Source organism: Vibrio sp. GLN_1, assembly GCF_043106015.1.
In the GTDB taxonomy this organism is placed as follows: domain Bacteria; phylum Pseudomonadota; class Gammaproteobacteria; order Enterobacterales; family Vibrionaceae; genus Vibrio; species Vibrio parahaemolyticus.
On sequence record NZ_JBICMD010000017.1, the window covers coordinates 460,212 to 517,882 of the forward strand.

Annotated in this window: 52 protein-coding genes and 5 tRNA genes (2 of these 57 cut by a window edge); 20 read left to right on the forward strand and 37 right to left on the reverse strand. The window is 47.7% G+C overall.

The features are described 5' to 3' along the window. The 4 genes from ubiB to rmuC form a co-directional block, all read right to left on the reverse strand. Positions 1-992, reverse strand: the 5' portion of a protein-coding gene (gene ubiB / locus ACF8OV_RS10495) for a ubiquinone biosynthesis regulatory protein kinase UbiB (protein WP_203504506.1). Its footprint begins 643 nt before the window's first position; the window shows 992 of its 1,635 coding nt (coding positions 1-992); the start codon lies at positions 990-992; its stop codon lies off the left edge, out of view. Further along, positions 989-1,624: an SCP2 domain-containing protein gene (locus tag ACF8OV_RS10500; protein ID WP_005456848.1), complete on the reverse strand. Its 636-nt coding sequence runs from the start codon at positions 1,622-1,624 to the stop codon at positions 989-991. The genes ubiB and ACF8OV_RS10500 overlap by 4 nt, the downstream gene beginning before the upstream one ends. A gap of 11 nt (positions 1,625-1,635) precedes the next feature. Further along, positions 1,636-2,415 carry a bifunctional demethylmenaquinone methyltransferase/2-methoxy-6-polyprenyl-1,4-benzoquinol methylase UbiE gene (gene ubiE, locus ACF8OV_RS10505; protein WP_005456853.1) on the reverse strand — a complete coding sequence of 260 codons (780 nt, stop codon included), beginning with the start codon at positions 2,413-2,415 and terminating at the stop codon, positions 1,636-1,638. Positions 2,416-2,493: 78 nt separating this feature from the next. Further along, the gene (rmuC, locus tag ACF8OV_RS10510; protein WP_005487477.1) at positions 2,494-4,038 is read right to left on the reverse strand and encodes a DNA recombination protein RmuC; all 1,545 of its coding nucleotides are present in this window, start codon (positions 4,036-4,038) and stop codon (positions 2,494-2,496) included. 169 nt (positions 4,039-4,207) lie between these two features. On the opposite strand from rmuC, the gene ACF8OV_RS10515 reads away from it, so the two are divergent. Together ACF8OV_RS10515 and ACF8OV_RS10520 are read left to right on the forward strand one after the other, a co-directional pair. Then, the gene (locus tag ACF8OV_RS10515) at positions 4,208-5,116 is read left to right on the forward strand and encodes a DMT family transporter (protein ID WP_053811600.1); all 909 of its coding nucleotides are present in this window, start codon (positions 4,208-4,210) and stop codon (positions 5,114-5,116) included. Positions 5,117-5,329: 213 nt separating this feature from the next. Next, positions 5,330-7,765 carry an EAL domain-containing protein gene (locus tag ACF8OV_RS10520; protein WP_140351657.1) on the forward strand — a complete coding sequence of 812 codons (2,436 nt, stop codon included), beginning with the start codon at positions 5,330-5,332 and terminating at the stop codon, positions 7,763-7,765. Between the two features lie 32 nt (positions 7,766-7,797). On the opposite strand, the gene ACF8OV_RS10525 is transcribed toward ACF8OV_RS10520, so the two are convergent. From ACF8OV_RS10525 to ACF8OV_RS10540, 4 genes are read right to left on the reverse strand one after another with little or no spacing between them, the layout of a single operon-like run. Beyond that, positions 7,798-8,826 (reverse strand): AI-2E family transporter, encoded by a 1,029-nt coding sequence (locus ACF8OV_RS10525; protein ID WP_025501981.1) that lies wholly within the window; start codon positions 8,824-8,826, stop codon positions 7,798-7,800. 9 nt (positions 8,827-8,835) lie between these two features. Beyond that, the gene (locus ACF8OV_RS10530) at positions 8,836-9,186 is read right to left on the reverse strand and encodes a hypothetical protein (RefSeq protein WP_075111088.1); all 351 of its coding nucleotides are present in this window, start codon (positions 9,184-9,186) and stop codon (positions 8,836-8,838) included. Further along, entirely contained in the window at positions 9,131-9,643 is a 513-nt protein-coding gene (locus tag ACF8OV_RS10535; protein ID WP_021486857.1) for a phage holin family protein, read from the reverse strand. Before ACF8OV_RS10535 ends, ACF8OV_RS10530 begins: the two co-directional genes overlap by 56 nt. A gap of 43 nt (positions 9,644-9,686) precedes the next feature. After that, positions 9,687-9,935 carry a hypothetical protein gene (locus ACF8OV_RS10540; protein WP_005466481.1) on the reverse strand — a complete coding sequence of 83 codons (249 nt, stop codon included), beginning with the start codon at positions 9,933-9,935 and terminating at the stop codon, positions 9,687-9,689. A 445-nt stretch (positions 9,936-10,380) separates the two neighbouring features. Here ACF8OV_RS10540 and ACF8OV_RS10545 point away from each other — a divergent pair, with 445 nt between their 5' ends. Beyond that, the gene (locus tag ACF8OV_RS10545) at positions 10,381-10,812 is read left to right on the forward strand and encodes a PA2169 family four-helix-bundle protein (protein ID WP_069521767.1); all 432 of its coding nucleotides are present in this window, start codon (positions 10,381-10,383) and stop codon (positions 10,810-10,812) included. 116 nt (positions 10,813-10,928) lie between these two features. Further along, on the forward strand, positions 10,929-11,327 hold the full coding sequence (locus ACF8OV_RS10550) for a hypothetical protein (protein ID WP_029826238.1): 399 nt from the start codon (positions 10,929-10,931) through the stop codon (positions 11,325-11,327). 226 nt (positions 11,328-11,553) lie between these two features. Here ACF8OV_RS10550 and ACF8OV_RS10555 read toward each other — a convergent pair whose 3' ends face one another. From ACF8OV_RS10555 to ACF8OV_RS10575, 5 genes are all read right to left on the reverse strand, one after another. Further along, on the reverse strand, positions 11,554-13,191 hold the full coding sequence (locus ACF8OV_RS10555; protein WP_258496052.1) for a diacylglycerol kinase family protein: 1,638 nt from the start codon (positions 13,189-13,191) through the stop codon (positions 11,554-11,556). Between the two features lie 34 nt (positions 13,192-13,225). Continuing rightward, complete coding sequence (locus tag ACF8OV_RS10560) at positions 13,226-13,657, reverse strand: hemerythrin domain-containing protein (protein ID WP_258496053.1); 432 nt, start codon at positions 13,655-13,657, stop codon at positions 13,226-13,228. Positions 13,658-13,748: 91 nt separating this feature from the next. Further along, entirely contained in the window at positions 13,749-13,946 is a 198-nt protein-coding gene (locus tag ACF8OV_RS10565) for a hypothetical protein (protein WP_005466987.1), read from the reverse strand. Between the two features lie 8 nt (positions 13,947-13,954). Then, positions 13,955-14,131: a DUF1328 family protein gene (locus tag ACF8OV_RS10570; protein ID WP_005478615.1), complete on the reverse strand. Its 177-nt coding sequence runs from the start codon at positions 14,129-14,131 to the stop codon at positions 13,955-13,957. A gap of 45 nt (positions 14,132-14,176) precedes the next feature. Next, positions 14,177-14,728 (reverse strand): BON domain-containing protein, encoded by a 552-nt coding sequence (locus ACF8OV_RS10575; protein ID WP_025441130.1) that lies wholly within the window; start codon positions 14,726-14,728, stop codon positions 14,177-14,179. Positions 14,729-15,161: 433 nt separating this feature from the next. On the opposite strand from ACF8OV_RS10575, the gene ACF8OV_RS10580 reads away from it, so the two are divergent. Further along, the gene (locus tag ACF8OV_RS10580) at positions 15,162-16,505 is read left to right on the forward strand and encodes a sigma-54-dependent Fis family transcriptional regulator (protein ID WP_258496054.1); all 1,344 of its coding nucleotides are present in this window, start codon (positions 15,162-15,164) and stop codon (positions 16,503-16,505) included. A gap of 85 nt (positions 16,506-16,590) precedes the next feature. Here the strand turns inward: ACF8OV_RS10580 and ACF8OV_RS10585 are convergent, their stop codons facing one another. The 3 genes from ACF8OV_RS10585 to ftnA form a co-directional block, all read right to left on the reverse strand. Further along, complete coding sequence (locus tag ACF8OV_RS10585; RefSeq protein WP_005496652.1) at positions 16,591-17,784, reverse strand: NAD(P)/FAD-dependent oxidoreductase; 1,194 nt, start codon at positions 17,782-17,784, stop codon at positions 16,591-16,593. Positions 17,785-17,941: 157 nt separating this feature from the next. Beyond that, the gene (gene uspB, locus ACF8OV_RS10590) at positions 17,942-18,265 is read right to left on the reverse strand and encodes a universal stress protein UspB (RefSeq protein WP_005394407.1); all 324 of its coding nucleotides are present in this window, start codon (positions 18,263-18,265) and stop codon (positions 17,942-17,944) included. Positions 18,266-18,355: 90 nt separating this feature from the next. Then, the gene (gene ftnA, locus ACF8OV_RS10595; RefSeq protein WP_005467599.1) at positions 18,356-18,883 is read right to left on the reverse strand and encodes a non-heme ferritin; all 528 of its coding nucleotides are present in this window, start codon (positions 18,881-18,883) and stop codon (positions 18,356-18,358) included. A 227-nt stretch (positions 18,884-19,110) separates the two neighbouring features. Here ftnA and uspA point away from each other — a divergent pair, with 227 nt between their 5' ends. Both uspA and ACF8OV_RS10605 read left to right on the forward strand, forming a co-directional pair. Continuing rightward, on the forward strand, positions 19,111-19,536 hold the full coding sequence (gene uspA, locus ACF8OV_RS10600; protein WP_005467601.1) for a universal stress protein UspA: 426 nt from the start codon (positions 19,111-19,113) through the stop codon (positions 19,534-19,536). 64 nt (positions 19,537-19,600) lie between these two features. Then, positions 19,601-20,479, forward strand: a complete 879-nt coding sequence (locus tag ACF8OV_RS10605; RefSeq protein WP_005467602.1) for a carboxylate/amino acid/amine transporter — start codon at positions 19,601-19,603, stop codon at positions 20,477-20,479. Positions 20,480-20,549: 70 nt separating this feature from the next. Here the strand turns inward: ACF8OV_RS10605 and ACF8OV_RS10610 are convergent, their stop codons facing one another. The 3 genes from ACF8OV_RS10610 to ACF8OV_RS10620 all read right to left on the reverse strand — a co-directional run bounded on the left by ACF8OV_RS10610 (position 20,550) and on the right by ACF8OV_RS10620 (position 25,318). Further along, on the reverse strand, positions 20,550-21,122 hold the full coding sequence (locus tag ACF8OV_RS10610) for a hypothetical protein (RefSeq protein WP_031856031.1): 573 nt from the start codon (positions 21,120-21,122) through the stop codon (positions 20,550-20,552). 186 nt (positions 21,123-21,308) lie between these two features. Next, the gene (locus tag ACF8OV_RS10615; RefSeq protein WP_258496055.1) at positions 21,309-22,088 is read right to left on the reverse strand and encodes a class I SAM-dependent methyltransferase; all 780 of its coding nucleotides are present in this window, start codon (positions 22,086-22,088) and stop codon (positions 21,309-21,311) included. 89 nt (positions 22,089-22,177) lie between these two features. Continuing rightward, entirely contained in the window at positions 22,178-25,318 is a 3,141-nt protein-coding gene (locus ACF8OV_RS10620; RefSeq protein WP_005496646.1) for an EAL domain-containing protein, read from the reverse strand. A gap of 113 nt (positions 25,319-25,431) precedes the next feature. On the opposite strand from ACF8OV_RS10620, the gene asnC reads away from it, so the two are divergent. Further along, positions 25,432-25,896, forward strand: a complete 465-nt coding sequence (asnC, locus tag ACF8OV_RS10625; RefSeq protein ID WP_005465258.1) for a transcriptional regulator AsnC — start codon at positions 25,432-25,434, stop codon at positions 25,894-25,896. Positions 25,897-25,962: 66 nt separating this feature from the next. Here asnC and prlC read toward each other — a convergent pair whose 3' ends face one another. Further along, the gene (prlC, locus tag ACF8OV_RS10630; RefSeq protein WP_317676039.1) at positions 25,963-28,005 is read right to left on the reverse strand and encodes an oligopeptidase A; all 2,043 of its coding nucleotides are present in this window, start codon (positions 28,003-28,005) and stop codon (positions 25,963-25,965) included. Positions 28,006-28,404: 399 nt separating this feature from the next. Between prlC and ACF8OV_RS10635 the strand changes: the two genes are divergently transcribed. Together ACF8OV_RS10635 and gorA are read left to right on the forward strand one after the other, a co-directional pair. Further along, the gene (locus ACF8OV_RS10635; RefSeq protein WP_005478729.1) at positions 28,405-29,244 is read left to right on the forward strand and encodes a 23S rRNA (adenine(2030)-N(6))-methyltransferase RlmJ; all 840 of its coding nucleotides are present in this window, start codon (positions 28,405-28,407) and stop codon (positions 29,242-29,244) included. Positions 29,245-29,503: 259 nt separating this feature from the next. Beyond that, entirely contained in the window at positions 29,504-30,859 is a 1,356-nt protein-coding gene (gorA, locus tag ACF8OV_RS10640; RefSeq protein ID WP_237301877.1) for a glutathione-disulfide reductase, read from the forward strand. Positions 30,860-30,939: 80 nt separating this feature from the next. Here the strand turns inward: gorA and ACF8OV_RS10645 are convergent, their stop codons facing one another. After that, on the reverse strand, positions 30,940-31,845 hold the full coding sequence (locus ACF8OV_RS10645; RefSeq protein ID WP_005379156.1) for a LysR family transcriptional regulator: 906 nt from the start codon (positions 31,843-31,845) through the stop codon (positions 30,940-30,942). Positions 31,846-31,966: 121 nt separating this feature from the next. Here ACF8OV_RS10645 and xapA point away from each other — a divergent pair, with 121 nt between their 5' ends. Further along, the gene (gene xapA / locus ACF8OV_RS10650; RefSeq protein ID WP_015296049.1) at positions 31,967-32,791 is read left to right on the forward strand and encodes a xanthosine phosphorylase; all 825 of its coding nucleotides are present in this window, start codon (positions 31,967-31,969) and stop codon (positions 32,789-32,791) included. A 105-nt stretch (positions 32,792-32,896) separates the two neighbouring features. Here xapA and ACF8OV_RS10655 read toward each other — a convergent pair whose 3' ends face one another. Next, entirely contained in the window at positions 32,897-33,508 is a 612-nt protein-coding gene (locus ACF8OV_RS10655) for a bifunctional 4-hydroxy-2-oxoglutarate aldolase/2-dehydro-3-deoxy-phosphogluconate aldolase (RefSeq protein ID WP_005394384.1), read from the reverse strand. A gap of 9 nt (positions 33,509-33,517) precedes the next feature. Continuing rightward, on the reverse strand, positions 33,518-34,894 hold the full coding sequence (locus ACF8OV_RS10660; RefSeq protein WP_005478622.1) for a GntP family permease: 1,377 nt from the start codon (positions 34,892-34,894) through the stop codon (positions 33,518-33,520). 153 nt (positions 34,895-35,047) lie between these two features. On the opposite strand from ACF8OV_RS10660, the gene ACF8OV_RS10665 reads away from it, so the two are divergent. Beyond that, positions 35,048-35,572: a gluconokinase gene (locus tag ACF8OV_RS10665; RefSeq protein ID WP_193294027.1), complete on the forward strand. Its 525-nt coding sequence runs from the start codon at positions 35,048-35,050 to the stop codon at positions 35,570-35,572. Beyond that, complete coding sequence (gene edd, locus ACF8OV_RS10670; protein ID WP_005478701.1) at positions 35,572-37,368, forward strand: phosphogluconate dehydratase; 1,797 nt, start codon at positions 35,572-35,574, stop codon at positions 37,366-37,368. The genes ACF8OV_RS10665 and edd overlap by 1 nt, the downstream gene beginning before the upstream one ends. A 75-nt stretch (positions 37,369-37,443) precedes the next feature. Here the strand turns inward: edd and ACF8OV_RS10675 are convergent, their stop codons facing one another. From ACF8OV_RS10675 to ACF8OV_RS10690, 4 genes are all read right to left on the reverse strand, one after another. Further along, complete coding sequence (locus ACF8OV_RS10675) at positions 37,444-37,773, reverse strand: SMR family transporter (RefSeq protein ID WP_005478614.1); 330 nt, start codon at positions 37,771-37,773, stop codon at positions 37,444-37,446. Then, positions 37,770-38,174, reverse strand: coding sequence for an SMR family transporter (locus tag ACF8OV_RS10680; protein ID WP_317676047.1), 405 nt, complete (start codon positions 38,172-38,174; stop codon positions 37,770-37,772). Before ACF8OV_RS10680 ends, ACF8OV_RS10675 begins: the two co-directional genes overlap by 4 nt. A gap of 269 nt (positions 38,175-38,443) precedes the next feature. After that, positions 38,444-39,379, reverse strand: coding sequence for a LysR family transcriptional regulator (locus ACF8OV_RS10685; protein WP_005455215.1), 936 nt, complete (start codon positions 39,377-39,379; stop codon positions 38,444-38,446). Between the two features lie 55 nt (positions 39,380-39,434). Beyond that, positions 39,435-40,442: a substrate-binding domain-containing protein gene (locus ACF8OV_RS10690; protein WP_005496635.1), complete on the reverse strand. Its 1,008-nt coding sequence runs from the start codon at positions 40,440-40,442 to the stop codon at positions 39,435-39,437. 219 nt (positions 40,443-40,661) lie between these two features. On the opposite strand from ACF8OV_RS10690, the gene ACF8OV_RS10695 reads away from it, so the two are divergent. From ACF8OV_RS10695 to ACF8OV_RS10715, 5 genes are all read left to right on the forward strand, one after another. Then, positions 40,662-42,014, forward strand: a complete 1,353-nt coding sequence (locus tag ACF8OV_RS10695) for a serine/threonine-protein kinase (RefSeq protein WP_140067261.1) — start codon at positions 40,662-40,664, stop codon at positions 42,012-42,014. A 13-nt stretch (positions 42,015-42,027) separates the two neighbouring features. Continuing rightward, positions 42,028-43,500, forward strand: coding sequence for a hypothetical protein (locus ACF8OV_RS10700; RefSeq protein WP_005487539.1), 1,473 nt, complete (start codon positions 42,028-42,030; stop codon positions 43,498-43,500). A 2-nt stretch (positions 43,501-43,502) separates the two neighbouring features. Next, positions 43,503-44,075, forward strand: coding sequence for a sigma-70 family RNA polymerase sigma factor (locus tag ACF8OV_RS10705; protein WP_005455178.1), 573 nt, complete (start codon positions 43,503-43,505; stop codon positions 44,073-44,075). Between the two features lie 3 nt (positions 44,076-44,078). After that, a complete protein-coding gene (locus tag ACF8OV_RS10710) occupies positions 44,079-45,653 on the forward strand; it encodes a hypothetical protein (RefSeq protein ID WP_020839900.1) in 1,575 nt (524 codons plus the stop codon). A gap of 263 nt (positions 45,654-45,916) precedes the next feature. Beyond that, positions 45,917-48,238 (forward strand): acid phosphatase, encoded by a 2,322-nt coding sequence (locus ACF8OV_RS10715; RefSeq protein WP_203504499.1) that lies wholly within the window; start codon positions 45,917-45,919, stop codon positions 48,236-48,238. Between the two features lie 239 nt (positions 48,239-48,477). Here ACF8OV_RS10715 and ACF8OV_RS10720 read toward each other — a convergent pair whose 3' ends face one another. The 5 genes from ACF8OV_RS10720 to ACF8OV_RS10740 all read right to left on the reverse strand — a co-directional run bounded on the left by ACF8OV_RS10720 (position 48,478) and on the right by ACF8OV_RS10740 (position 55,112). Further along, positions 48,478-49,482, reverse strand: coding sequence for an SPOR domain-containing protein (locus ACF8OV_RS10720; protein WP_203504497.1), 1,005 nt, complete (start codon positions 49,480-49,482; stop codon positions 48,478-48,480). 156 nt (positions 49,483-49,638) lie between these two features. Beyond that, positions 49,639-50,595, reverse strand: a complete 957-nt coding sequence (locus ACF8OV_RS10725) for an ABC transporter permease (RefSeq protein WP_005455202.1) — start codon at positions 50,593-50,595, stop codon at positions 49,639-49,641. Between the two features lie 2 nt (positions 50,596-50,597). Continuing rightward, the gene (locus tag ACF8OV_RS10730; RefSeq protein ID WP_005455219.1) at positions 50,598-51,575 is read right to left on the reverse strand and encodes an ABC transporter permease; all 978 of its coding nucleotides are present in this window, start codon (positions 51,573-51,575) and stop codon (positions 50,598-50,600) included. 175 nt (positions 51,576-51,750) lie between these two features. Continuing rightward, a complete protein-coding gene (locus ACF8OV_RS10735) occupies positions 51,751-53,304 on the reverse strand; it encodes an ABC transporter substrate-binding protein (RefSeq protein ID WP_005478744.1) in 1,554 nt (517 codons plus the stop codon). A gap of 92 nt (positions 53,305-53,396) precedes the next feature. Beyond that, the gene (locus ACF8OV_RS10740) at positions 53,397-55,112 is read right to left on the reverse strand and encodes an ABC transporter ATP-binding protein (protein ID WP_005455179.1); all 1,716 of its coding nucleotides are present in this window, start codon (positions 55,110-55,112) and stop codon (positions 53,397-53,399) included. 669 nt (positions 55,113-55,781) lie between these two features. Between ACF8OV_RS10740 and ACF8OV_RS10745 the strand changes: the two genes are divergently transcribed. Continuing rightward, on the forward strand, positions 55,782-56,507 hold the full coding sequence (locus tag ACF8OV_RS10745; protein WP_203504495.1) for an HAD family hydrolase: 726 nt from the start codon (positions 55,782-55,784) through the stop codon (positions 56,505-56,507). Positions 56,508-56,750: 243 nt separating this feature from the next. Here the strand turns inward: ACF8OV_RS10745 and ACF8OV_RS10750 are convergent. The 5 genes from ACF8OV_RS10750 to ACF8OV_RS10770 all read right to left on the reverse strand — a co-directional run bounded on the left by ACF8OV_RS10750 (position 56,751) and on the right by ACF8OV_RS10770 (position 57,310). After that, positions 56,751-56,827, reverse strand: a tRNA-Pro gene (locus ACF8OV_RS10750). Between the two features lie 24 nt (positions 56,828-56,851). Beyond that, a tRNA-His gene (locus tag ACF8OV_RS10755) sits at positions 56,852-56,927 on the reverse strand. 49 nt (positions 56,928-56,976) lie between these two features. Next, positions 56,977-57,053: transfer RNA gene (locus ACF8OV_RS10760), tRNA-Pro, on the reverse strand. Positions 57,054-57,125: 72 nt separating this feature from the next. Then, a tRNA-His gene (locus tag ACF8OV_RS10765) sits at positions 57,126-57,201 on the reverse strand. 32 nt (positions 57,202-57,233) lie between these two features. Further along, positions 57,234-57,310 (reverse strand) — tRNA-Arg (locus ACF8OV_RS10770). Between the two features lie 337 nt (positions 57,311-57,647). Here ACF8OV_RS10770 and ACF8OV_RS10775 point away from each other — a divergent pair. Next, positions 57,648-57,671: the 5' end (the start) of a cytochrome c5 family protein gene (locus ACF8OV_RS10775; RefSeq protein WP_025510490.1), read on the forward strand. It continues 390 nt past the right edge of the window; 24 of the gene's 414 nt are visible here — the first part of the coding sequence; its start codon is at positions 57,648-57,650; its stop codon lies off the right edge, out of view.

A 57,671-nucleotide genomic window follows, 5' to 3' on the forward strand; every position in this document is an offset into this window, starting at 1 on the left:
AACGCGAGGAAGTTTTCCGCCAGATAACGCTTGTCTTCACTATTAAGTGTACCAACGATCCCGCAATCTAGCCCGATCCACATTGGGTTCTCTGGGTGTTCAGGTTTAACGAACACATTCCCGGGATGCATATCGGCATGAAAGAAACTGTCTCGGAACACCTGAGTGAAGAACACACTCACACCACGTTCTGCCAGCAACTTCATATTGGTGCCATTTGCTTCCAAGCCTTCAATATCAGAGACTTGGATGCCATATATTCGCTCAGAAACCATGACAGTTTCATTACTGAAGTCAGGAAAAACTTCAGGAACATACAATTCTTCGCTGCCTTCGAAGTTACGACGCAGTTGAATGGCATTCGCCGCTTCACGACGTAAATCGAGCTCGTCGAGCAAGGTTTTTTCGTACTCGCGTACGACTTCAACGGGTTTTAAACGACGTGCTTCAGGCATCGCTCCGGCGACTATACGCGCCATTCGGTGCATCAGTTTTAGATCTGAATCAATGACCGGGCGAATATCTGGACGGATAACCTTTAATACCACTTCTTGGTTAGTGTCTTTTAATCGCGCAGTATGCACCTGTGCGATGGACGCTGACGCCAGCGGTTTGATGTCAAACTCGGTAAACCAGTTCTCTAACGGCCCACCTAACGCTTTTTCCATCTGCTGCTTGGCCAGCTCGCCGTCAAACGGTGCAACTTGGTCTTGCAACAGCGCCAGTGGATCGGCGATATGCGGTGGAAATAAGTCGCGGCGCGTTGACATCATCTGACCGAACTTAATCCACACTGGGCCAAGCTCTTGCAGCGCAAGACGTAAGCGCTCACCAAGCGGTTTTTCTGGGTGTTGGTTCTTAATCCAGAATAGGCTCTTGCGCATCAATAATGGCGCTTCGGTCAGTTGATGGTCGGGCAACAACTCATCCAAGCCGTATTCTAGCTGTACTTTGATGATGTGGTATAAGCGCTTTAATTCTGCTGGCGTCATGGTTTCTCCAGCGCTGGCTTATCCGAGCCAACTTTGCTCAATAGAGCATTGAGACGCGCTTCAACGCGAGAAGCTTGGCTGCGTACCTCATCCACTTGATCGCAAAAATACGCGACTTCCAATGGTGCGGGTGCCAATTTCCACTCTTCTGTGACCACTTGAGCAAGGTGACGCTGATGTTTTTCCGCTTGAGAAACGAAGAAACCACCCACGTTTTTGGTGCCTTGTACCAAAGTGTGTGCAACTACATCGCCTGTTACGCGAGATAACCACTCTTCAATGTCCGGTTTGCAATCGGTCATCAACTGAGAAAATTTCTGCGCCAGTTGAATATCACCTTCCAGTTCAAGCTTGTCTTGCTTGATCAAGCGAGTGATGTTGGCTTGGTCACGCAGCTCAGGCAGCACGCTCAAGTTCAACGAGAGATAGCAGTCAGGCTGACCTTCGTAGTTACCCAGCACATCAATCTGCTGACTGAAAACAAACGTCAGCGTCTTGTCGATTTCTTTGAGGTGAACTTGGATAACTTGGCCCTTGAGACGCGCTAAACGACGACCCAAGGCAGGATCGTCTTTAATCAGTGTGTTCAGCGAAGTTTCAATGACAGCAGTGATAAGAGGTTCAAATGGCATGCCGTTAACCCTTAGAATTTGTAACCGCGGTGCAACGCCACAATACCACCCGTTAGGTTGTAGTATTTGGTGTTTTCGAAGCCAGCGTCTTGCATCATGCCTTCCAGTGTTTCTTGGTCTGGGTGCATGCGAATAGATTCAGCAAGGTAGCGGTAGCTTTCTGCGTCATTCGCGACCAATTCGCCCATTTTTGGCAATAGGTGGAATGAGTACGCGTCGTACACTTTTGATAGTGGTTCGAGAACTGGTTTAGAGAATTCTAAAACCAATAGACGACCACCTGGCTTGAGGACGCGGAACATTGAACGCAGTGCTTTGTCTTTGTCGGTTACGTTACGAAGACAGAAGCTAATGGTGATTACATCGAAGTAATCATCTGGGAAAGGCAGTTCTTCTGCGTTTGCTTGTACGTAGTGTACGTTACCCACAATGCCGTTATCGCGCAGTTTGTCGCGGCCAACATTCAGCATTGAGTTGTTAATATCTGCCAGAACAACGTGGCCTTGGTCACCCACAATACGCGAGAATTTCGCGGTTAGGTCACCCGTACCACCACCTAGATCCAGAATGCGCTGACCAGGACGAGCGCCACTGCAATCGATCGTAAAACGCTTCCAAAGGCGGTGAATACCACCTGACATCAGGTCGTTCATGATGTCGTATTTCGCTGCCACTGAGTGGAAAACTTCGGCAACTTTGGTCACTTTTTCTTCTTTCGCCACTGTGGTGAAACCAAAGTGGGTCGTTTCGTTCTCTAACGCTGTATTGGATTGCAAGCTTGTGTCCGTCATTCTAATTCCTCTTGGGCAGCACTTGTTCACTACAGGGCGTTTGCTGACAATGAAAGTCGCCCTCTGTACTGCGGGCGATTAGTTTACTTTATCCTCAGCCGGATGTCTTTCTACTAACGATTCATTTGGTGATTCATTTTCTGAAAATGCATCACTTTGCGCCAACTGCGCAAGGTCAGAAGAAATCGGTCGTTTGATTTCAACCCCCAACTGTCTAAAGCTTTCTGCTTGACGAATCACGTTGCCACGGCCTGTTGCCAGCTTGTTCATAGCGCCTTGATAGGTTTGGTTCGCTCGGTCTAATGCGCCGCCCAACCCTTCCATGTCATCGATGAATAAACGCAGCTTGTCGTACAGTTTGGTGGCGCGCTGGGCGATCAGTTTGGCGTTTTCATTCTGACGTTCGTTGCGCCATAAATTGTCGATGGTGCGCAATGCCACCAGCAACGTGGTTGGGCTAACCAAGATGATGTTTTGCTCCATCGCGTCTTTGATCAAGCTTGGGTCGGCTTGAATCGCCACTTGAAACGCCGGCTCTACCGGTATAAACATCAGAACATAATCGAGACTTTGGATGCCTTTGAGCTTGTGGTAATCCTTCATGCTCAAACCTTTGATGTGCGCACGCAGTGCGGTGAGGTGAGCACTTAACGCGCGGTCGCGTTCAGCATCCGTTTCGGCATTAAAGTAGCGCTCGTACGCCACCAATGCCATTTTCGAATCGACCACCACTTGCTTGTTTTGTGGCAAATGCACAATCACATCCGGTTGGTAACGCTTGCCCGCTTCGCTCTGTAGGTTCACTTGCGTTTCGTACTCGTGCCCTTCGCGCAGTCCCGATTCGGCTAAAACGCGCGCCAACACCACTTCACCCCAGTTACCTTGCTGTTTGTTATCGCCTTTGAGCGCTTGGGTCAGGTTCACGGCTTCTCGAGTCATTTGTTCATTGAGGCGTTGCAGATTTTTCAGCTCATGCACCAGCGTATGACGCTCTTTAGCTTCTTGGCTAAAGCTGTCGTTGACTTGCTTTTTGAAACCTTCTAACTGCTCTTTTAACGGTGACAACAACCCTTCTAAACTTTGACGGTTTTGCAAATCGACTTTCGCGGTTTTCTCTTCAAACAGTTGATTGGCAAGGTGCTCAAACTGTTGTTTCAGACGCACTTCGGCCTGCTCTAAAATTTGCAGTTTTTCCGCATTAGCCTGATTCATTTGCTCGTGGCGCGCCTGCTGCTCACGAAGCTGCGTTTCCAAACGGGATTTTTGTTCACGCATTTGGCCCAGCTCATCAAAATACTGCTGACGTTCTTGTTTGACGGCTTCGAAGTAACGCAATTTCTCCATGGCCGCCATCAACTTGCCGTGCGATTGGCGCACTTCAAAGGCCGCTTTATCGCGCTCGTTGTCGAGTTCATCCAACTCTTGCTGCGCATCGGCAAGGCTTTGCTTTACTTGTTCAAGCTGTTGTTGGTGAAGCTGTTTTTCTGACACCAACTGCTGTTCGAGTAGTTGAGTCTGGGTAATAAAGCGCTGCTTTACCCACCAACCCACGGCGACACCGCTCGCTGTCGCGGCAAAAAGAGAAGAAAGAATGAGAGATTGATGCTCAAGAATCCATTGCATAATAGCGAGTTAGCCTATGTTTTATATCTTTATCAATGGTATTTAGACACTGGATAAATGTCCAGTTTGTTGGATGAAAAATCCTCGCATACACTAGGCACTCCGTACAACATACTCACTCCCGCTCACTCTTTCAGCAAAGAGCGGCACATCATCACACAGAGGCATCATGAACGAGCGTCGTGCCCTAGGATTTGGGCTCTCAGCAGTATTACTTTGGTCAACGGTTGCAACCGCATTTAAACTGACATTAGCGGAATTTACGCCGATCCAAATGCTGTGTATCGCCAGTATGGTTTCTGCCATCGCGCTTACGATTGTGTGCGGTGCGCAAGGTAAATTAAACCAGCTAAGTGCTACTTTTCTCTCTAATCCTTGGTACTACTTGCTGCTTGGTTTGATCAACCCGTTGGCGTATTACTTGATCCTATTTAAAGCGTACGATTTGCTGCCTGCTTCTCAAGCGCAGGCCATCAACTACAGCTGGGCCATTACGCTCACCCTGATGGCAGCGGTGTTTTTGGGGCAAAAGATTCGTGGCAAAGATTGGATAGCGTGTGGATTCAGTTACCTCGGCGTGATCGTGATTGCAACGCAAGGCAATGTGCTTGGCATGCAGTTTGAGAGTCCGCTTGGCGTTGGCTTGGCACTGCTGTCGACGTTACTTTGGGCGGGTTACTGGATTCTCAACACCAAAAACAAAGCCGATCCGGTGGTGGGTGTTTTGCTGGGCTTTTTGGTCGCCATCCCATTCACTATCGCGTTGAGTTGGTACGAAGGTGCAAGCTGGCAATCTATCTCCATCAAAGGCTGGGCGGCGGTGACATACGTCGGCTTGTTTGAGATGGGAGTGACGTTTGTGCTGTGGTTGAGCGCCTTGAAGCTAACCCAAAACACGGCGCGCATCAGCAACCTGATATTTGCTTCGCCATTTATCTCGTTGATGTTACTGGCCACCATTATTGGTGAACAAATCCACCCATCGACGTTGATTGGACTTGTCTTAATCATCAGTGGTTTGGTCATCCAGCAGGTGACTTGGGGTAAAAAAGCCAAGGCGGCGAACGCATCGCAATAGTTGGTCATGCCCGAAAAACCTAGGACAATATGAAAACGGAGAAATGAAACGAGTTGGATAAAAAAGAGAGCTCGCTAACATTTTATTGATCGAAAGTGCCTTCAGTCGCTTGGAATTGTTCAAGCGTTGGATACGATATAACCAAAGCCCAGCCGCTAAACGCGGCGACATTCCTATAAATATTTGTGGGCACTTCAGGATACTTTACTAATTATGTTTCGCTTCGCTATTCCTTCACCGTTGATGACTGACTGGCAACACGCTCTGCAGCAATGCTGTGATGCCACTCAAGCTCAGGGACAACTTTATACCCTGAGCTACACCAAACAATGGCTATCCAGTGAGGTATCCACCTCGCCACAAAATCACCGCGCCATCGTGGCGATGATTGAGCAAAACTGCGCGCAATTTTCCGCGCCGCACTTTGACGTAGTTTGCTCACAATTTGATGATGAAAACCTGAGCCTGTGCCCAGTATGGCTACCGAATGAGGAGCTGTTTGCCGTTGTGACGTTGACGCACTCAACGCAGCAAAAGCAAACCGTTTCTGCGTGGCTGAGCGCACTGGCAGGCCGCATCAGTTTTGATGTTAGCCAGCATTATCATCAAGAGCTCAAACGTCATCACTCACACGCCAACAAGCCACTACCAACGCTGCAAGAATTCATCGATTGTCTGGATGACCACATCTGGATAAAAACCACCGATGGTCTGTACGCCATGACTAACCGCAGCGTGGAACAGGCGTGGAAAAAGTCTAACGATGACATTGTCGGGAAGAACGACTTTGACCTTTTCAGCACCGAACGCGCGGAAAAATTCATTGATGCCGACCGATTAGTGGTCGCTACTGGCACACAGAACATCGTTGAAGAGTGTCGCCAAATTGATGAAAACAACAACCCAACTTGGCTGGAAACCATCAAATCACCGGTACGAAATCAGGCCGGTGACCTGATCGGCATTTTGGGCATGACGCGCAACATTACCCGTCGCAAGATGGTGGAAACGCAATTGTCGTTGGCGTCGAAAATCTTCAACAACTCGCAAGAAGGTATGGTCATTACCGACAGCAATGCCAATATCATTGATGTCAACAACGCGTTCTCGCAGATCACCGGATTCAGCGCCGAAGAAGTGATTGGGAAGAACCCGAACATTCTCCGTTCTGGGCACCATGATGATGCTTTTTACCAACAACTTTGGCAGCAGCTTGAAACCAAAGGCCAATGGAAAGGCGAGTTTATCAACCGCAAACGTGATGGCAGCATTTACCCGCAATTAGCCACTATTAGCGCGGTAATGGATGACAAAAACCACCTAATTAACTACATCTGTGTGTTTGAGGACATCTCCGTGCGCAAAGCGCACGAAGAGAAACTGCAACGCATGGCGTTTTATGATCCGCTGACCAACTTGCCCAACCGAACCCATTTGATCAGCTTGTTGGAACAGCACATCGAGATGGAACAACCTTTTGCTACGTTGTTTCTTGATATCGACCACTTTAAGCACATTAACGACAGCATGGGCCATTTCTGTGGTGACCAACTGTTGTCGAAACTGGCGGTTCGCCTGCAAGACATTTTGCACCTGAACGCGCATGTGGCTCGCATAGGTGGCGATGAATTTGTCATCGTACTGCCAGACATTGACGGCGATTCTCCGTTACTCGAAACGTTAAGCTCAATTTTGGGTGTGTTCCGCCGCCCGTTCGATCTGGCAAATCACGATTCGCTGCGGATCTCCACCAGCATCGGTATCGCACTCTACCCGAACGACGGTCAAGACAGTGAAACGCTGCTAAAAAACGCCGACACCGCAATGTATCTGGCGAAGAAAAATGGCCGTAACGGCTACGCGTTCTACTCTCCGGATTTAACTGACAAATCGGTATCGCACGTCCGAATTCAATCTGCGCTGCATGAAGCGATAGAAAAAGAACAGCTGCATTTGGTGTATCAGCCGCAATACAACCTCGCGCAAAACGCAATTATTGGTGTGGAAGCCTTGGTGCGTTGGGAACACCCAGAATTTGGCTTAGTGCCACCTGCGGATTTTATTCCTATCGCAGAGAAGACGGGCTTGATTCAAAGCATCGGCGAATGGGTCCTCAAAGACGCCTGTTTACAAGGGACTGACTGGCTGGCGAGAGGCGTTCAATTTGGCAAAATTGCAGTCAATGTATCAGCACTTCAATTGCAACAGTCGCGCTTCATCAACAAGCTCAAAACCATCCTTCGTGAAACGGGATTCCCGGCGCATCGCTTGGAGCTGGAAATTACCGAAAGCTTTTTGCTTATCGATCCAAAACTGGCCATCGCATCGCTAAATCAGCTGTGTGAACTCGGAATCGAGATTTCGTTGGATGACTTCGGCACAGGCTATTCTTCGCTGTCGTACCTCAAAGGTTTGCCAATCAACAAACTGAAAATCGACCGCTCGTTTGTCAGTGATGTGCCTAACGACAACGACAGCAACGCCATTGTTAACGCCATCATTGCGATGGGCACGACGCTTTCACTCAAAGTTGTGGCGGAAGGCATCGAAACGCCAGAACAAGTGGCTTACTTGGTCGACAAAGGTTGTATCTACGGTCAGGGATATTTATTCAGCCCACCCGTTGCAGCGGAAAAGTTATTTAACTAAGCACAACGTTCAATACACTGGCAACTTTGCGGTTAGATGTTCGTCGAACCGCAAAGCGCCAAACGATCCGCTAAAATGTTGATGCACACCAACAGCGGCACGCCAATCAACAGCCCCATACCACCCCACAACCAACCCCAAAAGACCAGCCACATAAAGATGACCAACGGGTTGAGGTTAAACCGCCTCCCTAGCAAAGTTGGGGTGACAAACTGACTCTCGATTAAATTCAGCAACAGATATATCGACACCACTGTCAGCATAAAACTGACCGAATCTAGCTGCAAATACGCGACAAAACCAAAGCTCACCATCGAAATCACTGGTCCCAAATACGGCGCGAAATTCATTACCCCCGCAAACGCACCCCATAGAAATGGGTCTTCAAGGCCGAGGACAAAAAACACCAATCCTACACACAAGCCTAAACCCGCATTGACCAAAGTAATGGTGCCGATGTAGCGCGATAAATCTTTCTGCAGAGCCTGCACCAACTCCACCGCCTGACGTTGTTTCGAAAAACCACGCAAACGCGATACCGATTTACGAAACAGACTTCGACCATGATTAAGCATGAAATACACCATAAACAGCACAATCATCGCCTGAGTTAACAGCGTTGGTGTGGTGGTCGCGAGCGCTTTCAGCAGAGAAAACACCGTGTTGTTGCCCATCTCGTCAATGTTCATGTCACTGGCAAGCTCAAGCGGCGCGTTCATGTGCTCTGACGACGCTTTGGTCACTTCATTCACTTCCTGCGAAACGTTTTGGACGATGCTTGGCAACTCAGCCCACCATTGTTTCGCGGGTTCTGATATCGCCGCTAAACCGAGTATTGAAACACTCACCAATAACGTCAACGTCACCACCACGGTTATCGTGCGTGGCAGGCCTTTGTCTTCAAAATAATTGATCAGCGGGCTAAACAGCAGTGCCACGAACGTACTTATCACCATAGGTAACAGCACCGGTTTGGCGAAGTAGAGCGCAGGAACAAGCAATAACACCAGCAGAGACACGCCAATCACGGTATTGATGGGAAGGTTTAATTTTCCATTCATGCGCGTCCTCTACTGATGAGGTGGTAAATCGGATGGTTGAGCCGCTTCTTCACCAGCTTCTTTTGAGGATACAGCAGACGATGAAGAAGATTTGGCTAGCTGGCCACTCAAATCCATCGCGCCATTGAGCAGCAAACTGATGGAGGAGAGAGATGACGTGACGCGAGAAAGTCGCCCAGCTTTCGCAACAGCAATCGCGGCAAAAGCGCTCAACCCAAGCGCAGTCCACGGGTTTTCTTGCACGAATCGGTTCGAGGTAAATTTGAGGGTTTGCTTATCCAACAAGCATTGCTCCAAAGCCGCTTTACCCTCGATGCGTTTTATCTGCATGGCTCGGTCGAGTTTGGTTAGAGAACGCATGCCAGCCCTCCTGCAATTGGTCGGTTGTATTTTTGAAGCCAAGGAAGTGCGTCAGCCGCTTCTGCCACCACGCTAACCCAACTAACGCTAGACCTAACGACACAATAAACACGCCAACACTTAGCAGTAGTTGAGCGGTAAAGTGGTACGTCACTACACCCGCAACCAAACACACACTGAAGATAAACAGCACCGACAGCAGTGTAAAAATGATGCTGAACATCACGATTTGGCGCGCAGCCGCCACGTTGACTTTCATCTCTAGCAAAAACAAATCCAACGTCGAGCCCGACCACGTTCGCAGTGACGTCGAAAGGTCGTCAATCTGTGACAAAATGGCTCGCAGCCCATTAATGGCTTGTTCAACTTCCTGATTTTTAGCCCCATTTAGGGCTCGGCTACTGTCTGCAGTAGCCGAGCCTTGGCGCTCATTGATGGTATGCTCGGAGTCATTCATAAAACTCTTCCTTCATGATTAGAGCGAAATGTAAGGAACAGGCTTATTTGATGAGCTTAGAGACCGCCCAACCTGCCAGGAATGCACAACCGATACTCAACAGCGGGCGCTCTTTAATGACGTTTTCAGCGGATTTGGTCGCTTGCTGAATGTTCTCTGCGCCGACTTCCAGCTTCTCTTTGGCATGTTCTTTCATGGCGCCAACCGCTTCTGAAGTGGCTTGCTCTGCAAGGTGATATGCTTCTTCAAATTGCTCTTGAGGTTTAACTGCGCTTTCTTTTGTATTAGCCATAACTAGCCTCCGTTGATTGAGATTACCTTGGATTAAACGGTTGTGATTCCGCTGAGAAGTAATCTGATAAAAGTGAATTCTTTTCGTTTCCTCGTGAGTGGTATTGCGATTACTGTGCCAAGTTAATAAGTTATTGTTTTTATTGAAATAGAATTCAAATGGCCCCAATCATTGCAAAATGACCTGTAATTATTTCCTTTGAATAGATTCTTATTTGTAATTTTTTCTTATTCCCCACAAGAAATCACGCGCAATAAATAACCACCCCCATACTTACTCCTTATATTGTCTGGCATCACTCACACTCAATATTCATGGCATACAAAATGCTAGATATAAAATGCCACATAAAAAATATTGTTCATATTTAATGGCTAAGTCATCGCAATATAAGTTGCGCTTAAACACTGCAATAAAGTAACCGCAGTAACATAAAGGAGAAGATATGAGAAATGAAAACATCGCCTCAATCATTGAGCTTATTCACAGCGGTAATGATATTTACAAGAAAGCGATTGATAACATCGACAACACATCGCTAAACCATGTATTGCAGGATCTGGTTCATGTACGAGAACACGCCGCATTAGAGTTGAAACCTTATGCGATTACGAATCCTCAAACTGCCGACGACACGCCCGTGTCTTACACCATCAAGGCACGCGAAGTGTACAGTGATGTCATGAAAGAAGTGTCGTCAGACAAAGAATCGATGTACTTGGAACAGCTCGAAGGCGTGGAAAGTAAGGTATTGAAAGAGATCGAAAACGTCATCACCGCGCAGCCAGAGCAAGCAGATAACGCCGTGCTACTCAAAGTGCGCAGTGACATCAAAAGCTGTAAAGAAAAACTCAGCAATATTAGCCTGATCAGCTAATCGATAAATAAACCTAAAAAGAATGGTCAACATTATTGGCCATTCTTATTCAGAACCATTGATGAATATTCACACATACCAAAGCATAATGCTGAAATACTGAAAAAGAGGTCAGTATGACATTGAATAATACGCGAGTAAGGGAATTACTCATTAAAATGGTGCACCATCGCCAAACGTGTTTACCGCTTGTCGATCCTCATTCACATATGAATATTGCTCGATCGGCCTATCGGTTCGTTAAAATAGAAAAAGTGATGATCAAAAAAATGGTCGATCTATTTTTTGATCAAAATGGCGACGACTTTATCGCGGAACACGCCAACAAAACTGGAATTGCTACTCTCGGTAATTATAAAGAGATGCATTTTATGAATGCGCAATTACTGAATGAGTTAAAACAGCTCCTCCGAGAGTTGGATGATGCCAACTTAACAGCGCTGATCTCGTACTGGGTGGCGGCGTTACAAGTCGAAAACGACGAGCTGGAAAAACATTTACCCCAAGGTGAGTAGCTCTGCTCACCTTTTTCCTTCGTTTGCCTTCTCTATTTTTGCCCTTCTATCTGTTGCTTTGTCTATTCTTCGCATCGACCAACACGAGCTTTGCTTACTTTCTGCATCTATCTACATCAACCATTAGTCGACGTTCGACATAAAAAAACGCATCACAAGTGATACGTTTTTTGCGTCGTTGTTTGTAGTTTGTATTCGACTCTATTCGCAGTCGTCTTCATCGGCGTTAACTGGGAACAAACACATTAAGCGACTGAGGACGAATCTTGATCTCTAAACGACGGTCAGAATAGAGCTCACCGTCGATGACGTAGTCAATCGGCTTATCCGCAGTAATCGTTACCCCTGTCGCGCTCGCGTACTGAAACAGATTCGACTCATCCTGCGCACCGACGCTGGTTAATGTTAGATCCGACAACGCCACTAGGCGTCCACCCAGCGACTGAGTGTTATCAAGGTAGGTAATGTGCAGTTTCCCATCATCTGGCTGCGGCGCGCCGCCACCTTGCGCTAACACGGAACTAAATGGCGCGATGTTGGCAACGACGAAGCTGTGCACCTCCATCTCCTGACTCTCCCATCCTTGTTCACTCGCCGCCTGCCCTTCGAGGGTTACTTGCAGAGTTTGCACCTCTTCGGAAATAACAGCGTTAAAAAAGCCCGTTAAATACGCCAGTTGCCCAAAAGCATTTTTCTCTTCACGATGCGCGTGTTCAATCATCTTCTGTTCCAAGCCAATACCCAGCACCAACAGAATCAAACGCTGATTACATTCTGCGGTATCTATGCGTTGGCAATGACCTGCGAGAATGGCTTCACACGCTTTTTCCACCGGTGCTAACTTCACGCCGATGCCATACAGCACATGGCACAGCGCATTCGCCGTCCCCAACGGTATGATGCCGAGCTTGATGTCAGTGCCGACCAATTGGCTCGCCACTTCAGTCACCGTGCCATCGCCACCAGAGACAATCACCTGATTCACACCACTTTGTTTAGCTTGCAGTGCGAGGCTTTCTGCACTGGTGGTTTCGTCCGTTTGGCGAATGCTGAGACGATATTTTTTGGTCAACTCACGAATCACATGTTGTTCGTATTGCAGCCATTTCCCACCGCCCGCGACAGGGTTCACCACCATCCAGGTCGGCTCATCGAGTGTTAGCACGCCTTTCTCACTGATCGCGCGCAGAGTTTTGATCTGCAGATTATTGAGCCTTGCAGTACTGCGCACGCTGTTGATTTTCCGCATCACCGATTCCACCGAGAGCGATGGGTCTTTACTCAGTAAATAAGCCGCCACCACAAACACCGAACGGCCACGCCCAAGTGCGCAATGCACAACCACAGAGCGCCCGCAGGCGATTTGGGTATCAATCCAATTCATCGCATGACGTAAACGCTCCAAAGTCGGCGCTTTATGATCCAGCACGGGAATAGAAAGGTAGTTGAATTGCTTGTCAGTCATGGCGCTTTCTAAACCTGCGAACTCCGCCGTAACATCAACAATGCAGGAAATGTCGTTAGAGTCGAGAAACGCCAAATCGCTCGGGAACAAGCGCCGAGAAAGATAAAGATTGTCGCTGACTTGCTGAATGGGAGGGACAGTATCGCGCCGTCTCTCCCAGGCGTTGTAGGCTTTCGCCCCGAGCAAGAAAGGAATGAATGCCCATCGAATCCACCAGACAATTTTTCCGTCTTGGCTTTTTCTAAAGATGGACGGGAAATCAAATAAATAAGCCGCACTGACTAACGCTAAGGAAAGCGAAACCCAAAGCAGCAGTATACTTACTACGATTTGAGGTATGTAGATAGCAGCGAGCAACGCAACCAGCGCGCCAAGTAGATAATATTTGACGATGAACATTCAACCTCCTTAATCCTTAGCGATGGGATAACGCTTAGCCGGCCATCTCTTCGATATAGTCATTGGCCAACTGCTGTTTTTGTTTATCGGACATCACCTTGCCTGCCATTTGGAAAAAGCGTTGCTCTTCCTCTTCCAGATGGTGCAGTACCTTGTGGCGCAGTGTTTTCATGTGCGTAAGCCAAGCGGGCGAGCTCCACGCGGTGTCATCCAGCTGAGCGATTACTTTGTCGATGGCGTGGTGCTCGGCAATACCGTGACGTGTCATATCGATCGTCTTATCGCTCTCAATCAGCGGTGCGTAAAAGTAACGCTCTTCAGAGGCGGCATGTTGCTCAAGCTCGTGCTTTAGGTCGCGATAAAACTCTCGACGAGTTGGGGAATCTCCGGATGTTTCCATCAGTGCATCCAGCAAAAGGCGCTGTTTTTCATGACTTTCTTTTAGTACATCGAATATGTTCTTCATCTCTGACTCCTTATCGGATTAAGAATAGTTGGTAAAACAAAGGGCGGTTATCACGCCGCCCTTTTTTGCTGTTGATGGATGAGGAGAACGCTTAACAATCTTTGTCTTCCGCGTTCAGATTCTCTTTAAGGTTTTCACAACCATCTTCAATGGCGTTTTGCGCTTCTTCCGCAGTCTCATCCAATTTTTTGCCCGCTTTTTCCATTGGCCCTTCATCACTACACGCCGCTAAAGCAAATACCAAACCAAATACTGCGGCGATACGATAAATAAATGACGTAACTCGCATGCTAACTCCTATCTATTTACGTTTTTCTTTCCAAGTATCACAAATACTATTGATACAATTAATGACAACAGGAACAGATAAAATATCACTTGCGCGACAGCTGCGGCAGCACCGGCAATACCACTAAATCCGAGCACCGCTGAAACGAGAGCCAAAGCAAGGAAAATAAACATCCAACGAACCATGGTGTTGTCTCCTTATTTTTTAAAGTGAAAGCTCAATATTAGTTATTACTGAACGACTTCAAGCTTATCGACAACCTTATTTACATCGTTGGTATTATTTGCAATCGATAATGCCAGATCGTGCTCGGCATCTGAGTTCACTTTACCGGTTAAGGTTACGGTTTTATTTTCTGTGGTGACATCAATGTCTGTACCACTAACGCTGGTATCCATCAGTAAACGAGTTTTCACAATAGTAGTAATTTTTGAATCCGTTAATGCAGCAAATGTATCAGAATCGGCATCTTGTTTATTTTCACTCACTACCGTTAGCTCGTTATTTACTTTTTTCACACCATCAAGGCCTGAAACCAACTCTTCTGCCAGCGACTTTTCCAAATCGTTATTGACCGAACCTGTCAGCGTAACCACCTGATTTTCAACATCAGTGTTGATATCAAAAGAGTTCAGGTTGCTATTAAGCAGTAAGGTGGTTTCTGCTTTACCATCTAGCCAAGCGTCCATGGATTCTTTTTCCCATTTATCACTGGCTAATACTGCGGTAGATGACGTTGCAAGAACTGAAGTAAGTACAATTTTAGCTGCGATGTTATTCATGGTAATTCTCCTATATTGACGTTGCAGTTCTAATAGAGCAAAGCATGTGCCAACTTTATAAGTAACTATTTTTAAAGCGTTTATTTAAAAACAGCCGTTATATTTAAGATGAGAAAGAAACCATTCGTGAATAATTTACACAGAAGAAATGTAATTTTTAATCATTGAAGAAGAAAAGATAAATAGAGAAGAAATAACACCTCATCCTTTCGTTTATTTTTGTACGCAAAAACCATCAAGAGAGATTAATTTCTAAGGATTACAATTCCACACAACAAATAAGGAAAGAAAAACGATGTGGATATATAGTTTGCTGTTGATCTCACTATATTAATAACCAACCAGATTCTAAACAGACTTTGACAATATTTTGTCTTGTACAGCTTAAATAATACACGTACATTGTTTCTGTTATAGTGAAGAGGACATTTCTATGTCACTGCCAAGCCTGTTTCTAAGAATACAAGACCCCGCCCTCAAAGAGGCTATCGCTTCTTGTCAGGAATTACATAAGTTCCGTTTGTATGACACAGAAACGGACGATGATTGGATTGATCACTTCGTCGACGTTCGACCGGATGTCGCGATTGTCGAAGTGGCGCATTTCACTCACGCTGATTACCAGCGACTTTCCGATATCGAAGCCATTTACGACATGGACTTAATCATCATCAGTTCAGGCGCGCCTAACGAGAACCTCGATAAACTGATGAACCTAGGTGCCATTTTTCACTACAGAAAACCCGTCGATCTCACCATCCTGTCTGATACGCTGACCGAAGTGAGCCAGTATTATCAACACAAGCAGGAGCAAGGACGTAAAGTCGCCACCAGCGATTTGGATCAGTTTGGTCTGCTAGTTGGCTCATCTTCTCCGATGCACCAGCTGTACCGCATGATCCGCCGTGTCGCAAAAACCGAAGCCAACGTATTGATTGTTGGTGAAAGTGGCTCGGGTAAAGAGCTTGTGGCACAAACCATCCATCTCGCCAGCGAGCGTAAGCAGCAACCTTTTATTGCCATCAACTGTGGTGCCATTAGCCCAGAACTGGTCGATAGCGAACTGTTTGGCCACGAAAAAGGCGCATTTACTGGCGCGAACAAAACTCACCAAGGGGTATTTAAGCAAGCGGAAGGCGGCACGCTGTTTTTGGATGAAATTACGGAGATGCCGATCGAGCATCAAGTGAAACTGCTGCGTGTGCTAGAAACTGGCGAATACCGCCCAGTGGGCAGTAATACCGTCCACATCGCCAATACCCGCATCGTCGCGGCGACCAACCGCGATCCTAAAGTCGCGATCGAAGAACAATTTCTGCGTGAAGACCTATTTTTCAGGCTATCTCACTTTCCGCTAACCGTTCCACCATTGCGCGAACGTGGCGGAGACATCGTCGGATTAGCCAAACACTTTATTGCGCACCGCAACGCTAACGAATCCAAAACCAAGACGATTCTCGACTCGGCAATCCAAAAAATCGCCATGCACGATTGGCCTGGCAACGTTCGAGAACTCAAACACACCATCGAGCGAGCGTTCATTCTCGCCGACGATACCATTAAAGATGAACATCTGATTTTCGATACGCCGCCACTAGAAACTGGCACCCGATTAGAAGATATGGTGCCTGCTGGCGTATCGTTAGAAGAGCTGGAAAAAGCCGCTATTCTCAATACGCTTGAAGAGAATCAAGGCAACAAAACGGAATCGGCTCAGGAGCTGGGTATCAGCGTTAAAACGCTGTACAACAAGCTCGAAAAGTATCAAGACGAGTAAACACACCGCAAATAGCAAAAGAGCACTGAATTCAATTCAGTGCTCTTTTTCGTCGTCTCTTTCTATCTTTGCATGCAGCGCTGGATTACACCCACTGACCTGCCACAAAACCACTCGACCAGCACCATTGGAAGTTATAGCCACCTAACCAACCGGTCACATCCATCACTTCTCCGATGAAGTACAAGCCTTTGATGTTTTTACATTCCATGGTTTTAGAAGACAGGTGATCGGTATCTACACCACCCAAAGTCACTTCCGCCGTGCGGTAGCCTTCGGTGCCATTAGGTGCGATTGACCAGTTTTCTAAACGCTCCACCACGCTAGCAAGCTCTTTCGGGTTGAACTGCTTGAGAGGTTTATCCATCAGCTCTTTACGCTCAATCAGCACTTCCACTAAACGCTTTGGCAGCACTTTTGCTAGGGTGTTCTTTAGCGATTGATTTGGATGTTTCTCAAGGCTGCGCTCGAGCAGCAGAGCGATGTCTTCGTTAGGAACTAAGTTGATAGAAACTTTCTGACCCGCTTTCCAGAAAGAGGAAATTTGCAAAACCGAAGGGCCCGATAAGCCGCGGTGAGTAAACAACAGCGCTTCTTTGAACATGGTGCCGTCTTCGGCGGTAATTTCCGCAGGCACAGCAATGCCAGACAGTTCAGCGAAATCTTCTTTATCTTCTTTGTGCAGCGTAAATGGCACAAGTCCCGCCGTAGTAGGGATTACTGGCAGACCAAACTGCTCAGCCACTTTGTAACCAAATGGCGTCGCGCCCAGCTTTGGCATGGAAAGGCCACCGGTCGCAATCACCAAAGATTCGCACTCAACGGGCTCAGTACCCGCGTGCAGACGAAAGCCTTCTTCGGTTTTCTCAATGGTGTGCACATCGCATTGGTAACGCTGTTGAATGTTTGGCATGTCACACTCGGCCAGCAGCATCTTCACGATGTCTTTGGCGGTAAAGGCATCGACACAAAACAATTGGCCGTGGTCGCGCTCTTCAAACTCGATGCCGTGTTTGCTGACCATGGAGATGAAATCCCAGTTGGTGTATTGCGACAGCGCCGATTTCACGAAGTGTGGGTTTTGGCATAGGTAGTTGCTGGCTGATACGTCGTAGTTAGTGAAGTTGCAGCGGCCACCACCAGAGATAAGGATTTTACGTCCTGGCTTTTTGGCATGATCCAGCACAAGCACACTGCGTCCGCGCTTGCCTGCTTCTGCAGCACACATCAAACCCGCGGCTCCCGCGCCAATTACAACAACATCAAATTTCTTACTCATCGGTCGCTCTTAGGCTCTATCCAAAATCCAAAACAATAAAAAAGGATGTGCTTATTGCACATCCTTGCTTTCTAAGAGCGCCATTCTACCGACAAATGTCGAAAGGGAAAAGCGCTTAAATTCCAAGCATCGCCTAGTACGGCTTAGCTGGAAAGACCTACAAGATGAAGGCCGCCAGTAGGGTAACACCAAGCAACGCGGTTGATAGCACAAACAACTCACGCACCCGTTCACACTTACCTGTGAATATCTCATCATGGTGATGGTGATACTCTTTGCTTTTAATGTAGTGGAACAAACGCACCTGTTTGGTGACGTTACCGTGAGTGGTGAAGAAACCATTGCCATCCACTTGTTGATACAACAATGGGTGCGCTTCACGCATGATGTAAATAAGAGAACGAAGAGCGGTGAGATAACGGATCATATTGACCCCCGTTACTACCATTAGCGCAAATAAGATTGTGTCTCCACTGATCATCTTTTCCTCCCTACATCTTCAACAATGCTCAAGAGAAAAAGACGATCAATGCTTCGTCTTTTAACCGCTACTTATTGCGTTGAGAACGCTTTACGCAGCTGGAGCACCCATGATTGAAGATGAACCTTCTTTCGCCATTTGAGCTAGATCTTTGTCGATGAAGAACAATGCTTTGCCGTCCTCACCAACCAATTCGATCTTATCTAAAATCCCTTTAAACAACTTCTCTTCTTCGTGCTGTTCTGACACGTACCACTGTAGGAAGTTAAACGTTGAGTAGTCTTGGCTTGTAAATGCAACATGCGCCAATTTATTGATTTTTTCCGTGATCATTTGCTCATGTTCGTAGGTTTCACGGAAAACATCACCTAGGCTTGCGAAATCATGTTTTGGTGCTTCAATCGCGCCTAGGATAGGCATTGAGCCAGTTTCACTCACATACGTGAACAGGCGTTGCATGTGCTCCATCTCTTCTACGGCGTGTGCACGTAAAAATTCAGCCGCACCTTCAAAACCTTTGTCTTCACACCAAGCACTCATTTGTAAGTATAGATTGGATGAGAAAAATTCTAGGTTAATTTGCTCATTCAATTGTTCGACCATAGTTTGAGACAGCATGTTAACTCCTATTTATGTGCATGCGTTTTACACCACTATAACATGATTACTGAGACAAGACTTTGTACCTACAATAATGATATGAGATCACTTCGGCAAAATTTCTCAAGGGTTAGTGCTAATCTGAAACTATACCCAAGTGACTTCATAAATGCCGAAGTCAGGGCCTTGGCACTGAGGTCAGTTCGAGGTTGCTTAGGTATACGACCTTACAAGGAGATAGCAATATGAGTTACAAACACATACTTGTGGCAGTCGACCTTTCAGACGACAGTAAAGTGTTGATTAAGAAAGCCGTATCACTGGCTAAACCTCTGGATGCGAAAGTCTCTTTTATTCACATCGACGTGAATTACGCAGAGCTCTACACCGGGCTTATCGATATCAACATGGCAGAAGCGCAGCATCAAGCGATGGAAGCGTCTCGTACCCAATTGGCAAACTTTGCGGAGTACGCTCAATACCCAATCACTCATACTTTAGTCGGCAGTGGTGATTTAAGTAACGAGTTGTGCGACACCATCAAAGATTACAGTATCGATTTAGTGGTTTGTGGTCATCACCAAGATTTCTGGAGCAAGATTCTCTCTTCAACTCGTCAACTGATTAACTGTTCACCAGTCGATATGCTGGTCGTACCGCTAAAAGACTGATTGGCGCGACGTTAAAACTTGGTTAGACTGCGGGCACATTTGTTGTTGATAAAGATTCTCATCTATGGCTTATCTATCCGCAGTTACCCTGCTTTGGGCATTTTCATTCAGCCTGATCGGCGTTTACCTTGCTGGTCAGGTTGATTCTTGGTTCTCCGTGTTCATGCGTGTGGCACTGGCCAGCGTTGTATTCATTCCTTTCCTTAAATTCCGCGGCGTAAGCAAATCTCTGATCGCGAAACTGATGATCGTCGGCGGCTTTCAGCTCGGTTTGATGTACTGCTTCTACTACCAGTCTTTCTTACTCCTTTCTGTTCCAGAAGTGTTGCTGTTCACTGTATTCACACCGATTTATGTGACGCTGATTTACGACTTCCTGAAAGGTCGTTTTTCGCCTTGGTATTTAGTCACCGCGCTGATCGCAGTCGCGGGTGCGGCATGGATCAAATTCGCTGGCATTAACGAAAACTTCCTAATGGGCTTTTTGGTCGTGCAAGGGGCAAACCTCTGTTTTGCCATCGGTCAGGTGGGCTACAAATACATCATGGAAAGTGAGCCCGTCGATTTACCACAGCACACCGTGTTTGGTTACTTCTACTTGGGGGCGCTTTGTGTAGCAACCGTGGCTTTCGCACTCATGGGCAACCTCGACAAACTGCCAACCACCGCAACCCAATGGGGCATTTTGACCTACCTTGGTTTGATTGCATCAGGCTTTGGTTACTTTGCGTGGAACAAAGGGGCAACCTTAGTGAATGCCGGCGCGTTAGCGGTAATGAACAACGCGTTAGTGCCAGCAGGCTTAATTGTGAATATCGTAATTTGGAACCGAGACGTCGACATCGTGCGCCTCGCGATTGGCGGCGCGATCATCATGCTATCGCTATGGATTAACGAAACGTGGGTGAAAAAACGCGTTGAAATGAGCTATGCCAATAAGTAGCGCGCCTTTCTCAACACATATTCCAGCAATAAAAAACGCTCTCCAACTGGAGAGCGTTTTTTTAATTCAATTAATGCACTTTGGCTTGCGAGCTTACGCCCATCAACGCATTAGGCGGCGTTGGTAACAACACTTCCAACTTCGCATTGCGGGCTTCCAGTTTGCGTTGACGCTTGAGCAACTTCTGCTGCTTTTTTGCCACTTTTAGCAGCTTTTTCTGCTGTTTGTAGTGTTTTTTCAGTGCCTTTTTCGCTTTCTTAAGCGCTTTTTTATCGGCCAAATCAAACAGTGCAGGAGCCGCCATCGACACTGGTGTCACCACTTTCGCAGCTTGTTTCTTCTCTTTCACTCGCTCGACCACACGTTTCACGATCGCCGCCTTTTCTGCACTGTGTTTTGGCGTGACGGAAATGGATTGCGCAGGCAGCGCTTCAGCTAACAGACCACATACTTGTTGCTCGTTTAACGGCTTGTCTTGGCATTTTTGTGGAGGAATTGCGGCAGGCTTACACAATGAGTCTTTAGAAGCGGAAGAGCGTGCACAAGAGCGACAAACGAACTTAGGTGCGACGACCAAACGGTGAATGTCACCCAAGTTGGCCGCAATTTGTTTGCGGTTCATCTTACATAAGCGTTTAGACATTCGACTACTCCAGCTTCCCAATTATCGACAGCATCACAACAAGTGAAATAATAATAATTCTTAGTTAGATATACAGTCAGAGTGTCGAATTAGCAAGTGAAAACTATCAATAGTGTGCAGGAAAGAATGGCAGCGTCACAGCACTTGGTTCAATGCTGTGACGAGAAGTTTTTGCGAGTCAGGAGGTTATGCCATCGAGGCTTTGACGTAGACGTCGAAACGGTTCTTTTTGGTTTCAATCGCCATACTTGGCTTTTGCTCGTTCAACCAATTCGCGTAGTCCGGGCGCTTAACCACCACGCGTTTCGTTGCCAACGCCAGAGCAGGTTCGAGCAATCCATCGGCATCCAAATCCGCTCCCACCAAAGATTGGAAGACGCGCATCTCTTTTTTCACTAACGCGGATTTCTTTTTGTTTTCTGGGTGCGGGTACATCGGGTCGAGATACACCACATCCGGTTTCACAAACTCGCGGTTTTGCGCCAGTTGATCCAGCGCGTCATGGCTGGAGGCATGGATCAGCGACATACGCTCAGATACCCACGAGCCGATTTCTGGGTCTTGTTTCGCGCGAGCCAAGCCATCATCCAACAAGGCCGCCACGACTGGGTGACGCTCGACCATCTGCACTTTACAACCTAGCGATGCGAGCACGAACGCATCACGACCAAGGCCTGCCGTGCCGTCTAACACGGTTGGGGTCGCACCTTTGTTCAAGCCTGCGGCTTTTGCGATCGCTTGCCCTTTACCGCCACCGAATTTACGGCGATGACCCACCGCGCCACCAATCAAATCGACAAAAATCGCACCGAGCTTAGGCTCATCGACTTTACGCAGCTCTAAACGCTCCGCAGTCAGCACCAAAGCAAAGTCGCTCTCGTCAGTGTGAGAAAGCTGCCAACGCGCAGCCAGTTCGTCGAGTTGAGATTGTTGAGACGGGTCTTCACAGATCAATTGCAGTTGCAAAAGGAGGCTCCAATAAAAATCGAGGTAACTGGCGCTGAGTGTATACCCAAGTTACCTCTAAAAGCTAGATTGGCGGCGAGATGCCAAGGTTAAAGCGAAGAGAGATTCTCGACCAATTCTGCCAACGGTTTCGGGTGACCAATGCCATAACCTTGCCCGTAATCCACACCAAGGTCGATCAAGTGTTGCATGACTTGTTCGTTTTCGACAAATTCCGCCACCGTAACTTTGCCAAGCTGCTTCGCCAAATCGTTAATGGAGCGAACCATCACTCGGTCCATTTCATTCACGTCGATATCTCGCACGAAAAGGCCATCAATTTTCACGATATCTACAGGAAGTTTCTTCAAGTAACCAAAAGACGACAAGCCCGAGCCAAAATCGTCCAGCGCAATCATACAGCCGAGCGATTTGGCTCGGGTGAAAAAGTCGATGGCTTGATCTAAATTGCCCATGGCCGCCGTCTCTGTGATTTCTAAACAGATTTTTTCGCACGGCATGGTCGAGTTTTTCAATCGTTCGAAGAGAAAATCGATAAATTCCTGATTCCCCATGGATTGACCAGAAAGGTTTATCGAGCAACGCCCCAACTTTTCCACTACGTCTGGTCGCTGTTCAAACCATTCAAGCGCTTGGTTGATCACCTGCTTATCAATCCAATGCGCAATGTTATAACGCTCGGAAGCGGGAATGAAAATCGCCGGAGAGACGTAGTTACCCTGCGCGTCACGAATACGCACCAAAATCTCAAAATACATCAGCGACTCTGGCGACTGCAAATTCATCACTCGTTGAGCAAACAGCTCCAAGCGCTGATTGGATAACGCCTCGTGCACCAAGTTGACGCTCTGCATTTCCATCTGGCGACGCTGCAACTCTTCATTATCTAAGCTGAATAGATTGTAACGGTTACGCCCCTGCTCTTTCGCCGCATGGCACGCCGAATCTGCTTGCGCGTGCACCATTTGCGGCGTTTCTGCCGTGTGGTCGATGATACGAATGCCGACCGAGCAACTGATGAATAAGCGTGTGTCTTCCCAGATAAACAGGTGCTCACCCAATGTGGAGATAATCACCTTCGCAATATTGATTGCGCCATACTCGTCGCAATCTTTCAGTAGCACCGCGAATTCATCGCCGCCCATTCGCGCAAGCACGGAATTGTATGGCAGCACCTCTTCCAACATGCTGGCGCAAAATTGAATCGCGGCATCGCCCGCATCGTGCCCAACGGTGTCATTAAGCACTTTCAACTGGTCGAGATCGAGGTATAACATCGCATGCACTCGGCGGTGGCTATCCACTTCACGCAGCGCAGTTTTCAACTCCAACTCAAAGTGGTTGCGGTTGTATGTCCCCGTCAATAAGTCATAACGCGCCTGATACTCTAACTTCTCAGCCAAAAGTTTGGTCTCTGAAATGTCTTCACCCACAATCAGCAACTGATCGGAATCGTTGAGCGGTCGAATGTTTTCGCGTACCCAAACACTGTGCCCGTCAGCATGGCGATACTCGATTTCACGTCGCCATACATCATGAACTTGATGACTCGGTTGCAACAACACCTGGCGTGGGAACAGTGCTTTATCATCAAGATAGAACTCTCGCAGGCGATGGCCGAGCATCTCAATCGGCTCGTAGCCCAATAACAGCTGCGCGAATCGGTTCACTTCTTGGATGCGGTTGTGGCTGTCGAGCGTCACCATCATCACGGGCTGCTGCTCGTAGTAATTACGCAAGCTCGACTCACGCTGATAGAGCTTATCTTCCATCAACTTACGGCTGGTGATATCACGCGCCTCAAACAGATACTGCTTTTGTTTGCCTACCTGCTGGGAGAACGGCTTTAAGGAAATTTCGAGTACCATAGAGCCGTGCTCTTTGCTCCAGATTTCGGCTTCAAATGTCGAAACTTGTTGCTGCGGTGCGTCAAAATAATCGGCGATCGCGTGGCGTGCTTGCTCACTCCAGTTTTGATGTAACCAAAGTGGCTTATCTAAGCGTAATTCCTGATGATAGAGCAAAGATTGCAGACGATCGTTGCCAGATTTAAGCAAACCATGTTTATCCAAAATCCCCATGTACTGCATACTTTGGTCAAAAATGGACTCTAAAATCGCCTGGCTTTCACGAGCAGCCGTCTCGCTGCGACGAATGCGTTGCAAGTAGTAGCTCAGTAGCAAAATGGCCACCAGCATCAACACGAACAAACTGCCAAACAAGCGAATTTCTTTGGCGAAACGCTCCGAAAATTCCATCGGCTTATTAAAAAAGACCGCCGAGGATTCTTGCTCGGCGCCCAACCCCCAGCGCACGACCGCTTGGTAATCGAGCTTGATTTCAGAATCGCCATTCACCACCGGAGGTAACGGTTCTTGTGGGTGGTCGAGCACCTGTTCAAGTAATCTAGCCGCTTCAACACCTTGGCGATAACCGCTTTGAATCACGCCGCCCACCGCGCCATGACCCAAACCTACGTCGTGTACCATAAACAATGGCGCGTTGGAGGCCTTGTTGATCTGAATCCAGTCACGTTCGCTGCCGACCACGCCATCTTTGTCGCGGTAGTAAGTCCAAAACAGCACCACATTTTCTTTATTGAGTTGAGCGATTTTTTTCTTCAATGCTTCAACATTGTCAGGGACAAGTTGAGTGATCTTGTTGCGATAACGGTCATGTTGTTGGATAAAATCGTCAATCTCGTCGCGAAGTATCGCACCAGTCACCGAATGGTCACTGATGATGTAAATCTGCTTGTTGTCTGGATGCAAACGCTCGATCAGCGCTAAGTTCGCTTCTAAATCGACGTTCTCAATCACGCCGGTTGCGTTAAGTGATTGATGAAAGGAAGGACGGTAATTGTTGATGCCACAGAAAATCACTGGCGTGTCTTTGATCAGCGGCGCCAAGTGTTGCATCAATTCCAATGCATTGTTGTCCGTCACCAAAATGGCATCAAAACGCTCATCGCTCAACTTGGTGCGATAGAGTGATTCGAGCTGGGTAAAAAACTGCTCGCTCTGGTTGCGCTTGGAATCCAAGTATAAGACGCGCATGTCCATCTCGCGGTCATCGAGTTGTTGATCGATCCCGCGCTGAATGGAGTCCGTCCAAAAGAATCCTTGGTGATAAGAATGGACGACAAGCACCTTCGGCTCTTGAGCAAGTGTCAGTTCACTCCAGGCACATGCACTCCAGAATAAGGCGACCAAAATCAGAAAACGCTGCACATTCTCTCCATAGCATCGGAGTTAACCCGCAGTTACCCCTGCCAAACCTTGTGAATCGTGTCCGCTGTGAGTATAAAAGAGACGTAACTCTCATACCCAACGGAAATAATAGTATGAATGCGAGCCTGCCGAAACTCGACGACCTTGACCGCGCAATCTTAAAAACACTTATGGCAGACGCCAGAACGCCTTACGCCGAAATGGCTAAGCAGTTCGATGTCAGCCCTGCCACCATTCATGTGCGTATCGAGAAAATGAAATCGGCTGACATAATCGAGGGTACGGAGGTGATCGTAAATACCAAGAAGCTCGGCTACGATGTGTGTTGCTTTATTGGTATTAACCTTAACGCGGCGCGTGACTACCACTCCGCGTTAGAAAAACTCAATGCTCTCGATGAGGTAGTGGAAGCTTACTACACCACAGGCGCGTATAACATATTCGTCAAATTGATGTGCAAATCGATTGAAGAACTGCAATTTGTGCTGATTGATAAGCTGCAAGCCATTGATGAGGTTCAGTCCACGGAGACATTGATATCGTTGCAAAACCCGATCAACCGCAACGTGAATCCGTAAAATTTTTTATAAAAAATGTACAAAAAAGGCCAACCGAACGGTTGGCCTTGGTGTTTTTTGCTCAATTTACGCCGCAATACCCGAATGGCGCAGCAGTGCATCGATTTGTGGTTCACGACCACGGAAGCGCTTAAACAGCTCCATTGGCTCTTCACTGCCACCCATTTCTAGAATGTTGTTCAGGAAGCTTTGACCCGTCTCTTTGTTGAAGATACCTTCTTCTTCAAAACGAGAGAATGCGTCTGACGACAACACTTCTGCCCATAGGTAGCTGTAGTAACCCGCGCTGTAACCACCAGCGAAGATGTGACCGAAGCTGTGTGAGAAACGCGACCACTCAACCGCTGGAACAACTGCCACTTTCTCTTTCACTTCTGCCAAGGTTTCCAGCACACGTGCACCCACTTCTGGGTCATATTCAGTATGAAGCGTGAAGTCGAACAAGCCGAATTCTAGCTGACGCAAAATACCCATCGCAGATTGGAAGTTTTTCGCCGCGAGCATTTTGTCTAGCATCACTTTTGGTAGCGGCTCGCCCGTTTCGTAGTGACCAGAAATGAACGCCAGCGCGTCTTCTTCCCAACACCAGTTTTCTAAGAACTGACTTGGTAGCTCAACCGCATCCCAAGGTACGCCATTAATGCCTGATACCGCGCCTGTTTCTACCTGCGTCAGCATGTGGTGGATGCCGTGACCAAATTCATGGAAAAGTGTCACAACTTCATCGTGCGTAAACAGTGCTGGCTTGTCGCCTACTGGACGGTTGAAGTTACAGGTTAGGTACGCAACCGGCGTTTGCAGTTCGCCAGATAGCGTAATACGACGACCACGACAGTCATCCATCCACGCGCCGCCACGTTTGTGTTCACGAGCGTAGAGATCTAGGTAGAAGCTGCCACGTAGTGTGCCTTCAGCGTCAAAGATGTCGAAGAAACGCACAGATTCGTGCCAAGTGTCTACGCCTTCGCGCTCAGTAACGGTCATGCCAAACACGCGGTTTAGTACTTCAAACAGACCGCTCACGACTTTTGATTCTGGGAAGTATGGGCGCAGCTCTTCGTCCGAGATTTGGAACAAGTGCTGTTTTTGCTTCTCGCTGTAGTAAGCGATATCCCACACGTTCAGCTCTTCAACGCCAAATTCGCCCTTAGTAAACTGACGCAACTCTTCAATTTCGCGTTCACCCTGCGGTTTCGCACGTGTCGCTAAGTCATTTAGGAAGCCAAGCACTTGAGCCGGAGTTTCTGCCATTTTCGTCGCCAACGACTTCTCACTGAAGGTGTTGAAGCCCAGCATACGTGCGATTTCATGACGCAGTTTTAGCTGCTCAGTAATGATTTCTGAGTTGTCCCATTTGCCTGCGTTTGGACCACGATCAGAAGCGCGCGTCACGTACGCTTCGTACACTTCTTTACGCAACTCTTGGTTGTCGCAGTACGTCATGACAGGTAGGTAAGATGGGATATCCAGCGTGATCAGGTAGCCATCGAGCTCCTTTGCTTCTGCGGCAGCTTTCGCTGCTGCCAACGCTGACTCTGGCATACCCGCGAGGTCTTTCTCATCCGTGATGTGCTTGGTCCAACCCATGGTGGCATCCAGCACATTGTTGGAGAATTTAGAGCTCAGTTCAGACATGCGTTTGCTGATCTCGCCGTAACGGTGCTGCTCGTCTGATGGCAAGCCGATGCCCGACAATTCGAAGTCACGTAGCGCATCGGTGATGGTTTTCTGCTGGGCACGCGTTAGCGTTGCAAATTCTTCGCTCGCTTTGATGGTTTTGTACGCTTCATACAGGCCTTTGTGCTGACCAACCCAAGTGCCGTATTCCGACAAAATTGGTAGGCAGCTTTCGTACGCTTCGCGCAGAGCTTCGCTGTTCACCACAGAGTTCATGTGACCAACTGGCGACCAAATGCGGCTCAGACGGTCATCAATTTCTTCTAGAGGAGCAATCACATTTTCCCAAGTTGGGTTGGTGTTGTCTTTCAGCACCTCTTCAACTTTGGCGCGACAATCTGCAATCGCCTGCTCGACAGCAGGTTTAATGTGTTCTGGTTTGATTTGCGAAAACGGAGGTAGGTCCGTAAACGTTAGAAGTGGATTAGACATGAATAATTCCTTTTGTGTTTTGGCTCTTTGACTGCCCATAAAATAGGCGGACCCAATGCACAAGTAAGCCGACAACATGGATTGGGGGAGCTCCGTTCCCTTTCTCTATGCTGCGATGACCGGATGATCAACGAGAGCTTGCTCTGTCCTTGAGTCTTATTCTGCCTAAGTGGCAGAGCACTCTATTGGAGCACCGCGATCCCACTTAGGTTCAATATGTTTAGTAAGTATGGGTGACTTAAAGAGATTTCAATAGCGAGTGCATTTTAAGTCGCGCAAAATCAAACGGAGATTCTGCATCTGCAAGGATGTTGGGTATAATACCCTCAACACAGCGAAAATTTATTGTATCTGAAATCACAGACCACACTCAGCCAAAGAGTGTTTCGAGAGTTTAATTTGTTAAGTTACCGCCACAGCTTCCACGCTGGCAACCATGCCGACGTGGTCAAACACATCGTTCAAAGCCTCATTCTTGATGCGCTGAAACAAAAAGATAAGCCATTCGTTTATCACGATACCCACTCGGGTGTGGGCCGTTACGATCTGACTCACGAATGGTCTGAGAAAACGGGCGAATACAAACAAGGCATCGCACGTATTTGGGATAACCCAAACATTCCTGAAGACATCAAAAGCTACATCGATGCCATCAAAGCACTCAACAACGGCGATAAGCTGCGCTACTACCCAGGCTCACCGCGTGTGGCGCGTGCGCAAATCCGCCCACAAGACCGCATGGTACTGACAGAGCTGCACCCAGCCGATCACCCATTGCTGGAGCAAGAATTCCATCGCGACCGCCAAGTCAGCATCTACAAAGAAGACGGCTTTAAGCGTCTAAAAGGCAGCCTACCGCCGCAAGAACGTCGTGGCTTGGTGCTGATTGACCCGCCATACGAGCTAGCTAAAGAGTACCGCGATGTGGTGCAAGCGATTTACCAAAGCCACAAACGTTGGGCAACGGGCATCTACGCGATTTGGTACCCAGTGGTAAACCGTCACGACATCGAAGACATGATTGAAGGTCTAGAGAGCCTCGGCATTCGTAAGATTCTGCAAATCGAATTGGGTGTCGCACCCGATACCAACGAGCGCGGCATGACGGCATCCGGCATGATTGTGATTAACCCACCGTGGAAACTGGAAAGCCAGATGAAAGAAATTCTGCCATTCCTACAAGACGCGATCGCACCAGCCACCGGCCACTGGAAAGTGGACTGGATTGTGCCAGAGTAAGCACTTCTGCTCCGAAACCTCTCAGCGCAACGACATTCTCGTTGCGCTTTTTTATGCTCTCAAACCCGCAGTCTGATCGCGCTTATTCTTCTTTTTATACCTCTCATCGCTATTTGTCATAAGCAATGTCACTTTTTCCCATTTAGGAATTCGTTACATTCGATTTATGATAGTGGGATAGCGGTGGCATTGAGTTCAGGCAAGGTCATCCCAATCTATCTATGTACCAGATAAAATTTATAAGCTCTTGGAGAAAGTAATGGCGACTCATTTTGACTATATCTGTATCGGTGGCGGCAGTGGCGGCATCGCATCTGCAAACCGTGCGGCGATGTACGGCGCGAAAGTTGCGCTAATCGAAGCTCAAGATCTCGGTGGTACCTGTGTAAACGTAGGTTGTGTACCGAAGAAAGTGATGTGGCACGGCGCACAAATCGCAGAAGCAATGAACCTGTACGCAGAAGATTACGGTTTTGATGTCGACGTGAAAGGTTTCGACTGGAGCAAACTGGTTGAGAGCCGTCAGGCGTACATTGGTCGTATTCACCAATCTTACGATCGCGTTCTTGGCAACAACAAAGTAAACGTGATTAAAGGCTTTGCTAAGTTTGTTGACGAGAAAACCGTAGAAGTAAACGGTGAACATTATACTGCGGATCACATCCTGATCGCGGTTGGTGGTCGTCCTACTATTCCAAACATTCCAGGCGCTGAATACGGCATCGATTCAAACGGCTTCTTCGACCTAGCAGAGCAACCAAAACGCGTTGCGGTTGTCGGCGCTGGCTACATCGCAGTTGAAATTGCTGGCGTACTGCACGCACTAGGTACAGAAACGCACCTGTTCGTACGTAAAGAGTCACCACTGCGTAGCTTCGACCCAATGATCATCGATACGTTGGTTGAAGTAATGGAAGCAGAAGGCCCAACACTGCACCCCCATTCTGTACCAAAAGAAGTGGTAAAAGAAGCCGATGGCAGCCTAACTCTGCACCTAGAAAACGGTGAGAGCCAAAACGTTGACCAACTGATTTGGGCAATCGGTCGTCACCCAGCAACAGACGCAATCAACCTAGCGTCAACTGGCGTTGCAACGAACGAAAAAGGCTACATTAAGGTAGACGAATACCAAGAAACCAACGTGAAAGGCATCTACTGTGTGGGTGACATCATGGAAGGCGGTATCGAGCTAACACCAGTAGCAGTGAAAGCGGGTCGTCAACTTTCTGAGCGTTTGTTCAACAACAAACCAAACGCGAAGATGGACTACGATTTGGTACCAACTGTGGTATTTAGCCACCCACCAATCGGCACTATCGGTCTTACAACGCAAGAAGCGGAAGAGAAGTACGGCAAAGACAACATCAAAGTCTACACATCTGGCTTCACGGCGATGTACACCGCCGTTACTAAGCACCGTCAACCATGTAAGATGAAGCTTGTATGTGCGGGTGAAGAAGAAACGGTTGTTGGTCTACATGGCATCGGTTTCACGGTAGATGAAATGATCCAAGGCTTCGGCGTAGCAATGAAGATGGGCGCAACCAAAGCAGACTTCGACTCTGTTGTGGCTATCCACCCAACGGGCTCAGAAGAGTTCGTAACGATGCGTTAATTGCGCGCTAATCGCATTGCTGATTTCAGCGAATCATTTGAAAAGGTCACCTTAGGGTGACCTTTTTTGTTAGCCCATGCTTAACTCGCATTCTCCAATAACGTGCGAATAAACTCGGCTTTGATAGCACTCTCCTGCTTACCGTCATGAATCAGACACAAGTCTGCACGCAGTGATTCTTTCAGCTTGATAAAACGAATCCCATGCCAATGATGCTGAGAAAACGTCGACGGCACCAACGTCACGGTATTGCTGTTTGCCACATACGCCATCAAGGTGCTTGGCTCCACCACTTGTTTGCCAATATGGGGTGAAAAGCCTTCTTGCAGACAGGCATTGATGATGAAGTTTGCCGAGGCTGAATTCGCCAAACTCATAAACGCAAACTCACACGTCTTTAAATCTTGGAGCCGCAGCAAAGATTTGCTGGCTAACTCATGTTGCTCCGACACCGCCACCACAAACACATCTTTGCCCAAGGATACCGACTGATACGGATAAATGTTGAGTGCATCGGCAAAACGCACAATGCCCACATCAATTTTCTTCTCGCTCAGATGCTTCTTTTGCGTCTCTGGGTTGAGGTCAAAAATGTCGGCGTGATAAGTGTCATGCTCAGCATGGAAACGCTGTAACAGACGATCAAATCCGCCCCAAAATGCGCTACTTACCACACCAACTCGCAGGATATTTCTCTGGTTCAACCCCACTTGCTGCACTTGATTGAGCGAGACATCCAAGGTCTGAAAAATCAGTTGGCATTTGGACTCCAACAATCGCCCGGCCTCCGTCAGCATGACGTTTCTTGAATCACGCTCAAACAGTTTGACGTTAAGCACCTCTTCCAACTCTTTGATGCGATTGCTCAACGGCGAATTGGTGATATTGAGATTCTCGGCCGCCTTAGTGAAATGCTTGGTTTGTGCGACCTCGTAAAAGTAACGCAGCATCTTCAGCGTCACGCGCTCAAATGGTTCTGACTTCATGCATTGAGTCCTAGCGAATTTCATCATCCTCTTTTTAAGGATGATAGTAGCGAATAAAGCAAAGATAACCAGCGCAGAAAGTCACACAATGGAATCAACACACAACCAGAAGGTGACTAACATGAATCAGGATCCAGTAATCGGCGCGCTACAAACCATTCGCGAACGCAAACCAAACTTCCAACCTAAAGCAGCGTTTATTTTAGGCTCTGGCTTAGGCGTATTGGCAGACGAGCTACAAGACAAAGTGGTCATTCCATACGAAGAGCTCGAAGGGTTTCCGGTTAGCACCGTGCAAGGCCACTCTGGTGAGTTGGTGCTTGGTACCATGGGCGGCGTAGACGTAGTGTGCATGAAAGGTCGCGGTCACTACTACGAACACGGCTCAATGAAGGTCATGACAACGCCCGTGCGCACCTTTAAAAAGCTGGGCTGTGAGTTTCTGCTCGTCACCAACGCGGCCGGCTCACTTCGCCCTGAACGCATCGACGTCGGTTCTCTGGTGGTATTTCATGACCACATCAATACCATGCCTGAATCGCCAATGATCGGTCCGAATGATGAAGAGTACGGCCCGAGGTTCTTCAGCCTCGCCAATGCGTACGACAAAGACCTGCGCGCAGAAGCGTTTGAAGTCGGCAAAGCCAATGGCATTCACCTGAATGAAGGTGTGTTTGTCTCTTACACAGGCCCCAACTTTGAGACCGCAGCCGAAATCCGCATGATGCAAATCATCGGTGGTGATGTGGTGGGCATGTCGGTCGTGCCAGAAGTGATTTCTGCGGCGCATTGCGGCTTACCCGTATTGGCAGTGTGTGCGATCACCAACATGGCAGAAGGCTTGGGAGATGTAGAATTGTCTCACGCCCAAACATTGAAGTGCGCGAAGCTAGCCGAAGCAGATTTCATTCGCTTTATTAAGCGCTTTATGAAGCATCACTTCTAAAGCCGTTTCATTCCAAAAAGCAAAAGGGTCATCAAGTAACTTGATGACCCTTTTTTGTGTCACGTTTTCTAACGTTCGGGGGTATTTCGGAGCCGTTTGTGCGTTTTACTTAACTGCACGAACCAATTCAGCAATGCCTTCCCAATCGCCGTTGTCCATCATTGCGGTTGGCACCATCCAAGTACCGCCACAAGCTACAACCGATTTCAGCGCTAGGTAATCTTCCACATTGGATGGGCTTACGCCACCTGTTGGCATGAATTCAACTGGGTAAACCGCAGTGAGTGCTTTCAACATGTTTACGCCGCCTGATGGCTCAGCAGGGAAGAACTTCAACGTACGCAGACCCATTTCCATCGCTTGCTCAACCAAGCTTGGGTTGTTTACACCCGGTACGATAGTCACGCCACGTTGCTGACAGTATTTCACTGTGGTTGGGTTGAAGCCTGGGCTAACGATAAAGTCCACGCCCGCTTCGATTGCGATATCCACTTGTTCTGTGGTCAGAACGGTGCCCGCGCCAATCAACAGTTCTGGGTACGCTTCACGCATGATGCGAATCGACTCCGCCGCCGCTTCGGTGCGGAATGTCACTTCCGCACATGGTAAACCGTTTTCTACCAACACTTTTGCCAGTGGCAGAGCGTGTGCTACGTCGTTGATTGCGATAACTGGGACGATTTTGATTTCTCTTAATCGTTGTTCAAGTGTTGTCATGGGGAACCTCTAAAGAATAAAGCTTAATGTTGCGACGATAATAAACGCGATACCGCCAAGTAACGTTTCCATTACCGTCCAAGTTTTTAATGTGGTTTTCTCATCCATCTCAAGCAGACGAGAGACCAACCAGAAACCAGAGTCATTGAAGTGAGACAGTACCGTTGCACCACCCGCAATCGCGATTACGATAAAGCAAAGGTCTAGTTCACTCAAACCTGTTGATGCAGCCACAACTGGCGCGATAAGAGCCGCCGTAGTGGTTAGCGCTACCGTTGCCGAGCCTTGAGCAACACGTAGACAGGTTGAAATCACAAACGCCGCCACAATCACAGGCATACCTGTATCTGTAAGAACGTCAGCCAGTGCATCACCGATGCCGCTTGAGCGCAGTACGCCGCCAAACATGCCACCAGCACCCGTTACTAGGATAACGCCACAGATTGGAGCCAATGACTCACCACACAATTTTTCTAGTTTTGCCATGCCGTAGTCTTTGGCAAACACAGCCAGACAGACAATCAAAGTAATCAGCAACGCGACTGGGGTTTTACCTAGCATACGTAGGAACTCAACCAGTGCCGTTTTGCCATCAATCAAACCTGCAACCGCCAGTGTGTTCAATACCGTATCCAAACAGATTAGCAGGACTGGCAGCACAAGGATGGTCATAACCGTGCCAAATTTTGGTGCGTTGCGCTCATCCACCATCGCTTCGCCATTAAAGAAGGCTTTAGATAGTGGGATATCGAATTTTTTGCCCGCGTACAAACCAAATAGGTAAGCGCCAAGGTACCAAGTTGGAATAGCAACCAGAATACCCACCACCAATAGCAGACCGATGTTTGCGCCAAGGAATTCTGCCGCTGCAACCGGACCTGGGTGTGGTGGAACAAACGCGTGCATAACCGCAAAAGCACCAGCTGCAGGCAACGCGTATTTAATTGGTGAGCCACCAAAACGAGCCGCCACACTTAGGATGATTGGCATCATCACTACAAGGCCAGCATCGAAGAAGATTGGGAAGCCAAACAGTAATGAAGCGACGCCCAAAGCAAATGGTGCGCGCTCTTTACCAAAGCGACCAATCAAAGTGTCTGCCAGCACTTTCGCACCGCCAGTCACTTCAAGAATTTTACCGATCATCGCACCAAGACCAACCAGCAATGCCACGGAAGCCAGTGTGCCGCCGAAGCCGCCCATCATGGTCGATACGACTTTCTCAGAAGGAACGCCAGTGGCGATTGCTGTGCCTAAACTCACCATAGTAAGGGAAGCAAAAGCATGGACTTTCAGTTTAATGATCAGAACGAGTAACGCTGCAATGGCAAGGCCTGCAATCGTCAGTAGGAACGTAGGATCTGGGGCTTGGGTTAATTGCTCCATAGGTTCACCTTTAAGAATTATTGTTTGTGTTATGGTTCACATTTATTTCAGTTACCGGTAACATGTTACCGATAACATGAATAAGATAAACCCATATTTTAAAGTGAATTCAAAAATTGAGATCACGCGCAAATTTGGTTATGAGGATAAGTTATGGCTGGTAGTAGTGTCATCGTTATGGGCGTTTGTGCTAGTGGTAAAAGCACAATTGGTGAGCATCTAGCGAAAAAGCTAGGGCGTAAATTCATTGATGGTGATGATCTTCATCCACGAGCGAACATTCAGAAAATGGCATCGGGCCAGCCTCTGAACGATGATGATCGCAAGCCATGGCTAGAACGCATTCGTGATGCGGCGTACAGCCTAGAAAGCAAAAACGAACACGGCATTATTGTCTGTTCAGCACTGAAAAAGATTTACCGCGATCAGATCCGCGAAGGCAACGACAACGTGACCTTCCTGTTCCTTGATGGCGATATGGAGTTAATCCTTAATCGCATGCGTATGCGCAAAGGCCACTTCATGAAAGAAAACATGGTGAAGAGCCAATTCGAGACGCTAGAGCGCCCAGACAACGAGCCTCAAACTCTGATCGTCAGTATCAACGGAGACATCAGCGACGTGGTGGAACGCTCTGCCGCTGAGCTAATCAAAATGCAAGCGATCGAGGTGGCGTAATGACTCACTCTGTTGTTCTTGAGGTCACACAACGTTTGACCGAGCGCAGCCGTGAAGCGCGCGCTGCGTTTCTTGCTCGCACCGAAGTGCAAGCCGAAGCTGGCAAAGGCCGTGTTGGTTTATCTTGTGGTAACTTAGCCCATGCAGTCGCCGCTTCTTGCTCTTCTGAAAAGAAAAATATTCTCGATTTTACTCATGCCAATGTCGCGCTGATCAGCGCCTACAACGACATGTTGAGCGCCCACCAGCCGTACCAAGACTACCCAGCGCAAATCAAACAAGTGCTGGCGGACTACGGCCATACAGCGCAAGTCGCAGGTTGTGTGCCAGCGATGTGCGATGGGGTGACTCAAGGTCAAGCCGGCATGGATATGTCGCTGTTTTCGCGTGACTTAATTGCGCAATCAACGGCGTTGTCTTTGAGCCACAATGTCTTTGATGCCACATTACTGCTTGGCATCTGTGACAAAATCGCCCCGGGGCAACTGATGGGCGCGTTGTCTTACGCGCACCTACCAACTGCGTTTGTACCAGCGGGTCTGATGGCTACGGGCATCAGCAACGAAGAGAAAGTCGACGTGCGCCAAAAATACGCAGCGGGTGAAGTCGGCAAAGACGCTCTGCTGGATATGGAGTGTCGCGCTTACCACTCTGCGGGTACGTGCACGTTTTACGGCACCGCCAACACCAACCAGTTGGTGTTCGAAGCCATGGGCTTGATGCTGCCAGGTTCGGCATTCATTCATCCCCATACCCAACTGCGTAAAGCGTTAACCGATCACGCGGCTCTGAAAATCGCCTCAATGACGGCGGGTTCTGCACACTTCCGTCCGCTGGCCGAGGTGGTCACAGAAAAGAGCTTGGTCAACGGCATCATCGCTCTACTTGCATCTGGCGGCAGCACCAATCACACCATTCATATGATCGCCGTGGCGCGTGCTGCTGGCATCTTGCTCACGTGGCAAGACATCAGCGATCTTTCGGATGTGGTTCCTTTGTTAGCTCGCGTTTACCCGAACGGACCAGCCGATATGAACGCGTTCCAAGACGCGGGTGGCGTGCCAGCGTTATTGCACCGCTTGAACGAATCCGAACTTTTGCATCGCGATGTGAAACCCGTGTTTGGTAAATTTGAAGACCAAATGACGCTGCCGAGCCTTGTCGATGGACAACTGACTTGGACACCGTGCCAAGGCAGCCAAGACGGTGACGTGATCGCCAAACCAGACGCCACTTTCCAAAATACTGGCGGCACTCGCGTATTGACTGGCAACTTGGGCAAAGCCGTGGTGAAAGTGTCTGCGGTGAAAGAAGAGCAACGCGTGATTGTGGCACCTGCGATCGTATTCCAATGCCAACATGAAGTGGAAGCCGCGTACAAACGTGGTGAGCTGAACAAAGATTGCATCGTTGTGGTCACACACAACGGCCCAGCGGCAAACGGCATGCCTGAACTGCACAAGCTGATGCCAATTTTAGGTAACGTGCAAAAAGCGGGCTTTAAAGTGGCGCTGGTTACTGACGGTCGCTTATCTGGCGCGTCAGGTAAAATTCCGTCTGCGATTCATGTTTCTCCAGAAGCCATTCGTGGCGGCGCGATTGGTTTGGTGCGCAACGGCGATTTGATTCGTCTGGATTGCCAAACGGGTGAACTGAACAACTTAAGCGATACCACTGGTCGCGAGTTGATTCATTTCGACACCGAATCTACCCAACAAACCTGGGGACGAGGCTTGTTTAGCGTGATCCGCCAAAACGTCTCTAGCGCAGAAGAAGGCGCAAGCTTCATTGTGTAAGCCAGAAAAACAAAAAGAGCGGAGTTTGATACTCCGCTCTTTGTATTTGTCTTCGTTGTTTTTTGTTTGGCTTGATTAAGCGGTTTTCATCACCACGACCGCAGCAATCACCACAAAGATACCAAACCAGCCGATTGGCTTGAGTTTCTGCTTAAACAGCAAGGCTCCACCCACTGCGGTACCCAAGATACCAATCGCGCCCCAAGAGGCGTAAGCAATGGCTAAGTCGATCTCTTTAACCGCTTGTGCCAACAGCGTGAATGCTGTCAGTACCAACACAATCGCCGCAATGCCCCAGCCTTTGTATTTAAAACCTTTTGAGCGTGTCAGCGCCATATTGGCCATGATATCGACCAAGGCAGCCATCACGACAAATCCAAATGACATCGTAAAAAATTGACTCATGATTCGCACCTTGTACTAGCAGAAAATGAACGTTCTTTTGCCGGTTTATCGGCGTTTTTCTCGGCGTTAGGTTGATCATGTGATTCCCCTAACGTCACACACACAATGCCGACAACGGCTAACATCAAACCAAACAGCTCTTGATGGTTTAAGTTTGCATCAAAGGCGATGATCGACACCACGGTGATCAACGAGATACCCAACCCTTCCCAGACAGCGTATACCACACCGATCGATATTTTCTTCGCGGCAAACGCGAGAAAGTAGTAAGAGATTGCGATCAGCACATACATTACGATGTAGCCCCACCACCCGTGCCCTTGTCCGATAAGAGACATCGTGCTGGTGCCAGCCACTTCGGCAACGATGGCGAGCAATAAAAATAGACGTGCAACTAGCATGATTAATCCTCCATCAGAAATTAAAAAAATGCATAACGGAGAATGGTGAATGTCGCGTACCTGTATCGACATTCAAAAAGTTAAAAAGATAAAAATTAGCCACTTCTCCTGACTATTTGAGATAAGGTTAGCGCTGGGTAGGAAAAAGAGACAGGTAATTGAGATATTCATTTTTGAATATCTTAAGAAGTAAGTTGTCTATGTAATCACACAATATTGGCAAGGTTAAAGCATCTGCTCTCTCATTCAGCCGATGCCATAAGGTGACGTCATTGCGTAAAAATCAGCGGCGTATTGAGGGTTTGTCGCACCACTTTATGCAGGTGTCTGTGCAAAGGATGGTTGCGGTTGGTTTGAAGGAAACCGCCAGAGACCACAAACTGACTGAACTCACGGTTGACGAGTGGCATTGCGTAGGACGCCAGTTCCGGCATCAACAATGCCGAGCTTTGACTGGCATACATAATTGCGTCGGTTTCTTGCAGCATTTGGCAAGCCACGCGCAAATTATAGGATTTCAATAACACCACGGGCTCATAGCCCATGCGGCGATACTCGGACTCCACGGTACAAAGCGGTTTATATGACGCGGGCGCAGGCAAAGAAACAAGGGGCAGCTTGGAGACCGTGTCCCAATCATTGCTGACTTTCGACAAGGTCGGATGGTTTTTACGCGCCAAAATCACTCGTTTTTCAACGAATAACGGGCGCATGTAAATGTCTTTCGACAGTTCGGTCTCTTGGTCAAGAATGCAGTAATCGTGCTCACCTTCGAGCATTTCATCGTGCGAGTAACTGTTCCAACTGGAAAAGGCAAAGTGCGCTTTAGGGAACGCTCGATGGCAGCCAGTTAGCAATCGCTGCCCTTGTTCATCCATCAAATAAGGGTCGGTTACAATCGCGATCTGCCCTTGGTATTGCTGAGGGTCGAATACTTCAAACTCTTGCACCACTTTTTCTAGTGGCGCAATCATGTTATCGAACTCGGCGGCAAGGCGAATCGCCATGGGAGATGGCTCTACCCCATGCGCTTTACGCACAAACAGCGGATCATCAAACACTTGCTTCAGCTTCATTACGCCGCGGCTGGCGCTCGGTTGAGAAATGCCAAGCTGCATTGCGGCCAGCTTGATGCTGCGGTTTTCCACCACGGCTTTTAATAAACGCATTAAGTTGAGATCCAATGCATCCAGCTGATGTGCCATACCCTAACCTGCCAATACCATTGATGAGCGAATACGAAGAGCGGTTAACTGCGAGTTAAACACTCTCTCCTGAAGTGATCTGATAACCCATATCAAACACTTTTTCTTCTTGCGCTTCACCTTTCAGACGCGCAATTAAAAGCTCTGCACTCTTTACACCAATTTGGAAACGCGGCGTATCAACGCTGGTCAGCTTCGGACTGATGGTCTGACCGATATCCAACGCGTTATAACCCACCACCGCTAATTGCTGCGGGACTTGAATGCCACGTTGCTGCGCACTCAGCATAGTACCAATTGCGATGTCATCGTTGGTACAGAATACCCCGTCGAGCGTTGGGTACGTTTCCAGTGCGCGTTCAAGCAAATCATGCGCAAGGGAGAAACTGGAGTGCACGCCAGTTAACACATGTTTGGGTTCGAGTCCGGCTTCATTCATCGCGCGATCATAACCTTGCATACGCAGTTTAGTACGCGTGTCCAAACGCGCGCCAAAGTAAACAATGGTGCGTTTGCCAGCGTCCAACATACGTTTCACCGCGTTGTACGAAGCGTCTTCATGATCCAAGCCCACAGCCATATCAATCGGTTGTGGCGGCAATTCCATGGTTTCGACCACTGGAACGCCAGCGTTTTTGATCATCTGCAAAGTACGTGGAGTGTGGTGACTTTCAGTCAAAATCAACCCATCCACTTGGTAGGAAAGCAAAGAGGCGATTTTGCGCTCTTCCTCCAACTCATCGTAGCTAAAGTGTGCCAGTAGTGTTTCGTAGCCGTTAGCCTTAGTGACCGTCTCTATGCCCTGAACAAAGGAAGCAAAAATTTGGTTGGACAGAGAAGGAAGTAAGATGCCGATGGCTTTGCTGGAAGACTTAGACAACATCGCGGGGGCGCGATTTTCGATGTACCCCATCTCCTCGATTGCCGCGGCAATTTTCACGCGGGTCTTCTCAGCCACCGATTCTGGATTGCGCATATAGCGCGAAACCGTCATCTTTGTTACGCCAACTTGGTCTGCGACATCCTGCAATGTCGTTCGTGTTTTTTTATTCTGTTGAGCCATAAATATGTGATTTATCAATAATGTTACATGTAACATTATGACGAATACACAGGATGCCGACAAGCCACCAAAAGCCAAACATAATATCCACAATAAAATCATGCACTTATTGTTACAGAGTTGTTTTTAAAGAAACACTCGCAAAACGAATAAATAAATGACATTAATATTGAGTTTCTTATAAAATAGCGCACGTAAAACAATAAGATATCAGGCACTGTGCAGTTAGGCTCCAGCGAAACCCAAGTTTATTATCATCTTCTTGATCTGGACGACTCTCAAAAGCAGCAATACCTCCAAGAATTGCAACAGAGTCAACCTGAGCTATACATTCAACTCGCGTCCCTTTTAGCCCATGAAGCCCCAGAAGAGCGATTAACGCAATTGCTTTACTTTGGCGCTCATCAAGCGACCAACAGCGAGATCGACCTTAGTGGCGAAGTGATCAGTAAGTATCGCCTAACTCATGAGTTGGGACGTGGTGGTATGGGCGTCGTTTATGCCGCGCAACGCGCAGATGAGACCTTCGAGCAAGATCTTGCGATCAAATTCATCCAAAGCAATTTAAGTAATGTGCTCGGACAACGGGCACTTTTCGATGAAGCGCAGCTACTAGCACGTTTAAATCACCCTTATATTGCGAAAGTCTTTGACGGCGGCCTGCATGACGGCTCGGTTTACATCGTCATGGAGCGCGTGTTTGGCCAAACATTGGATGATTATCTTGTCGAAGTCACGCTGACAGACCAAGAGAAGCTCACGCTGTTTAAGCAGATTTGTCAGGCAATGGAACACGCGCATCACCACCACGTGTTACACGCCGATCTCAAGCCTGAAAATATCCTGATTGACCCAAATAAACGACCGAAATTGCTCGATTTCAATCTGACGCAGAAAGTGCAAAACAGCGGTGGCGAATCCCCACCCGCATTAATTGCGTTTAGCCAACACTTTGCCAGTCCAGAACAACAGACTGGTCAGTTTCTGACGGCACAAAGCGATGTGTACTCTCTGGGTAAAATTCTCGCGATGATGTTTCCGTCACCGCGCGTTTGGTCTGATGTTTACTGGGTCATTAGACGCGCGACACGCTCTGCCGCAAAACTGCGCTATTCAGACGTTCGAGCACTAAGAATTGATATTGAGCGCATGCTTGAGCGGCGCCCAATCGAACAAAAAAAACATTGGCCGTTGTACAGCGCATTGCGTTTAGTACAGCGCCGTCCGCTGGCTGCAGCATTATCTGCCATTCTGGTTTTATCCGGCGTGCTATTTGGTAATGCATTGATTCAAAAGAATATCCAACTGCAACAAGAGAAGAAGATTGCAGAAGATATGATGTACGAACTGACTCGCCTCATCTTTCATGCGAAGGGGCAGAACGTCGAACATCTTTCGGTGAACTCCATGATGGAGCTAACACGAAGGCGGATACTCTCTAACCCAGATATCCCCAAACATATAAAACAAAAAATGTTGTTGGCGATGATGACACCGGTGCCAGAGAAGCACCTAACTACACCAATGAGTTGTCAGCCAAATTGTGCGTCTAAGGACAGCACCAACCAATAAGGCTTAAAACAAGATGTATACACGTTCAGTGGTATTTTGGCTGTCTGCATTGACGGCTACGTCCACTTTGGCGGCAGATGCTTCTGCAGCCACTTCACACCCGCCAGCTTCAACCTTGAAGCAAGGCTACTTTATCGACTCTCCAGTGACTGGCCTGTATTACAAAACCAGTTCCAATATCACGGGAGTCACTCAGCAAGGCGCATTTCATTACCAACCAGGTGATGTGATCAGCTTCTTCCTTGGTAACGATGACAAAGGTTATCTGCTGACAACCTTATCGAGCCAAGAAGTGCTTACGCCAACGATGGCGACCACCAAACCCAGCCGCAGCATCAATATGACGCGTCTGCTGCTTTCTCTCGACAGCACGCCTGAGAATCGTGAGGAAATTGTCTTAGCCAACCGTGTGTTGTCTGATCCTCGCTTTCAAAGCCAGCTCAAGAGTCTCGATCTCAATTATCTGGATGATGCTAAACGACATCTCAACCTCGACTGGGTTTCTGTCGATGAGGCGATTGATCACTTGAACGAAAGCCAGCAGTACATTGAGGAAAACTTTGCCTCTGATGAGATCATCTTTGAACCTCGCGGCATCACGTTCAAAAACATCGTGATCAAAAAGAAAGATTGGCAGGGCCGCGCTTGTGCCTACGATCTGCGCTATAAACATCACCCCAAATATCGCCCCCCTTTTGGTGAGACCCGATTCACCATCACCAAAGATTCGTTAATTGAACACCCGAGTGTTGGCGACCATTTTCAAGGTTGCTTCATATCGCCGAATCACCAAATTACGGAAGATATTGTCGAGCCGATTAGCAAATTTGCGGATTGGTTTAACCTTGTTGGTTGCTCTATCACAGGATGCACCCGCAACGACTTGAACGGCTTCTCTCTCGAAGACTTTGACGATGAAGGCGACTGGAAATATCGCTCAGTCGCGATGAATTTTGACCCAAGCACTGAGCTCTTTATGGAGAAAGTACAAGGTCTCGGGCGCAACAAACACATCCAACACAGCAACCGCACTGAAATGCTGTGGTTTTCCTACCCTAACACCAGCGAACACGACATCGACTACCTCGGCGTGTGGCAGCAAACCCAATACCACCAGCAATCCATGACACAATCGTGTCTGTTAATGCGCCACCAACAAGTGATGCGATTGCCACGCAGCGCCGAGACCTGCCCAACCGATGCAAGCCTATACACCCAAGATGTCACCCGCGAGTTTGCCGATATGTGGTGGGTAAACAATGACGAACCGAAAGCCAATTTGGCGCAAATGAACATCATGGTGCGCTGGTCAACCACTCCGGCAGAAATCAACTACACCACTTGGGAATACTTACCGGCGGGAGCCAACTGGGAGCAAGGCATTTTGTATCGCTACCAACAGAACGTTAGTCGTAACCGAGATGGTTCTGATCATATTGAAACGCATACGATTTCTGAATTTGTCAAAGTGAGCGAGGAGGTATAACCATGGCAACGACTTCAGCCCTAACCCACATTATTCAGCAGTGGCAGTCTGGCAACAAACAAGCCGAAAGCGAGCTGTACCAATTCGCTTATTTGCAACTGCGTAAAATCGCCCAACAAGAACGTGAGCGCAACGCCGAAAAATACGGCACCGACAACATGGTATTGGCAGACAGCGTCAACAGCACCACCGCATTGATTCATGATGCTTACCTAAAGATGTCAAACTGCGACATGAGTGAAATCGCCACCAAGCGTGATTTTTTCTTAATGGCAGCTAAAGTCATGCGCCAAATATTGATCGACAACGCTCGCTCACACCAAGCGCAAAAACGCCAACACATCACATTGATGAAGGACGAAGAAGACCGCTTTGAACAGTTGATCATCATGGACAAAGCCTTAGATAGCTTTAGCACACGCTACCCACGTCAATCGAGCGCCTTAAAACTCAAATACTTGATGGGCATGAAGAACCAGGAGATCAGCGAACTGCTAGAGTGCAGCGCAAGCCTAATCGAAAAAGACCTCAAGTTCTCACGCAGCTGGCTGCAATCAAGAATGGCACACGCATAAATCATGACCAAGAAACTGTGGATTATCGGCGCGATCGGCGCCGGTTTATTGGGTGTTTACTTGTTAAGTGACGAGAGCAGCATGGCGTCTGCGGCCAGCTCTTTAAACAGCGCTCCTGTCGATAAAAGAAAAAGCCAACATCACTATGGTGAACGTACGTCGTTAATTGAGGTGAAGCAGGCGCTCACAACATCGGCGTTGGATGGCTCGAGCTCTCTCGATTTAGATGCAGTGCTTAATGCGACGCCATTCGATCAACAAAACGTCGCCGAGAACCCTTTCGATACGTTTGATGGTTACTACCCTTACGATCTGACGACTGTGACACCACAACCCAAGGTTGATGCGGCGAACAACAGCAAACCCATCATCAATCTATCGGTCGAACAGCAACTGCAAACCATCATTTATGGTTGGGAGCTAACGCAGAACAAGCCGATCAGCAATTCGTTAAGTCTGAACCAATTGTTTGAAGACCCCGATGGTGACCTGCTCACCACTCGGATCTGGTTAGAAAACGCCAATGGTCTTCAGGTGCTCAACCAAGGCCAAATCGTTGTACAAGGTGCGCCAGAAGAAATCGACCAAACCACTTACTTAGCCGTGGCAGCTCGTGACAACCATCATGGTGAAGAAGATTACGCCTGGGTCACGACCCGCTTTGAATTGCCAGTCGTTAAAGAAGAGCAAAACAACACCGACCATCCTTTGGTCGGTGACATTGTGTATCGCCTCGAAACCACACAAAACCTTGGCGGTATCGCGTACGCGTATGAAGTGGTGTATTGCGAAGCATTTCAGTTTGAAAACGAAGAAGTGTATTTTGCCGCCTCCAACAACAAGCGCTTATGCCCAGAAAAGGGAGCACTAAAAAAAGTGGGTCATTACAAAATCAGTGATGACTCGTTGATTGTTAGCGCAAATGGTGCTCGTCAAATCTGGACCACCAAAAAGGTGTACCCATCTCAGGTTCATAAAGAGACTCAGAACTATTTCACCACCGTGTTTGATGGCAAACAATTCGAAAGCTATACCATGCAAAAGAACAAGCAATCGATGGAAAAACGCATCAACGCACCGACAGGACGATATTTATACCAGATATCCTTTTTTGACTATTTGCTACCTCGCCCAAACGGCGATTATCTCGTGGCTGAAATTGGCAATTATATTTATCACCATGGAACTCAAGTCATTGGTCCTCATGGTGAAAGCATCGATTCCGATCTCAACTTACGCACTTACAATCCAAACTTGTATTGTGCTGATGTCGCCATCTGGTATGGCAGCCATGTCATTGCTGGTCAAGGAGACTATCAGGTCGACATCATCTCCGATCCTAACCCCTACGATCCGACTTACCTAATAGACTGCTACGAATACATTAGTAACCCCACGACCAGACAACAATCGTTAGCATTTGATCTGAGCTACTCGCCTTACGACGAACTACTTGATGGCGAGGTGTACAGCTACATTTTGCGTCCAAAGCCTGAACTGGCTGATCGCGTTGAAGAATTTAAAATCAATATGATTTATCACAGCCCAAAGCCGTTACGCTCAAGCAACAAAAAATAACCACTTAAAATACATAATGTTATTTTAACCATTAAATCACTAAAAACAAAAAGTGGAACCGTGATCAAAGTCTCATTTCCTTCCTCATCGACAAAAAACTCAAATAAATTTTACGGGTTTTATGTGGTTTTTCGTGTCTTGAACACTTACTCAATAGTGATTAAAAAGACACAACTTTCTTAAATCTCACTAGTGAGATTTAAGAAAAACAACAATAAAAAAAGCGACTTTCTCATTCGGAAACGAACAAGGACAAATGAATAATGAATAAGGTGAGTTTATTAGCAGCGTCAGTGGCTATCGCTCTTACAGGCTGTGGCGGTTCAGATAGCGGTTCAAGCAGTGCAAGCAACGGTGTTGTGATCACAGGTTTTGACGGCTACTTCAAAAATGCAGTTGTTTTTGAAGATACGAACAACAACGGTCAATGGGACACTCAAGAATCTATTCTTGGTCTGACCGATGAGAAAGGTCAGCTTACACTGGCCGCTAAACCAGAAAAAACCTTAGCACTGCAAACTCTCGTTCCAAACGGTGCGAAACAGAAACAACTTATCGCCTTGGATGCCAAGAAATACGCTGGCACCTACACCGTAGATATGGACCACCCAAGCCAAGCTATGGCGCACGAAATCGTATTCCGCGCACCATCATCGTCTAACGTGATCTCACCTATCACGGACCTTGTGGCGATTGAAATGGCAAAAGACCCTTCAATTACTGAAGAAGACGCGAAAGCAAACGTAAACAAAGCATTGGGAGGCTCAGAGGAAGCTCCGATTGATCTGTACAGTGACTTTGTTGAAGGTGCGACAAAAAACGCCGAACTACATAAAACCGCTCAGATTCTGACAGAATCTAAAGCGCAAAACCCAACAAGTTACGAGAAGAAAGCAACTGAGTTTGCTCAAGCGGCAAACCAAGAAGTGGATCGTCTTGTCGCGTCTGGCGAAAACATCAATGACCCAAGCCTACGTCCAGTCATCACTGATAGCACGCCGAATAGCGACAACTTGGTGCCTGAAACGGTAGTCAACAACAAGCTAACCGTCAACGAAACCATAGAAGACGCAGCTGAAGATAAACTGGATAAGCTACCAAAAATCGTAAAAGGTGCTTCATTTGATGGCGTTGAGCTAAACATCGAAGGTCTTTTCAAAGACAAAGACCAAAGCCTTGTGAACACAAAACTGACGCATAATTTAGCGGGCACAGGCATTGAAGTTGAGAAAGTTGGCAACCTAATTGTTCTACACCCGACCACGATCGTAGAAAAATCCGGTGATTTTGAGATTGTTCTAACGGCGCAGGACAAAAACTCTAACGGGGATGTGCTATCAACTGTGAGCACAGTATTCGAAATCGAAATCGAATCTGCAAACTTACCACCAATGGTTGTTGAAGCAGAGCAAGCTCGCCTGCAATCCATTGTTGATGGCTGGTACCTACAACAGGGTGAACTGTTTGAACAAACGCTCGATATTTCTGGTTTGTTCCAAGATAAAGACGGTCAGATCACCGACTACTCAGCGGACTACGTAGGCATTGAAGGCCTATCAGCAATTGAAGATGGCAATGCGATTGTCACCATCAAAGGCACACCGACAAAAGCTGTTGAATCTGGTGCAGCACTTACCATTAGCGCAACAGATGGTCATACCGCGGTGCAGATTGCACTCAGCATGCCAGAAGTAAAAGAAGGCGTTACGCCACCACCAGTAGTACCGACTTTGGGCTTCACGCAAGCGCACTTCAACGGTCAAGAATGGAAAATGGGTAGCTTTGCGCAAAAAGATGGTGAAATTGGCTATGCCATGTTGATGCAAGACTCTGAGGGCCTACTATTCTGCTGGGGTTCAAACCACGATGAGATGAACCAAGAGTACAAAGCGAACATCAGCGACGTCCTAGAAAACACATGGGAACACGATGCCTACGCCATTCTTGCAGATCTTGACCAACAAACCGGTTACGCGGAATACAACAACAAAGACTGTGAAGACGTCGAGCTAAAAGACGGCAAGCTATACAACAGCTACGGCGAAGAGTATGAAATGCTGTACCAGCACAAAACCGGGAATAACGGCACTCAAATTGTCGTTAAAATCTCAGATGATGAACTGTTCTGGATGGATTCAAGCAACACACCGTTTGCGGAATCACTTTCGGTTGCAGAACACATCAAGCATGGCACGGTAGAGCATGACTTGATGGTAGAAAGTAAAGGCAAAGACGACGACAAAATCCTGAAATACTCTTCAGGTACATACGAATACGACGCTGACACTTACAATTACTCGTCGTTCATGCCGACCGGCTTCCAAACGCCAGGAAACTGGGAAATCAAGGATGATGAAGGTCGTGAACTGCTGATTCTAGAAGAAACGGGCTCACAATCAGATTACAAAACTCGTCATCGTTACATCAACCGTGATTTTGGTGATTTCTACATCGGTATTCATTGGAGTAAAGAGCAAAACGGTCATGAATCAGCGCCGGAATATGGCCTGTACTCTCACAACAAAGAAGTAATGACAAGCATCGCGGCTTCACTACCAATTTTGGAGCCAGGTGACGATGACTAAAGCAACCATCGTCAACCCTTGTTGCGACAGTGTGCATTTACGTAGAAGACGTCGAACCTTCTGGGAACGATTTGTCGGTATCAAAGAAGTGTACATTTGCTCAAACTGTCACAAAGAAACACCTCTCAAGTAGCAACAATATTTGAGACCGCAAAAAAGCCCCGCATCGCGGGGCTTTCTTCGTTTTGACAAGCATGTTTCGTCCTAAAATGTATGAATACATTAAGGATGAACAACCGCTACTTCACACACATCACATTCAACAACGACGTACCGGTTAACTGATTTGGTTCTCGATCGGCAAACAAGCCTTTCTTATCTTTACCCCAATACGGTAATTGCAGCGGCCATTTGTTCTTCTCCATCACACCAGAATCTCGCAACGCTTTAAATTCAGTCGCCGTGGCGAGCGACATGCCCAACAGCTGACAAATCTGTTGCGAGCTTTCGTAGTTGAGTCGATTCCACGGCTTACCATATTCCATATAAAACTGATTATCTAACAGGTAAGGCACGACATACGTTTTGCCATGTAGAGACGCTCGCAAGCGCACTTCCACCTCTCCATTGCCTTTTACGCTCGGTGCTGGTTTTGCTTTCGCAACCGGTTTTGTTGTCGTGCTCGGTTTCGGCTCTTTTGCCGTAACTGGCTGCGCTGTCGTTTTTGTAGCAGAAGCTTTAAACGCCTCGGTATCTGGACGACTGGTCACGACTGGCGCAACAGGCTTCGGTGCGACGTTTGGTTTGGCGACAGGAGCCAGCTTTGATGACGGCTGCGTTTGCTTCACGGTGTTGTCACTCCCTTTGCCAACCACACGAATAAATGCCTCGCGATAGTTCGACAAGGTTTTGACTCCTCGCAAATCAGCAGACGCTTTAGAAAATTCTGTATAAGGCCCAATAAGACAACGATAGCCCTTTGCTTCGGGCTTCATCCAAACATCGGTGGTGATTTTGCTGTAAATGGGTTTGGCTTTGGCAAGTGGCATTGGTTTAGGCAGCAAGCCACATTGAATCCAATAGAAATCATTGCCTCCTTGCGGCACTTTCTTTCCCCAAACACCCTGACCGATTGGGCAACTTTTCTCTAGCATCGGCAGTTCTTTGTCGCTCGCTTGAGTCGCCTGACAAAGAAAGTCATCGGCCAGTACCGGGGCTGAAAATTGGGCGCACAGCAATAGCCCTCCTAAGCTGAGGCCTGATTGGACAATGCGTGATGAGAGGTGTGCCTTCTTCATTTCCATACGCTTCACTCTGAACTAGTGGGTAAGGTCATTATGGCGGCAAAGCGCCAAAAAAATGTGAATAAAGAATAACTAGCAAAAAAAGAGCCGGAATTGCATCCGGCTCTCAGTTTAGGAAGGAAATGAGCGATTTAACAATGCTCTATGTCTAAATTCTTAACCTTTGTACAGTTTCGGGTTAAATACATCGCGTAACCAGTCACCCAGAAGGTTAATAACCAGTACCAAAGTAACTAGCACAATACCTGGGAAGGCTGTAATCCACCAAGCACCAGAGAAGATGTAGTTAAAGCCGATGCTGATCAACGCGCCCAAAGATGGTTGGTCAACAGGCAGACCCAAGCCTAGGAACGACAGCGCCGCTTCCGACATGATGGCGTTGGCCACCTGAACGGTTGAGATAACCAAGATTGGTGACAAACAGTTCGGCAAAATATGGCGGAACATGATGCGTGGAGCTTTAAAGCCCATCACGCGTGCCGCTTCTACGTATTCTTTCTTCTTCTCTGCCAGTACCGATGCACGAATCGTACGCGCGTACTGTGGCCATTCAGCCACACCGATGATCACCACCAGCATCACGACCGCGTATTGGCTGTAAAAATCGCTGCCAAAGCTGGCTTTGAAAATGGCTGAAACGATGATCGCTACCATCATGGTTGAAAACGACAACTGCACATCTGCAAAACGCATCAAGAAGCTATCGATACGACCACCGAAGTAGCCAGCCGACAGACCAATGATGATGCCCAGTACAAGCTGTAGACCGACCGCGAGGAAACCGATCGTCAGCGACAAACGAGAGCCGTAAAGAATGGTCGATAAAATATCACGGCCTTGCTCATCCGTACCGAGCACAAAGCGTTCTTCACCGCCGTCCATCCAAGATGGTGGTAATTCTGAATCCATGATATCGATAGATGTCAGATCGTACGGGTCAGTTGGTGCCAGAATTGGCGCCGCCAGTGCCAGCACCAAGAACATCAGAAACACCGTAAAACTCGCCATCGCCACTTTGTCGCGCTTGAAGTAGTACAAGAAATCCGAGTTTTTAAAGCGCTCCCACGCAGATGGAACGGCTGAAGGAGCAGCAGGAGTATTGGTTTGGCTCATGATTAAGCTCCTTTTCCAGTTAGGTTCACAGTTGGGTTGATGATGCCGTACAGCAAGTCAACGATGGTATTGGTTACCACGAAGATCAGACCAACAAAGATTACGTAGGCTGTGATTAGCGGTGTATCAACACGGTTAATCGCCTCTAGGAAAAGGAAGCCAGTGCCCGGCCATTGGAACACGGTTTCTGTGAGGATGGTGTAGGCCACCATGGTACCAATTTGCACGCCACCTACCGTCAGTACCGGTAGCATGGTGTTCTTAAGTGCATGTTGGTAATAAATCTTTTGTAAGTTCAGGCCTTTAGCCTTAGCGAACTTGATGTATTCCGAACTCAGTACTTCCAGCATTTCTGAACGAACCAGACGGATAAACAGCGGCAACATGATCGATGCCAGCGCAATACACGGCAAGATCAGGTGCTTGATACCATCAATGGTAAAGAAGCCAGACTCCCAACCGAGCACGTTGACGGTCTCACCCCGCCCGTAGGAAGGCAGCCAACCAAGCTCTATGGAGAAGACGTACATCAGCATGATCGCCGTCAGGAAGACCGGAATCGAGATGCCGACGCTACTCATCGCCATGACAAATTTGGTGAAGATACTTTTCGGGTGAATCGCGGAGTACACCCCAAGTGGTATCGATAAAACAATAATGATGAGCGTCGCGCCAAACACGAGCTCTAGTGTCGCCACCAGCTTATCAAGAATAACCTCAACCGCTGGGCGCTTGAAAAAGTAAGACGTACCTAAATCACCTTGCAGTGCATTACCGACAAAGCGAGTGTACTTTGTGATAAAGGGATCGTTCAGGCCCAGTTCATCACGCAGCGCTTGACGCTCCGACTCTGAAACCGACTGACCTACAAGCTCACGCAGCGGGTCACCCAGGTTGTCCTGAATGGCAAACGCCACCAAACTGATCACAAACATCACTATCAGTGCCTGAAACAGGCGCTTGACCAGAAACGAAAACATTCCTTGCCCCTTAACTATCCATAGATCTCTAAATTTAGAGAGAAAATTCAGTCTGTAAAACTCGCTCAATCCGACTGAAACAAAACTGAGCTGAGTGATGAGCCTCATCAAGCATCCCTTGAGAGAAACTCATGAAGGAGGGAATACGTCCCCTCCTTCTAACTACATCATGTGATTATTCAACCACTAGGTCGCCGAAGTAAGGCATAACCATTGGGTTCACAATGTCTGCTGCTTTCACGTTAGACTTCGCGCCCCACGCTTCACTTTGCCAGTGTAGCGGTACAAATGCTGCGTCGTTGTAAAGCGTCGCTTCAACGCCTTTTAGCATTTCTGCACGTTTCGCTGGATCCGTTTCCACGTTCGCTGCTTCTACAATTTTGTCCATTTCTGGGTTTGAGTAGTAACCACAGTTATACTGGCCACGACCTGTCTCTTCGTTACGAGTCATTGTTAGGAACTCGTTGAAGTTCGCAGAGTCTTCAGTGTCTGAGTGCCAACCGATCATCAGCATGTCACCCGCACACTTATCAAACTCTGGCCAGTATTGCGCTTTTGGCATGGTTTTCAGATCAACCTTAATACCAATCTTAGACAACATTGCCGCCGCAGCCTGTGCAACTTTTGCATCGTTCACATAACGGTTGTTTGGCGCAATCATAGTTAGGGCAAAGCCGTTCTCGTAGCCCGCTTCTTTCATCAGCTCTTTAGCTTTCTTCAGATCGTAGCGAGGAACCAGTTTTTCGTTGTGACCAACGTAACCCGCAGGGCTTTGCTGACCAGCAGCTGTCGCGAAGCCTTTCATGATTTTCTTCACGATGCCTTCGTTGTTGATCGCATGCACGATAGCTTGACGAACGCGAACGTCTTTCAACGCTTCATTGCTGTTTTGGTTCATTTGGAACGTGATGATTCGCGTACCAGGTAGTGTCACGAGATCGATGCCTTTCGCATCTTTCACACGTTGGTGATCGTTTGGCGCTACTGGGTGAATCATATCGACGCCACCAGAAAGAAGCGCAGCCACACGAGTCGCGTCTTCTTTGATTGGTACTAGCGTTAGCTTATCAACGTTACCTTTCGACGCTTTATCCCAGTAATCTTTGAAGCGTTCAAATTCCACTTTTACGCCTTGTTCACGTGATGTCACGATGAATGGGCCAGTACCGGAAACGTGAGTCGATGCAAATGAGTTACCGTGCTTCACTAGTTCAGACTTGTCTTTGCCGTCTTCTGTCTTACCTGAGTAGAACTTGCTGTCCATAGGGAAGATGTACGTCGCCGTTTGCAGAACAAGTGGGTATGGACCTTTAGTAACCAAATCGAACGTGTAGTCATCCACTTTTACGATTTTCTCGTACGGGTCGAAGATCGCTTTAAAGTCTGGAGAGCTTTGTAGACGCTCAAATGTCCACACCACATCATCCGCTGTTAGCGAGTTACCAGAGTGGAACTTCACGCCTTCACGCAGTTTGAAGCGTACCGTTGTGTCGTTAACACGTTCCCAGCTTTCTGCTAGACGAGGTTCGAAGTCCATTGTTTGAGTGAAACGAACTAGAGGGTCAAATACCATGTGTGACATTTGCAGTGTACCGCCAGACAATTGCTCATGCGGGTCAAGCGATACTGGGTCAGCAGCGTAGCCAACTTTAATATCTGCTGCTAGCGCATTAAAACTAAGGCCCGCAGCCATTAGCGCCACTGCTAATTTGCTTTTCATGGTTTTCATTTGCATAACTCCTTCATGCGGGGATCCGGATCCCTTGTTATTGTGTTTGCGTCTTTATAATGACTAAAGATCAGCCAAGCGAAATACTTGGTTTATGCCGTTTTGATTTCTTCTCGCAAGCCCGTAAATTCAGGCATCAGAGAGATCAATTTTTTGCTGTATTCGTGCTGTGGAGCAGTAAAGAGCTGCTCGGTAGGCGCGACTTCCAATAACGTGCCCATCTGCATTACACCTACTCGGTCACACATCTGACGAATCACCGGTAAATCGTGACTGATAAACAACATCGTTAGGTTCAGTTCACTTTGCAGATCTTTTAGCAAGTTCAGAATTTGTGCCTGTACCGACACATCCAACGCTGATGTCGGTTCATCACAAATCAAAAGTCGAGGACGAGTTGCCAGAGCGCGCGCAATCGAAATACGCTGACGCTGACCACCAGAGAATTCATGAGGATATTTCACGCCAGCCATGCGACCCAAACCAACATGATCAAGCAAATCATTTACGATTTGACGTGTTTCTGCTTCATTCTTGGTGAGTTTATGGAAACGAATTGGCTCGGCAATAATGTCTGCCACCTTCATACGAGGGTTCATAGACGTGTATGGGTTTTGGAACACCATCTGCATTTGACGTCGCATCGGACGACGCTCTTTTTCCGACTTCATCGCCGTGAGATCGATGCCTTCAAATTTCACTTGGCCAGAGTTTGGCTCATACAAACCAGCAATCACGCGCGCGATGGTCGACTTACCCGAACCTGACTCACCCACCAGACCAAACGTCTCACCTTCGTGCACCTCAAAACTCACATTGTTCGAAGCCTGCACGTACTCACGGCGGCTTTCAAACAAAGAGTCCTTAGTCACAAACCTTAGGTTGACGTTTTTCACATCCAACAACGGGCCAGTGTACTCGCGCTGATCTTGGCTTTGACCAAGCCAGTGGTTCTTGATGTCCAGCGACTTCATTTCTGTCGCTTCTTCGATGTAACTCACCAGAGGGAAACGATCGAGCTTTCTGTCTGAGCGAGGAACCGCCGAAATCAAGCTGCGCGTGTATGGGTGATCTGGGTTACCCAACACTTTTGCCGTTGGCCCAAACTCAACAAGGTCGCCACGGTACATTACCGCCACGCGGTCTGTAACGTTTGAAACCACACCCATGTCGTGCGTAACCAACATACAACCAACATTGTTCTGGATACACAACTCTCGGATAAGATTCAGGATTTGGTCTTGGATTGATACGTCCAGTGCCGTGGTTGGCTCATCGGCGATGATCAGATCTGGCTCACCAGCCAAAGCGATCGCGATAACCACACGCTGACGCATACCACCAGAAAACTGGTGAGGATACTGTTTAAGACGGTTTTCAGGCTGAGGGATGCCGACTTGCTGCATCAGAGACAACGCGCGTTGATACGCCTCGTCGTCAGACACTTTCATGTTGGCATGAATGGTTTCTTTTAGCTGCTGCTCAACCGTAAACAAAGGGTTAAGAGAGGTCATAGGGTCTTGGAAGATAAAACCAATCTTCGAGCCACGCACCTTACGCATCGCTTCTGGTGTTAAGCCAGAGATTTTTTCACCATCCAAAAAGACATCGCCACTGGCAACGCGTCCCGGAGGGCTCAGCAAATCGATAACGGCGTTACCAACGGTGGACTTACCCGCACCGGATTCGCCAACAACACCCACGATTTCACCTCGTTCAATATTAAACGAAAGTGATTTCACGGCCGCGTGAACGCCGTGTCGGGATGGATACTCAATACGAAGGTTTTTCACCTCTAATAGTGACATTTCAGACCTCTACTGCCTTGTCTGTGGTATCGAATCGCACTGGGAAAGCCCGTGCCATTCATCACCTGAATGAATCCGTTCAAATTCAGAATAATACTCTGAAATCTTAATGCGGAAACAATTTGGCAAAAATCACACAAAAAAGCAACAATTAAAGTATATTCCGCCGTAAAAACATTGAATACACGCACAATGAGCGAATAAAAATGCATTAACAAGTATTTAACCACTTTCATATCACCCCATTTTTGTGCGCCATGCACCATTAAAACTAGAAAAATGCTCTAAATATAGGCACAACATCACCTCACACTATAACCGCACTATTCATGTGTAATTGTTAACATTTACCAAACAATATATCGTACCAAAAGCGATTTTTCGGCATAAAATGTTACTAACAAAATAGTCGGCAAACATAAAAAACCAAAGTTAACCGGCTTCACCTAAGGCTAAAACGTGAGCACCACAACAAAACAGAGGAAACCTCCTCAAAGTTGCGATTATGCGCCCGTTATGCGGTTTAATGATTAAGCCAAAAGAACAGCATCACTTAAGCGTAAACGAAACTGCACAATTTGCTGACGGATTGCCTCTTTACGATGCGATTTAGAGTGGGATAATAGGCTTTCGACGCCAGTGACTAAGTAGTGAATGAAAGGAGCCCCTGTGCTTAAAGCGATTTTTTTTGATATGGACGAGACGTTATGTGGCACATCCCAAGCAGACAAAACTGCAGGGCAAAAATTTGCTGCCTGGATTCAACAAACGTATCCCCAAGTCTCTGATCCTCAAGCATTCTTACAACGCTACTTGCAAGGGGTATATAAAAAGCTCAACGCAGAGTTTCCTCAGCTGGTTGCTCTTCTTCCAGACGAAAATGCTTTTCGCTGTGGTCTGATCCAAACGATTTTGGCGGAGAACGGCATCCACATCGATGCAGAGCAAGCTCAGCAAGCACAACACTATTTTGATTCAGCACGTATGGGCGCGTTCACTTTCTTCCCTGGCATAAAAGAAATGCTGACGGATCTACGTAAGCACTACAAACTCGTCGTGATCACTAACGGTCCAATTTTCTCGCAGCACCCCAAATTGAAAGCAACACAAATGAATGAATGGGTGGACCATATTATTGTGGGTGGCGAAGAGCCAGAAGAAAAACCAGCGGCCAGCATATTCCAAAAAGCCTTGAATCTTGTCGACGTCAAACCAGAAGAAGCCTTACACATCGGTGACTCTTTAGCGGCAGACATCGCAGGCGCAAACAACATTGGTATTTTGAGTGTGTGGGTGAATGCGACTGGCGCAAGTAATCCAACAGAGATAACGCCGAACTTTGAAATCCGAGAAACCGTCGAGCTAAAAGAAATCCTGAAAACACTCGCCCAATAACAACAGCGAATTAAGAAAACCACAACCCCAGACATTGAGCTGAGGTTTATTTTATCTGCGCGAAAAGCATTGGGATCATGGGTGGTCTAAAGCACCAAAAGCTGCACCAACCTTACAATTCGAACGCAAAGCGAGATTCTGCTGATAGAAATCTTCTGGCTAGCCACTATCAGCTAATATGACGGAAAATAGAGTGGCTAAAATGCAAAAAAGCCCCAGTCTTTCGACTGAGGCTTTAGATAGTGGTCGGTGAAGAGGGATTCGAACCCCCGACCCTCTGGTCCCAAACCAGATGCGCTACCAAGCTGCGCTATTCACCGAGCATGTATTCTTTATAGAAAGAATGGGGTGGCTAACGAGACTTGAACTCGCGACAACCGGAATCACAATCCGGGGCTCTACCAACTGAGCTATAGCCACCATCAAATTTTTATGTTCACCGCTACTTATGTAGCCATAAACTAGATAGTGGTCGGTGAAGAGGGATTCGAACCCCCGACCCTCTGGTCCCAAACCAGATGCGCTACCAAGCTGCGCTATTCACCGACTTATGTTTTATCCTGATTCAACATCAAGATGGGAAGCAATGCTACCGTATTCTATCCAAAAAGGAAAGAATGGGGTGGCTAACGAGACTTGAACTCGCGACAACCGGAATCACAATCCGGGGCTCTACCAACTGAGCTATAGCCACCATTGAGTTTTACCGATTTTTCCTCCGGGGTATGGTACGCCCGAAAGGATTCGAACCTTCGACCTTTGGCTCCGGAGGCCAACGCTCTATCCAACTGAGCTACGGGCGCATGCCCTATCGGCGGAGTGGAATAATACGGATATCACACTATGCCGTCTAGTACTTTTTTTACTTTTTTTATCGTTTGGTCTCTTTTTCGACAGTTATCTGCCTTTAAAGTGTATTTTTGATGTGATTCACGCCCTGTCATGGATAACTTGTTGTTTATTGCAACAAGTTATCGGGATATAATCACCCATTATTTACATTGATTTAACAGCTGCAACCAAGTTGTTTAATCATTTTATGCCATCGGAGAGATTTCGAATGATTTTCTCGACGCGGTATCAATACTCTAACTATATAAATAGGTAAGTCACTTACCTCGGGAATGTGAAGTGGGTTTAATGGATATGTCTCGACAAATGATT

Coding starts and splice junctions, on each gene's coding strand:
- ACF8OV_RS10560 (WP_258496053.1), bottom strand. CDS start 13,657: ATGAAGAACATATTCGATGTACTAAAAGAAAGTCATGAAAAACAGCGC.
- ACF8OV_RS10500 (WP_005456848.1), bottom strand. CDS start 1,624: ATGCCATTTGAACCTCTTATCACTGCTGTCATTGAAACTTCGCTGAAC.
- ACF8OV_RS10535 (WP_021486857.1), bottom strand. CDS start 9,643: ATGAATGACTCCGAGCATACCATCAATGAGCGCCAAGGCTCGGCTACT.
- ACF8OV_RS10660 (WP_005478622.1), bottom strand. CDS start 34,894: ATGGAGCAATTAACCCAAGCCCCAGATCCTACGTTCCTACTGACGATT.
- uspA (WP_005467601.1), top strand. CDS start 19,111: ATGAGTTACAAACACATACTTGTGGCAGTCGACCTTTCAGACGACAGT.
- ACF8OV_RS10580 (WP_258496054.1), top strand. CDS start 15,162: ATGTCACTGCCAAGCCTGTTTCTAAGAATACAAGACCCCGCCCTCAAA.
- ACF8OV_RS10690 (WP_005496635.1), bottom strand. CDS start 40,442: ATGGCTCAACAGAATAAAAAAACACGAACGACATTGCAGGATGTCGCA.
- ACF8OV_RS10685 (WP_005455215.1), bottom strand. CDS start 39,379: ATGGCACATCAGCTGGATGCATTGGATCTCAACTTAATGCGTTTATTA.
- ACF8OV_RS10675 (WP_005478614.1), bottom strand. CDS start 37,773: ATGAGTCAATTTTTTACGATGTCATTTGGATTTGTCGTGATGGCTGCC.
- ACF8OV_RS10740 (WP_005455179.1), bottom strand. CDS start 55,112: ATGTCACTATTAGAGGTGAAAAACCTTCGTATTGAGTATCCATCCCGA.
- ubiE (WP_005456853.1), bottom strand. CDS start 2,415: ATGACGGACACAAGCTTGCAATCCAATACAGCGTTAGAGAACGAAACG.
- ACF8OV_RS10655 (WP_005394384.1), bottom strand. CDS start 33,508: ATGACAACACTTGAACAACGATTAAGAGAAATCAAAATCGTCCCAGTT.
- prlC (WP_317676039.1), bottom strand. CDS start 28,005: ATGTCTAATCCACTTCTAACGTTTACGGACCTACCTCCGTTTTCGCAA.
- ACF8OV_RS10530 (WP_075111088.1), bottom strand. CDS start 9,186: ATGCGTTCTCTAACCAAACTCGACCGAGCCATGCAGATAAAACGCATC.
- ACF8OV_RS10525 (WP_025501981.1), bottom strand. CDS start 8,826: ATGAATGGAAAATTAAACCTTCCCATCAATACCGTGATTGGCGTGTCT.
- ftnA (WP_005467599.1), bottom strand. CDS start 18,883: ATGCTGTCTCAAACTATGGTCGAACAATTGAATGAGCAAATTAACCTA.
- ACF8OV_RS10725 (WP_005455202.1), bottom strand. CDS start 50,595: ATGAGCCAAACCAATACTCCTGCTGCTCCTTCAGCCGTTCCATCTGCG.
- ACF8OV_RS10680 (WP_317676047.1), bottom strand. CDS start 38,174: ATGCTAGTTGCACGTCTATTTTTATTGCTCGCCATCGTTGCCGAAGTG.
- ACF8OV_RS10570 (WP_005478615.1), bottom strand. CDS start 14,131: ATGGTTCGTTGGATGTTTATTTTCCTTGCTTTGGCTCTCGTTTCAGCG.
- ACF8OV_RS10565 (WP_005466987.1), bottom strand. CDS start 13,946: ATGCGAGTTACGTCATTTATTTATCGTATCGCCGCAGTATTTGGTTTG.
- xapA (WP_015296049.1), top strand. CDS start 31,967: ATGAATCAGGATCCAGTAATCGGCGCGCTACAAACCATTCGCGAACGC.
- ACF8OV_RS10545 (WP_069521767.1), top strand. CDS start 10,381: ATGAGAAATGAAAACATCGCCTCAATCATTGAGCTTATTCACAGCGGT.
- ACF8OV_RS10730 (WP_005455219.1), bottom strand. CDS start 51,575: ATGTTTTCGTTTCTGGTCAAGCGCCTGTTTCAGGCACTGATAGTGATG.
- ACF8OV_RS10515 (WP_053811600.1), top strand. CDS start 4,208: ATGAACGAGCGTCGTGCCCTAGGATTTGGGCTCTCAGCAGTATTACTT.
- ACF8OV_RS10520 (WP_140351657.1), top strand. CDS start 5,330: ATGTTTCGCTTCGCTATTCCTTCACCGTTGATGACTGACTGGCAACAC.
- ACF8OV_RS10605 (WP_005467602.1), top strand. CDS start 19,601: ATGGCTTATCTATCCGCAGTTACCCTGCTTTGGGCATTTTCATTCAGC.
- ACF8OV_RS10540 (WP_005466481.1), bottom strand. CDS start 9,935: ATGGCTAATACAAAAGAAAGCGCAGTTAAACCTCAAGAGCAATTTGAA.
- ACF8OV_RS10720 (WP_203504497.1), bottom strand. CDS start 49,482: ATGGAAATGAAGAAGGCACACCTCTCATCACGCATTGTCCAATCAGGC.
- ACF8OV_RS10575 (WP_025441130.1), bottom strand. CDS start 14,728: ATGAATAACATCGCAGCTAAAATTGTACTTACTTCAGTTCTTGCAACG.
- rmuC (WP_005487477.1), bottom strand. CDS start 4,038: ATGCAATGGATTCTTGAGCATCAATCTCTCATTCTTTCTTCTCTTTTT.
- ACF8OV_RS10710 (WP_020839900.1), top strand. CDS start 44,079: ATGACCAAGAAACTGTGGATTATCGGCGCGATCGGCGCCGGTTTATTG.
- ACF8OV_RS10550 (WP_029826238.1), top strand. CDS start 10,929: ATGACATTGAATAATACGCGAGTAAGGGAATTACTCATTAAAATGGTG.
- uspB (WP_005394407.1), bottom strand. CDS start 18,265: ATGATCAGTGGAGACACAATCTTATTTGCGCTAATGGTAGTAACGGGG.
- ACF8OV_RS10555 (WP_258496052.1), bottom strand. CDS start 13,191: ATGTTCATCGTCAAATATTATCTACTTGGCGCGCTGGTTGCGTTGCTC.
- ACF8OV_RS10715 (WP_203504499.1), top strand. CDS start 45,917: ATGAATAAGGTGAGTTTATTAGCAGCGTCAGTGGCTATCGCTCTTACA.
- asnC (WP_005465258.1), top strand. CDS start 25,432: ATGAATGCGAGCCTGCCGAAACTCGACGACCTTGACCGCGCAATCTTA.
- ACF8OV_RS10705 (WP_005455178.1), top strand. CDS start 43,503: ATGGCAACGACTTCAGCCCTAACCCACATTATTCAGCAGTGGCAGTCT.
- ACF8OV_RS10585 (WP_005496652.1), bottom strand. CDS start 17,784: ATGAGTAAGAAATTTGATGTTGTTGTAATTGGCGCGGGAGCCGCGGGT.
- ACF8OV_RS10665 (WP_193294027.1), top strand. CDS start 35,048: ATGGCTGGTAGTAGTGTCATCGTTATGGGCGTTTGTGCTAGTGGTAAA.
- ACF8OV_RS10700 (WP_005487539.1), top strand. CDS start 42,028: ATGTATACACGTTCAGTGGTATTTTGGCTGTCTGCATTGACGGCTACG.
- gorA (WP_237301877.1), top strand. CDS start 29,504: ATGGCGACTCATTTTGACTATATCTGTATCGGTGGCGGCAGTGGCGGC.
- ACF8OV_RS10735 (WP_005478744.1), bottom strand. CDS start 53,304: ATGAAAACCATGAAAAGCAAATTAGCAGTGGCGCTAATGGCTGCGGGC.
- ACF8OV_RS10610 (WP_031856031.1), bottom strand. CDS start 21,122: ATGTCTAAACGCTTATGTAAGATGAACCGCAAACAAATTGCGGCCAAC.
- edd (WP_005478701.1), top strand. CDS start 35,572: ATGACTCACTCTGTTGTTCTTGAGGTCACACAACGTTTGACCGAGCGC.
- ACF8OV_RS10645 (WP_005379156.1), bottom strand. CDS start 31,845: ATGAAGTCAGAACCATTTGAGCGCGTGACGCTGAAGATGCTGCGTTAC.